The sequence below is a fragment of the Sulfitobacter sp. M22 genome, assembly GCF_021736025.1.
In the GTDB taxonomy this organism is placed as follows: Bacteria; Pseudomonadota; Alphaproteobacteria; order Rhodobacterales; family Rhodobacteraceae; genus Sulfitobacter; species Sulfitobacter litoralis.
Map to the genome: position 1 here is coordinate 1 of NZ_WMEC01000007.1, position 56971 is coordinate 56971.

49 protein-coding genes and 10 pseudogenes (1 of these 59 cut by a window edge) are annotated in these 56971 nt (G+C 57.8%); 31 read left to right on the top strand and 28 right to left on the bottom strand.

Annotation, left to right across the window (positions count from 1 at the left end):
* Window positions 1-869, bottom strand: a pseudogene (gene repA, locus GLP52_RS18580) (plasmid partitioning protein RepA); the annotation flags it as partial.
* A gap of 487 nt (window positions 870-1356) precedes the next feature.
* Between repA and GLP52_RS18585 the strand changes: the two are divergent.
* Window positions 1357-1521, top strand: a pseudogene (locus GLP52_RS18585) (type II toxin-antitoxin system ParD family antitoxin); the annotation flags it as partial.
* Between the two features lie 247 nt (window positions 1522-1768).
* On the opposite strand, the gene GLP52_RS18590 reads toward GLP52_RS18585, so the two are convergent.
* Together GLP52_RS18590 and GLP52_RS18595 are read right to left on the bottom strand one after the other, a co-directional pair.
* Window positions 1769-2746 (bottom strand): IS5 family transposase, encoded by a 978-nt coding sequence (locus GLP52_RS18590; protein ID WP_237273293.1) that lies wholly within the window; start codon window positions 2744-2746, stop codon window positions 1769-1771.
* 61 nt (window positions 2747-2807) lie between these two features.
* A pseudogene (locus GLP52_RS18595) lies at window positions 2808-3784 on the bottom strand (IS5 family transposase).
* A 7-nt stretch (window positions 3785-3791) separates the two neighbouring features.
* On the opposite strand from GLP52_RS18595, the pseudogene GLP52_RS18605 reads away from it, so the two are divergent.
* Both GLP52_RS18605 and GLP52_RS18610 read left to right on the top strand, forming a co-directional pair.
* Window positions 3792-4719 (top strand): annotated as a pseudogene (locus GLP52_RS18605) (IS5 family transposase).
* Window positions 4720-4761: 42 nt separating this feature from the next.
* The gene (locus GLP52_RS18610) at window positions 4762-4929 is read left to right on the top strand and encodes a hypothetical protein (protein WP_237273290.1); all 168 of its coding nucleotides are present in this window, start codon (window positions 4762-4764) and stop codon (window positions 4927-4929) included.
* Here GLP52_RS18610 and GLP52_RS18615 read toward each other — a convergent pair.
* Complete coding sequence (locus GLP52_RS18615) at window positions 4919-5077, bottom strand: hypothetical protein (RefSeq protein ID WP_237273945.1); 159 nt, start codon at window positions 5075-5077, stop codon at window positions 4919-4921. The two genes, GLP52_RS18610 and GLP52_RS18615, sit on opposite strands and share 11 nt — an antisense overlap.
* Before the next feature lie 27 nt (window positions 5078-5104).
* On the opposite strand from GLP52_RS18615, the gene GLP52_RS18620 reads away from it, so the two are divergent.
* The 5 genes from GLP52_RS18620 to GLP52_RS18635 all read left to right on the top strand — a co-directional run bounded on the left by GLP52_RS18620 (window position 5105) and on the right by GLP52_RS18635 (window position 10224).
* The gene (locus GLP52_RS18620; RefSeq protein WP_237273946.1) at window positions 5105-5464 is read left to right on the top strand and encodes a hypothetical protein; all 360 of its coding nucleotides are present in this window, start codon (window positions 5105-5107) and stop codon (window positions 5462-5464) included.
* Between the two features lie 199 nt (window positions 5465-5663).
* The gene (locus GLP52_RS19555; protein WP_272903672.1) at window positions 5664-6596 is read left to right on the top strand and encodes an efflux RND transporter periplasmic adaptor subunit; all 933 of its coding nucleotides are present in this window, start codon (window positions 5664-5666) and stop codon (window positions 6594-6596) included.
* A complete protein-coding gene (locus tag GLP52_RS19560) occupies window positions 6517-7074 on the top strand; it encodes an efflux RND transporter periplasmic adaptor subunit (RefSeq protein WP_336885950.1) in 558 nt (185 codons plus the stop codon). The genes GLP52_RS19555 and GLP52_RS19560 overlap by 80 nt, the downstream gene beginning before the upstream one ends.
* 11 nt (window positions 7075-7085) lie before the next feature.
* Window positions 7086-8858, top strand: a complete 1773-nt coding sequence (locus GLP52_RS18630; protein ID WP_237273947.1) for an efflux RND transporter permease subunit — start codon at window positions 7086-7088, stop codon at window positions 8856-8858.
* Entirely contained in the window at window positions 8746-10224 is a 1479-nt protein-coding gene (locus tag GLP52_RS18635) for an efflux RND transporter permease subunit (RefSeq protein WP_237273948.1), read from the top strand. Before GLP52_RS18630 ends, GLP52_RS18635 begins: the two co-directional genes overlap by 113 nt.
* Window positions 10225-10414: 190 nt before the next feature.
* Here the strand turns inward: GLP52_RS18635 and GLP52_RS18640 are convergent.
* Window positions 10415-10903: pseudogene (locus GLP52_RS18640) on the bottom strand (Tn3 family transposase); the annotation flags it as partial.
* A gap of 128 nt (window positions 10904-11031) precedes the next feature.
* On the opposite strand from GLP52_RS18640, the gene GLP52_RS18645 reads away from it, so the two are divergent.
* The gene (locus tag GLP52_RS18645; protein ID WP_237273950.1) at window positions 11032-11865 is read left to right on the top strand and encodes an IS256 family transposase; all 834 of its coding nucleotides are present in this window, start codon (window positions 11032-11034) and stop codon (window positions 11863-11865) included.
* Here the strand turns inward: GLP52_RS18645 and GLP52_RS18650 are convergent.
* A pseudogene (locus GLP52_RS18650) lies at window positions 11813-13372 on the bottom strand (Tn3 family transposase); the annotation flags it as partial. The gene GLP52_RS18645 and the pseudogene GLP52_RS18650 sit on opposite strands and share 53 nt — an antisense overlap.
* A 132-nt stretch (window positions 13373-13504) precedes the next feature.
* Between GLP52_RS18650 and GLP52_RS18655 the strand changes: the two are divergent.
* The 3 genes and pseudogenes from GLP52_RS18655 (at window position 13505) to GLP52_RS18665 (ending at window position 17699) form a co-directional block, all read left to right on the top strand.
* A pseudogene (locus GLP52_RS18655) lies at window positions 13505-16394 on the top strand (Tn3 family transposase).
* Between the two features lie 8 nt (window positions 16395-16402).
* Window positions 16403-17020 carry a plasmid pRiA4b ORF-3 family protein gene (locus GLP52_RS18660; protein ID WP_237273951.1) on the top strand — a complete coding sequence of 206 codons (618 nt, stop codon included), beginning with the start codon at window positions 16403-16405 and terminating at the stop codon, window positions 17018-17020.
* Window positions 17021-17141: 121 nt separating this feature from the next.
* Window positions 17142-17699 (top strand): recombinase family protein, encoded by a 558-nt coding sequence (locus tag GLP52_RS18665; RefSeq protein ID WP_237273910.1) that lies wholly within the window; start codon window positions 17142-17144, stop codon window positions 17697-17699.
* Here the strand turns inward: GLP52_RS18665 and GLP52_RS18670 are convergent.
* Together GLP52_RS18670 and GLP52_RS18675 are read right to left on the bottom strand one after the other, a co-directional pair.
* Window positions 17675-17992, bottom strand: coding sequence for a hypothetical protein (locus GLP52_RS18670; protein WP_237273952.1), 318 nt, complete (start codon window positions 17990-17992; stop codon window positions 17675-17677). The two genes, GLP52_RS18665 and GLP52_RS18670, sit on opposite strands and share 25 nt — an antisense overlap.
* A gap of 53 nt (window positions 17993-18045) precedes the next feature.
* A complete protein-coding gene (locus GLP52_RS18675; RefSeq protein ID WP_237273953.1) occupies window positions 18046-19557 on the bottom strand; it encodes a DUF4158 domain-containing protein in 1512 nt (503 codons plus the stop codon).
* A gap of 64 nt (window positions 19558-19621) precedes the next feature.
* Here GLP52_RS18675 and GLP52_RS18680 point away from each other — a divergent pair, with 64 nt between their 5' ends.
* Both GLP52_RS18680 and GLP52_RS18685 read left to right on the top strand, forming a co-directional pair.
* The gene (locus tag GLP52_RS18680) at window positions 19622-20233 is read left to right on the top strand and encodes a recombinase family protein (protein WP_237273954.1); all 612 of its coding nucleotides are present in this window, start codon (window positions 19622-19624) and stop codon (window positions 20231-20233) included.
* Window positions 20234-20314: 81 nt separating this feature from the next.
* Window positions 20315-20746: pseudogene (locus GLP52_RS18685) on the top strand (transposase); the annotation flags it as partial.
* Between the two features lie 43 nt (window positions 20747-20789).
* Here GLP52_RS18685 and GLP52_RS18695 read toward each other — a convergent pair.
* Window positions 20790-22705 (bottom strand): annotated as a pseudogene (locus GLP52_RS18695) (Tn3 family transposase); the annotation flags it as partial.
* A 114-nt stretch (window positions 22706-22819) separates the two neighbouring features.
* On the opposite strand from GLP52_RS18695, the gene GLP52_RS18700 reads away from it, so the two are divergent.
* Complete coding sequence (locus GLP52_RS18700) at window positions 22820-23872, top strand: IS110 family transposase (RefSeq protein WP_237273957.1); 1053 nt, start codon at window positions 22820-22822, stop codon at window positions 23870-23872.
* A gap of 505 nt (window positions 23873-24377) precedes the next feature.
* Window positions 24378-25913: an IS3 family transposase gene (locus GLP52_RS18705; protein WP_237273958.1), complete on the top strand. Its 1536-nt coding sequence runs from the start codon at window positions 24378-24380 to the stop codon at window positions 25911-25913.
* A 207-nt stretch (window positions 25914-26120) separates the two neighbouring features.
* On the opposite strand, the pseudogene GLP52_RS18710 reads toward GLP52_RS18705, so the two are convergent.
* From GLP52_RS18710 to GLP52_RS18730, 5 genes and pseudogenes are all read right to left on the bottom strand, one after another.
* Window positions 26121-26333, bottom strand: a pseudogene (locus tag GLP52_RS18710) (transposase); the annotation flags it as partial.
* 11 nt (window positions 26334-26344) lie between these two features.
* Complete coding sequence (locus tag GLP52_RS18715) at window positions 26345-27694, bottom strand: efflux transporter outer membrane subunit (RefSeq protein ID WP_237273959.1); 1350 nt, start codon at window positions 27692-27694, stop codon at window positions 26345-26347.
* A 208-nt stretch (window positions 27695-27902) separates the two neighbouring features.
* A complete protein-coding gene (locus GLP52_RS18720) occupies window positions 27903-28403 on the bottom strand; it encodes a L,D-transpeptidase family protein (RefSeq protein ID WP_237273995.1) in 501 nt (166 codons plus the stop codon).
* A 61-nt stretch (window positions 28404-28464) separates the two neighbouring features.
* The gene (locus GLP52_RS18725) at window positions 28465-30816 is read right to left on the bottom strand and encodes a heavy metal translocating P-type ATPase (RefSeq protein ID WP_237273960.1); all 2352 of its coding nucleotides are present in this window, start codon (window positions 30814-30816) and stop codon (window positions 28465-28467) included.
* 260 nt (window positions 30817-31076) lie between these two features.
* The gene (locus GLP52_RS18730) at window positions 31077-31514 is read right to left on the bottom strand and encodes a Fur family transcriptional regulator (RefSeq protein WP_237273961.1); all 438 of its coding nucleotides are present in this window, start codon (window positions 31512-31514) and stop codon (window positions 31077-31079) included.
* A 343-nt stretch (window positions 31515-31857) separates the two neighbouring features.
* Here GLP52_RS18730 and GLP52_RS18735 point away from each other — a divergent pair, with 343 nt between their 5' ends.
* Together GLP52_RS18735 and GLP52_RS18740 are read left to right on the top strand one after the other, a co-directional pair.
* On the top strand, window positions 31858-32793 hold the full coding sequence (locus tag GLP52_RS18735; protein WP_237273962.1) for a multicopper oxidase domain-containing protein: 936 nt from the start codon (window positions 31858-31860) through the stop codon (window positions 32791-32793).
* Window positions 32794-32795: 2 nt separating this feature from the next.
* Complete coding sequence (locus tag GLP52_RS18740; RefSeq protein WP_237273963.1) at window positions 32796-33980, top strand: ZIP family metal transporter; 1185 nt, start codon at window positions 32796-32798, stop codon at window positions 33978-33980.
* 10 nt (window positions 33981-33990) lie between these two features.
* Here the strand turns inward: GLP52_RS18740 and GLP52_RS18745 are convergent, their stop codons facing one another.
* Entirely contained in the window at window positions 33991-34191 is a 201-nt protein-coding gene (locus GLP52_RS18745; RefSeq protein WP_237273964.1) for a cation transporter dimerization domain-containing protein, read from the bottom strand.
* A gap of 222 nt (window positions 34192-34413) precedes the next feature.
* On the opposite strand from GLP52_RS18745, the gene GLP52_RS18750 reads away from it, so the two are divergent.
* The 4 genes from GLP52_RS18750 to GLP52_RS18765 are packed head-to-tail and all read left to right on the top strand — an operon-like array spanning window position 34414 to window position 37900.
* Window positions 34414-34977, top strand: a complete 564-nt coding sequence (locus GLP52_RS18750; RefSeq protein ID WP_237273965.1) for a recombinase family protein — start codon at window positions 34414-34416, stop codon at window positions 34975-34977.
* A gap of 12 nt (window positions 34978-34989) precedes the next feature.
* Window positions 34990-35901 (top strand): ABC-three component system protein, encoded by a 912-nt coding sequence (locus GLP52_RS18755; RefSeq protein WP_237273966.1) that lies wholly within the window; start codon window positions 34990-34992, stop codon window positions 35899-35901.
* Window positions 35898-36143 (top strand): ABC-three component system middle component 6, encoded by a 246-nt coding sequence (locus GLP52_RS18760; protein WP_237273967.1) that lies wholly within the window; start codon window positions 35898-35900, stop codon window positions 36141-36143. Before GLP52_RS18755 ends, GLP52_RS18760 begins: the two co-directional genes overlap by 4 nt.
* Window positions 36140-37900 carry an ABC-three component system protein gene (locus tag GLP52_RS18765; RefSeq protein WP_237273968.1) on the top strand — a complete coding sequence of 587 codons (1761 nt, stop codon included), beginning with the start codon at window positions 36140-36142 and terminating at the stop codon, window positions 37898-37900. Before GLP52_RS18760 ends, GLP52_RS18765 begins: the two co-directional genes overlap by 4 nt.
* A 188-nt stretch (window positions 37901-38088) precedes the next feature.
* Here GLP52_RS18765 and GLP52_RS18770 read toward each other — a convergent pair whose 3' ends face one another.
* The 6 genes from GLP52_RS18770 to GLP52_RS18795 all read right to left on the bottom strand — a co-directional run bounded on the left by GLP52_RS18770 (window position 38089) and on the right by GLP52_RS18795 (window position 42961).
* Window positions 38089-38382, bottom strand: a complete 294-nt coding sequence (locus GLP52_RS18770; RefSeq protein WP_237273969.1) for a hypothetical protein — start codon at window positions 38380-38382, stop codon at window positions 38089-38091.
* On the bottom strand, window positions 38364-39032 hold the full coding sequence (locus tag GLP52_RS18775; protein WP_237273970.1) for a ParA family protein: 669 nt from the start codon (window positions 39030-39032) through the stop codon (window positions 38364-38366). The genes GLP52_RS18770 and GLP52_RS18775 overlap by 19 nt, the downstream gene beginning before the upstream one ends.
* Before the next feature lie 82 nt (window positions 39033-39114).
* Window positions 39115-40167 (bottom strand): replication initiator protein A, encoded by a 1053-nt coding sequence (locus GLP52_RS18780; protein WP_237273971.1) that lies wholly within the window; start codon window positions 40165-40167, stop codon window positions 39115-39117.
* A 254-nt stretch (window positions 40168-40421) separates the two neighbouring features.
* Window positions 40422-40970 carry a hypothetical protein gene (locus GLP52_RS18785; RefSeq protein WP_237273972.1) on the bottom strand — a complete coding sequence of 183 codons (549 nt, stop codon included), beginning with the start codon at window positions 40968-40970 and terminating at the stop codon, window positions 40422-40424.
* Between the two features lie 18 nt (window positions 40971-40988).
* A complete protein-coding gene (locus GLP52_RS18790) occupies window positions 40989-42662 on the bottom strand; it encodes a type IV secretory system conjugative DNA transfer family protein (protein WP_237273973.1) in 1674 nt (557 codons plus the stop codon).
* On the bottom strand, window positions 42662-42961 hold the full coding sequence (locus GLP52_RS18795) for a mobilization protein (protein ID WP_237273974.1): 300 nt from the start codon (window positions 42959-42961) through the stop codon (window positions 42662-42664). The genes GLP52_RS18790 and GLP52_RS18795 overlap by 1 nt, the downstream gene beginning before the upstream one ends.
* A gap of 642 nt (window positions 42962-43603) precedes the next feature.
* On the opposite strand from GLP52_RS18795, the gene mobQ reads away from it, so the two are divergent.
* Entirely contained in the window at window positions 43604-44893 is a 1290-nt protein-coding gene (gene mobQ / locus GLP52_RS18800; protein WP_237273975.1) for a MobQ family relaxase, read from the top strand.
* Here the strand turns inward: mobQ and GLP52_RS18805 are convergent.
* Window positions 44883-45221 carry a hypothetical protein gene (locus tag GLP52_RS18805; protein ID WP_065334475.1) on the bottom strand — a complete coding sequence of 113 codons (339 nt, stop codon included), beginning with the start codon at window positions 45219-45221 and terminating at the stop codon, window positions 44883-44885. The two genes, mobQ and GLP52_RS18805, sit on opposite strands and share 11 nt — an antisense overlap.
* 489 nt (window positions 45222-45710) lie before the next feature.
* Here GLP52_RS18805 and GLP52_RS18810 point away from each other — a divergent pair, with 489 nt between their 5' ends.
* On the top strand, window positions 45711-46595 hold the full coding sequence (locus tag GLP52_RS18810; RefSeq protein ID WP_237273976.1) for an ArdC family protein: 885 nt from the start codon (window positions 45711-45713) through the stop codon (window positions 46593-46595).
* Between the two features lie 231 nt (window positions 46596-46826).
* Here the strand turns inward: GLP52_RS18810 and GLP52_RS18815 are convergent, their stop codons facing one another.
* The 6 genes from GLP52_RS18815 to GLP52_RS18840 all read right to left on the bottom strand — a co-directional run bounded on the left by GLP52_RS18815 (window position 46827) and on the right by GLP52_RS18840 (window position 50763).
* Entirely contained in the window at window positions 46827-47519 is a 693-nt protein-coding gene (locus GLP52_RS18815) for an IS6 family transposase (protein ID WP_237273977.1), read from the bottom strand.
* 142 nt (window positions 47520-47661) lie between these two features.
* Window positions 47662-48570, bottom strand: coding sequence for a cation diffusion facilitator family transporter (locus tag GLP52_RS18820; RefSeq protein ID WP_237273978.1), 909 nt, complete (start codon window positions 48568-48570; stop codon window positions 47662-47664).
* A 30-nt stretch (window positions 48571-48600) separates the two neighbouring features.
* Window positions 48601-49287 (bottom strand): ZIP family metal transporter, encoded by a 687-nt coding sequence (locus tag GLP52_RS18825; RefSeq protein WP_237273979.1) that lies wholly within the window; start codon window positions 49285-49287, stop codon window positions 48601-48603.
* A complete protein-coding gene (locus GLP52_RS18830) occupies window positions 49284-49898 on the bottom strand; it encodes a cation transporter (RefSeq protein WP_237273980.1) in 615 nt (204 codons plus the stop codon). Before GLP52_RS18830 ends, GLP52_RS18825 begins: the two co-directional genes overlap by 4 nt.
* 113 nt (window positions 49899-50011) lie before the next feature.
* Window positions 50012-50368: a YnfA family protein gene (locus tag GLP52_RS18835; RefSeq protein ID WP_237273981.1), complete on the bottom strand. Its 357-nt coding sequence runs from the start codon at window positions 50366-50368 to the stop codon at window positions 50012-50014.
* Complete coding sequence (locus tag GLP52_RS18840; RefSeq protein WP_024099356.1) at window positions 50335-50763, bottom strand: MerR family transcriptional regulator; 429 nt, start codon at window positions 50761-50763, stop codon at window positions 50335-50337. The genes GLP52_RS18835 and GLP52_RS18840 overlap by 34 nt, the downstream gene beginning before the upstream one ends.
* Before the next feature lie 177 nt (window positions 50764-50940).
* Here GLP52_RS18840 and GLP52_RS18845 point away from each other — a divergent pair, with 177 nt between their 5' ends.
* The 7 genes from GLP52_RS18845 to GLP52_RS18875 all read left to right on the top strand — a co-directional run.
* A complete protein-coding gene (locus GLP52_RS18845; RefSeq protein ID WP_394415512.1) occupies window positions 50941-51549 on the top strand; it encodes an SCO family protein in 609 nt (202 codons plus the stop codon).
* On the top strand, window positions 51546-51989 hold the full coding sequence (locus GLP52_RS18850) for a disulfide bond formation protein B (protein ID WP_237273982.1): 444 nt from the start codon (window positions 51546-51548) through the stop codon (window positions 51987-51989). The genes GLP52_RS18845 and GLP52_RS18850 overlap by 4 nt, the downstream gene beginning before the upstream one ends.
* On the top strand, window positions 51986-52648 hold the full coding sequence (locus GLP52_RS18855) for a DsbA family protein (protein ID WP_237273983.1): 663 nt from the start codon (window positions 51986-51988) through the stop codon (window positions 52646-52648). The genes GLP52_RS18850 and GLP52_RS18855 overlap by 4 nt, the downstream gene beginning before the upstream one ends.
* A gap of 70 nt (window positions 52649-52718) precedes the next feature.
* A complete protein-coding gene (locus GLP52_RS18860; protein WP_237273997.1) occupies window positions 52719-53102 on the top strand; it encodes a copper chaperone PCu(A)C in 384 nt (127 codons plus the stop codon).
* A gap of 171 nt (window positions 53103-53273) precedes the next feature.
* Window positions 53274-53633, top strand: a complete 360-nt coding sequence (locus tag GLP52_RS18865; RefSeq protein ID WP_237273984.1) for a hypothetical protein — start codon at window positions 53274-53276, stop codon at window positions 53631-53633.
* Window positions 53634-53832: 199 nt separating this feature from the next.
* Window positions 53833-55242: an efflux RND transporter periplasmic adaptor subunit gene (locus GLP52_RS18870; RefSeq protein WP_237273985.1), complete on the top strand. Its 1410-nt coding sequence runs from the start codon at window positions 53833-53835 to the stop codon at window positions 55240-55242.
* Between the two features lie 11 nt (window positions 55243-55253).
* A protein-coding gene (locus GLP52_RS18875) for an efflux RND transporter permease subunit (protein WP_237273300.1) crosses the window boundary here: on the top strand, window positions 55254-56971 show its 5' portion. 1420 nt of this gene lie beyond the right edge of the window; only the first 1718 of its 3138 coding nucleotides appear in the window; its start codon is at window positions 55254-55256; the stop codon falls past the right edge of the window.

A 56971-nucleotide genomic window follows, 5' to 3' on the forward strand; every position in this document is an offset into this window, starting at 1 on the left:
TTCAAGGAATTGCGCCATTGAAGCGACATCCAGCATGCTGGGAACGACTGTGATCAGAAGGCCCGTAGACGCCAACAAAGCTGTCATGGTTGTAAAGCCTAGCTGAGGCGGGGCAATCGATGATGACAAGATCGTAGTGGCTCTCGATCTCGTCGATGGCGATCGCAAGACGTTGAGTAAAGGGCGGATCAACCTTGTGCTGAAGCGCGTAGGCTGTTTCAGTCTCGTACTCCGATAACAACAGGCCGGCAGGAGCGCGATCAAGATTGTGAAAGTAAGTCTTTCGAATGATTTGGCTCAGCGGCACCGGATCTTCGTACTTTAGCGCGTCGTAAACCGTACCGCTTTCCGCGAACTCTATCTCCGGACGGTATCCGAACATCGTGGTTAAGCTGGCCTGTGGGTCCATGTCGATCGCAAGTACACGATAGCCTCGCAAAGCGTACCGTTGGGCCAAGTGGATGGCGCTGGTTGTCTTGCTAGAGCCGCCTTTAAAGTTGACGATAGAAATCACCTGGAAGGGCGTCGTTCTCTCGCCGACCGGGAAGATATGTTTCACCGTTCCGACCAGTCTTCGCCATCACATGGCGGATCTGGTCGATCTCTTGGGCTGTGTAGAGCCTGCGACCTCTGGAATCAGTCTCTACATCGGGAAAATCGCCCTCCTGATGCCGCGTTCGAAGGTTCGACATGCTGATCCCAGTAAGCTCTGAAACTTCCGCGGGATGAAATTTACGCAGCGCCTTTCTACTATCGGGCTGAAAGCTATTGCGCATATGATTGTTAAGCGCCTCTGACAGGCGGGCAGCGTTCGACGCAATAGATGCGGCGATAGAGTTGGTTTGAACGATATCTGCGTTTGAATTCATGCTGCCCTCACGACCTCTTAGTGGGCCATCTGTGTTTCGTCGCTAAATCGCGTGATTTACGTCAAACAGCGACAACTGAACTCATGACACGCAACTTAACCTCAGGCAACAATTTTTGCAGTATACTGCTTAAGCAAATGATGACTCAATATCATGTTTTCTCATGTTATGACGCTAAGAACATGTTAATGTGGGATAAAATTACCAGCGAGCAAAGTTAAACAAGATGTTGTGGGATCTTCTTCGCAACTCTCAACAAGTTGATGCACTGCGTACATATCGAATCGGTATTTGTCCCAACTTCGGCAAACCCGTTGGATGCGGGGACGAAACCCCTTAATTTTATCCTTCGCTTTGCAGTTGGGGCTGGCTTACATTGCTAAGCGGGAGATGATTGGTTGCGCGCAATGTGGTACTGACAGAATCTCAAGATTAGCTGGTTCAAGACCTGATTTCATCTGGACGTTATTAAAATGCGAGCGAAGCCCTTCGTGTAGGCTTGCGACTGCTTGAACGCGAAGAAGCCGGTTTGGCTGAACTCCGAAGCAGCTTGATGCAGGGGCTCGCACAGGCGGAAAATGACGAGTTGGTTGATGGTACAGATTCTGATGCCATTCGACGTGCCTTTGACAGAGCCCGCTCGCTAGCGTGAAACGATCATTTCGCCTCAGGCGACGCGCAGAAGACAGTCTGGTCGATATCGCGAGATGAGGGGGTGTCTCAAAGTTGTGCAGTCCTGCTCGATGACGAAGCGGACCTGCGCTACGCAAGGGCAGGGGACCATTTTGTTGTGCTTCTGGAATGCGCCACAGAGGTATTGATCGTGGATTTCTTGCATTCGCACGGCCGTGTTGCATAGATCAACTGCAACTCAGAGCGCGCCCTACCCGAGACGGAATTCAGGCGGTACGTTCAAAGCTTGGGTGGCCAAGTCCGGTCATCCAGTTGAGAACCCGGACGCCAATCTTGGCTTCTGTTTTCTGATTTTCGAAGGTACGCGCCTTTAGCTTTGGCCCAATAACCACCTTCCAGCGGCCCATGAGGGTTTCGCCCCGGCTGCGTTGGTTGTAGCCAGTGGCTTTCTGCCAGGCCATCCGCCCGCGGGCTGCGACGTCGGCGATATGGCGGTCACGTACCGTCGGATCTTTGGCTGCATTTAGGCTCAGTAATGCGTTTTTGGGGGGTGGGATCGTCAGCTCGATCAGCGATCCAAACCGGGCAGTAAGCAAATCAGATGTTGGTTTTCCATCATAAGCTCCATCTGCAAGGAACCGATCAGCCGGGCCGTCGATTTGATCCAAAAGACCTGGCAGCGCCGTCGGATCACCGACGTCGTCCTTGGTGAGATCAGAGCAGACAATCTCACCACTGACAAGATCAAGACCGAGGTGGAGCTTGCGCCAAGAGCGCCGTTTACGCCTAGTTTTATGCTTCTCCTCGAGCCAGTCACCTTCGCCAAAGATCTTCAGACCGGTACTGTCCACAACCAGTTGCACTGGTTTGTCACACTTGGACTTCGGCTTTGGGCGCAACGTCAGCCCATTGCCACGGCGCGACAGGGTGGAAAAATCCGGCACTGCGATCGCAACCCCCAGCAGCTGCGCAATAGAGCGCATCAAGCCTTGGGTTTGACGCAGAGGCTGCTTGAAAACTAGACCCAGCGTCAGGCACATCTCGATCGCCAAGTCAGAGTAGTGCGGCTGTCCGCCGCGCGTGGTACGGCGCGGCGCCGACCACAAGGAAAGTGCGTCTTCGCTGATCCAGACCGTCAGATCACCACGCCGCCGCAAGCCTTCGTTATACTCGGCCCAGTTTGTTACTCGATGCCTTTGCTTCGGAATTTTGTCACGCCGATCGGCGTTGAACTTGTACGGCATTTACAGGGCCGTGTTGCATAGATCAACTGCAACTCAGAGCGCGCCCTACCCGAGACGGAATTCAGGCGGTACGTTCAAAGCTTGGGTGGCCAAGTCCGGTCATCCAGTTGAGAACCCGGACGCCAATCTTGGCTTCTGTTTTCTGATTTTCGAAGGTACGCGCCTTTAGCTTTGGCCCAATAACCACCTTCCAGCGGCCCATGAGGGTTTCGCCCCGGCTGCGTTGGTTGTAGCCAGTGGCTTTCTGCCAGGCCATCCGCCCGCGGGCTGCGACGTCGGCGATATGGCGGTCACGTACCGTCGGATCTTTGGCTGCATTTAGGCTCAGTAATGCGTTTTTGGGGGTGGGATCGTCAGCTCGATCAGCGATCCAAACCGGGCAGTAAGCAAATCAGATGTTGGTTTTCCATCATAAGCTCCATCTGCAAGGAACCGATCAGCCGGGCCGTCGATTTGATCCAAAAGACCTGGCAGCGCCGTCGGATCACCGACGTCGTCCTTGGTGAGATCAGAGCAGACAATCTCACCACTGACAAGATCAAGACCGAGGTGGAGCTTGCGCCAAGAGCGCCGTTTACGCCTAGTTTTATGCTTCTCCTCGAGCCAGTCACCTTCGCCAAAGATCTTCAGACCGGTACTGTCCACAACCAGTTGCACTGGTTTGTCACACTTGGACTTCGGCTTTGGGCGCAACGTCAGCCCATTGCCACGGCGCGACAGGGTGGAAAAATCCGGCACTGCGATCGCAACCCCCAGCAGCTGCGCAATAGAGCGCATCAAGCCTTGGGTTTGACGCAGAGGCTGCTTGAAAACTAGACCCAGCGTCAGGCACATCTCGATCGCCAAGTCAGAGTAGTGCGGCTGTCCGCCGCGCGTGGTACGGCGCGGCGCCGACCACAAGGAAAGTGCGTCTTCGCTGATCCAGACCGTCAGATCACCACGCCGCCGCAAGCCTTCGTTATACTCGGCCCAGTTTGTTACTCGATGCCTTTGCTTCGGAATTTTGTCACGCCGATCGGCGTTGAACTTGTACGGCATTTACAGCATCCTGAAACGAACAGAACGCACCCAATATCAGCCGACCGGGGGTCCCTGCAACAACGCCGTCTGGATCAGCGAAGACGCACTTTCCTTGTGGTCGGCGCCGCGCCGTACCACGCGCGGCGGACAGCCGCACTACTCTGACTTGGCGATCGAGATGTGCCTGACGCTGGGTCTAGTTTTCAAGCAGCCTCTGCGTCAAACCCAAGGCTTGATGCGCTCTATTGCGCAGCTGCTGGGGGTTGCGATCGCAGTGCCGGATTTTTCCACCCTGTCGCGCCGTGGCAATGGGCTGACGTTGCGCCCAAAGCCGAAGTCCAAGTGTGACAAACCAGTGCAACTGGTTGTGGACAGTACCGGTCTGGAAGATCTTTGGCGAAGGTGACTGGCTCGAGGAGAAGCATAAAACTAGGCGTAAACGGCGCTCTTGGCGCAAGCTCCACCTCGGTCTTGATCTTGTCAGTGGTGAGATTGTCTGCTCTGATCTCACCAAGGACGACGTCGGTGATCCGACGGCGCTGCCAGGTCTTTTGGATCAAATCGACGGCCCGGCTGATCGGTTCCTTGCAGATGGAGCTTATGATGGAAAACCAACATCTGATTTGCTTACTGCCCGGTTTGGATCGCTGATCGAGCTGACGATCCCACCCCCCAAAAACGCATTACTGAGCCTAAATGCAGCCAAAGATCCGACGGTACGTGACCGCCATATCGCCGACGTCGCAGCCCGCGGGCGGATGGCCTGGCAGAAAGCCACTGGCTACAACCAACGCAGCCGGGGCGAAACCCTCATGGGCCGCTGGAAGGTGGTTATTGGGCCAAAGCTAAAGGCGCGTACCTTCGAAAATCAGAAAACAGAAGCCAAGATTGGCGTCCGGGTTCTCAACTGGATGACCGGACTTGGCCACCCAAGCTTTGAACGTACCGCCTGAATTCCGTCTCGGGTAGGGCGCGCTCTGAGTTGCAGTTGATCTATGCAACACGGCCGCGAGAAGCCTTCGATCCGCAAGCGCCTGGACGATGTGCTGAACAAGCCGCGCGAGCGACTGGAGATTGAGGACGCGCCGGAGAAGGATCGTGAGGTCGAGAACGAGCACGAGATCGACAGGGAGATAGACCGTGACCCCGGCCTCAGTCACTGACCTGCCGTCGATCTTCGACGGGATCGAGGCGGTGTGTTTCGATGCCTTCGGTACGCTGGTCGAGATGAGGTTCATTTTTTGCGCCTTGGCCAAAGAACGATGGCAAAGCTAACGGGATGATGCCGCCGCGAGTAATCCTCTGGATCATCGGCGATAAGTTCTATATCTCGCTTACATGCAGATACACCTCGCCATTCGTGTTGCTAAAATCGGGTTAGCCATACTGCTTGCGGCTGCTCTGAATTTCAACATTGCAAAAGCCGATGCCTATGTATTTGAGGCAAGTGAAGCAGTCTTTGAAAAAGTTGTCTTTGCTACCGATATGGTTAATCTTGATTTAACTGCTCAGGATCAAAGATATAGCGAGAATGGTGAGGCATCCCATGGCTTTGGCGATTGCCATATCCACATTATTGGACCGGGGCAGGTGCAGTTGGCATGCGATCAGTCGTCAGCAGACCGATCGCGACATTGGGCTGACGCCTCTGTGGTCCTTGCCACGCTCCAAGGTTTTTACCGTCCTCCGCGAGGCTGATCTGCCCCTATTGCAGAGTGGTATTTTACATATGCCGTGTCGAAACGGGCTTTGTAAAACTCATAAATATCACAGCAGATCAAACCGTTTGAGCCGAACCTGTTTCAGGGCCACTTCATCGGTTTGATCATGGCAGACGAAGTTCCAACAGGTACCCGGACGTGTTTTCGGTGACCTATTCAATCCCTGGAGTACGATTATGAAACCGACAACAATGACCATGGCTGCGCTGACGGTGGGCGTATTAGCCTTCGTCACGATACCTGCCACGTCTGGCAATGCGGAAACGCCTTTGCCGATGACAGCCGCAGCCGCAACCCCGCCGAAAGATGACGACCACGCGGGCGAAGCCAAAGATGCGCACGGTGATGATGACCACGCCGGTGAAGCCAAGGATGCGCACGACGATGATGACCACGCCGGTGAAGCTAAGGATGCGCACGACGATGATGACCACGCAGGTGAAGCCAAGGATGCGCATGGCGATGACGATCATGCGGGCGAAGCTGAGGGCGCACACGGCGATGAAGGCGGTGGCGATGTTGTCAAACTGGCCCCCGAAGTCGCGAAAGAGGCCGGAATCCTACTAGAGCAAGCTGAGTTGGGAGCCTTGGGCGAGTCCCTCAGCCTGCCAGCAGAAATCCGCTTTGACGCAGACCGGATGGCAAATGTCACCCCCAAAGTCAGCGGGGTCATAGATCGGCTTTTGGTTGGTGAAGGCGACACCGTTGCCTATGGAGATACGCTGGCACTGATCACAAGCCGTGAGCTTGCCGGGTTGAAATCGCAATGGATCATTGCGCAAACAAATGAAGTCCTTGCCGCACAGGCGTTGGAACGCCTGGAAGGTCTGTGGGCGCAAAAAGTCACATCCGAGGCGAATGTTCAGACAGCCCGCGCAGAGCATGAATCGGCAAAGACCGAAAGTGAAGCAGCAGAAACCGAGCTGCATGCCGTCGGAATTGATCACGCCGCCCTCGAAAAAAATAGCCACTGCTCCGGATGGCAACAATGCCAATGCCTATCTGACTGCACCACTTGCGGGAACAATTGTGCGACGTGCGGCGACGCTGGGGGAAACGGTAACAGCCGGGGATTCCAGCGCCAAGGTGCTGTTCACGATTGTCGATGACAGCGTGGTTTGGGCCGATATCGCAGTTTACAAACAGGACATCAGCCGCGTTCGCGTTGGCGCACCCGTCGCCTTGAAATCAGACGCAGGCGACGTCATCGCACAATCAACGGTGGCCTTTATTCTACCGGTTATTGATGAAGTGTCGCGCACGGCGACGGCGCGTGTCATCCTCGACAACGCTGACAGAAGCCTGACCCCCGGCCAGTTTGTGATTGCAGATCTCAGCGTCGGCAATGCCGCGGAGGTTTTGCGCGTGCCACAATCCGCCGTGCAACTGGTAGAGAACCGTCCGTCTGTTTTTGTCCCTGTTGACGGCGGGTTCGCACCGCGCGCCGTCATGGTCGGCACAACCGCTGGCGGCTATGTGGAAATCCGCAGCGGGCTGGAGGAAGGCGACCTTTTTGTCTCTGACGGGGCCTTCACACTCAAAGCCCAACTTGAAAAAGACGCCTTTGGCGACGGCCACGGACATTAGGATAGCTGATTATGACTGATTTTATGCACCGCATCGCAGGCGGCTGGCTTTTGGCGGCCATTGCGGCTTTTGCGATGACGCTTGGCGGGCTTTTTGCGTTTCGCGCTTTGCCTGTCGATGCCTTTCCCGATGTGACACCCGCGCTGGTTCAGGTTTTTACCGAAACAGAAGGGCTCGCCCCCGAAGAGGTTGAACGCTATGTGACCTATCCGATCGAAACGGCGATGTCGGGCCTTCCGAAACTGAAAAACATGCGGTCGGTCTCCAACTTCGGGCTGTCGGTGGTGAACATCTATTTCGAGGACGGGACGGATGTCTATTTCGCCCGTCAGGTCGTGGGCGAGCGGCTCGCCGAAGCGCGTGGCAACATCCCAGACGGGTTTGGCGACCCGCAAATGGGTCCGATTTCAACCGGCCTTGGCCTCATCCTGTATTTCCGCCTGGAAGACCAGACCGGCGCACGCAACCTTGTCGAGATGCGCGAAATTCAGGATTGGATCGTCAAGTATCAGTTGCAGACCGTGCCGGGTGTCACCGAAGTTTTGTCCCTTGGTGGCTATGAAAAGCAATATCAGGTCAGGCTCGATCCCGATGCGCTGCTTGCCTATGATATTCAAATCGCCGATGTGATCAGCGCATTGGAGCGCGGAAACAAAACCGAAGGGGCGCAATTCCTCGAAATCGGATCCGAACAATACACGGTGCGCGGCGTTGGACTTGCCAAGACAATCTCTGATCTCGCAGAGATTGTCGTCAACGTGGAGGACGGGCGCACCGTGCGCGTGCGCGATCTGGGCCACATCATCGTTGGCGGTGGCGTTCGGCAAGGTCTTGCAACCGCCAATGGTGAAGGCGAAGTTGTCGCAGGGTTGGTTCTGAAACTTTATGGCACCAACACATCCGATGTCATCGCGCGGGTCCAGAAGCGCTTTGAGGAAATCAACGCAAGCCTGCCGGATGGTGTACTGGCGGTCCCCTACTATGATCAGGGAACGCTGGTAAACAAGGCCTCCGCAACCGTCACGACGGCGTTGTGGCAGGGGGCTGTGCTCGTAGCGTTGGTGGTGTTTGTCTTCCTGGGCGGCTGGCGTCCCAGTCTGGTTGTGGTCCTGTCGATTCCGTTTTCCGTCGGTTTTGCGTTTATCGCAATGTACGTGCTCGGCATCAGCGCCAATCTGATGTCTCTGGGCGGGGTCGCCATCGCCATCGGGATGATGGTGGATGGGGCGATTGTCATTTCTGAAAACGTGGATCGCAGCTTTGAGGAAGATGACGGCTCTGAAGAGCCGCGTATGTTGGTTGCCCGATCTACCGCCGAGGTAATCGCACCTCTGGTGGCGGCGGTTGCCGTGGTTATCGTTGTTTTCCTGCCGCTTTTCTCGCTGCAAGGGGTTGAGGGCAAAACCTTCCGGCCCTTGGCGGCATCGGCTGCACTCGCCATGACCGGATCGCTGTTCTATGCGGCCCTGATTGCGCCTTCCATGGCCTTTTCGGTGATGCGCCGATCCGGCAAGAAGGCCCCTGACAAGCCGGGGCGGACTGTCGCGATGGTCAGTGGTGCGGCCGGGTTCTTTGTCCGTAACCGTTTTTTCGCCATCGTCCTGTGCGGCATATTTTTTGGCGGTGGGCGGTTTTGCAGGATCGCGACTTGGTTCCGAATTTACGCCATCGTTGGAGGAAGGCGATATTCTGATGCGCGTCACCATGGCACCCTCGATTTCGCTTACCGAAGGAACGAAGACGACGACGCTTGTGGAAAAGCGGCTGTTAAAGAATTTTCCTGAAATCAAGTCCATCGTGACCCGTATTGGGCGTGGTGAGGTTGGCGCGCATGCTGACCCGACCAACAGCGCCGAAGCCTTCATCGAGCTGAACCCGGTCGATCAGTGGCGGCCCGGCTTGTCTGCCGAAGGTTTGCGCACGGCGATTTCGGAAGATCTGGAAAGCTTTCCGGGGATTGTGGTAAATATCGGCCAACCCATCGCGATGGCTGTTGATGAATTGCTGACCGGCACACGCGCCGAACTGGCCGTCAAAATCTTTGGACCGGATTCCGAAATTCTGTTGGAGCGATCACAAGTCCTGCAATCACTCCTGCAACAGGTTGAGGGTTCTGCCGAGGTACAGGCCGACCAGATCACCGGTGCGCCGCAACTTGTGGTAACCGTGGATCGGTCAGCCCTTGGTCGCTACGGGCTTGATGTTGAGGACGCGTTGGATGGGCTGCGTGCAGCCGTCGGCGGGGCCGAAGCCGGATCACTGTTCGAGGGCGTGCGACAGTTTCCGATAATGGTGCGTTTTGACGAAGAAAGCCGCGACACACCGGAGGCGATCAGACGCATCGTGCTGGAATCGCCTTCGGGCGCACGGGTGCCGCTGGACACAGTGGCCAATATCGAAACTGTAATCGGTCCACGCCAGATCACACGCGAAGATGGCGAACGCTTCATCACGGTCCAGTCCAACGTGCGCGGTCGCGATATCGGCTCTTTCGTTGCCGAAGCGCAGACGTTGACGGACGCTCAGTTGGATCTACCGCCCGGGTATCGTTTGGTCTGGGGCGGCCAATTCGAGCTTCAGCAACAGGCGAATGCCCGTTTCAAAGTGGTTATTCCGATTACGTTGGGCATCGTTCTGCTGATCCTTCTGGTAACCTTTGGTCGCCTGAAATCAGCGATCCTCATCCTGTTGAATATCCCCTTGGCGCTGACGGGTGGTGCGATGGCGCTCTGGTTGACAGGGTTGCCGGTGTCGGTGCCTGCTACTGTCGGGTTTATCGCATTGTTCGGCATCGCGTTGGGCAACGGTATGGTATTGGTCAGTTTCATGGATGATTTTGCGCGCGCCGGTCGCAATCTGGAAGCTTTGGCCATTGAGGCCGCAGGGTTGCGCGCGCGTCCGGTCCTGATGACCGCCATGACGACGGCACTTGGGCTGGCACCATTGCTCTTCGCCACCGGCGTCGGTGCCGAGGTCCAACGCCCGCTTGCCACTGTGGTAACCGGGGGGCTTGTTTCGTCAACCGTGCTGACCCTACTGGTCATGCCCGCCCTGCACCGCTGGTTTGCACCCAGACAAGGTGGGCATCATTCGCTTGTCGAAACGGTCCACGAGCATGGTACGAAGGCAAAAACTGTAAAGAAGGCTTAGGGCATATATGTTCTGATGCGCAGGCAAAGGTGCACGGCTGTTTGACGGTGCGTGCTCCCTTGCGGCCGTACTTTGGGTCAATACAACGCATCTCCGGTCAAAAGAGGAGTACTATAGGCTGATGCAGATAGGGGCCATCGGAAGGTTTCTTCGTAAAACCACGCCAAGGGAGAACTTTCAGCGAACATCTTCAAGTCCCCCAGTCTCTGACGGGCCTGATGTTCAGTGGCCGCGCAATTTTGCGCTCTGCTGCACCAGAATGCCAATCGAAGTCGCCAGAGAGGATGACGTGCTCCCACCCGAGCGGCGACGTGTGCGGAAGCAGCCTAGCATCGTATAGCGGGCTGGTCTGCGCGAGGTGTCTGGCCGCCTTGTCCATGTAAATAGTGTTCCAAAACGTGATGGCGGCAATGACGAGGTTGAGCGTCATCGCGCGTTTCTTTTGAGCCGCGTCAGAGCGATCATGAATGCGCCCTTGTGAATGAGCAAATACGGCCTTGGCCAGCGAGTGACGCGCTTCACCCTTGTTGAGACCTGCGTGGCTTTCCATGCGCAGGTCGGCGTTCTCGATCCAGTCGAGCATGAAGAGCGTACGTTCGATCCGACCGATTTCACCCAGAGCGAGGTACAGCCGGTTTTGCTGGCGGTACGCCCCAAGCTTGCGCAGGATTTCAGACGGGTGGTGTAACTTCAGGTCTGGAAATTCATTTGATGCTGGCGCCATGAGCTTCTGCCGGGGCGCGCCCCGGCAGAAGCTGCCCATTCTGGTATTCCATGGAAGTGCAAACTCATCATGGAGACGGACAAATGGACGAGCGACAGGATACAACGGTTGAGGCCCTCATGGAACATCTGATCGAGCACGGCCCCAACGACATGGCGACAGTGTTCGCGCGAGCGTTCGAGTTGGCGATGCAGATAGAGCGTGAGCGCTTCCTCGGAGCTGGCCGCTATGAGCGCACGCCCGGACGGCAGGGGTATGCCAATGGCTACAAGCCAAAGCGCATCGACACACCCGCAGGCACGGTCTCGGTGCGGGTGCCCAAGACTGCCGATCATGATGGTCAGCCGTTCTACCCGCAATCGCTGGAGCGCGGGCGGCGCTCGGTGCGAGCCGTGATGCTGGCAGTGGCTGAAATGTATGTGAAGGGCGTTTCCACCCGTGAGGCTGAAGCGGTGATGCGTGAGTTCGGGATCGAGAGCCTGTCCTCCAGTCAGGTCAGCCGCGCTGCAAAGCTGCTCGATGACGAGCTCGCAGCATGGCGCAATCGGCCTCTGGGCGAGATCAAATATCTGATCCTCGACGCCCGATATGAAAAGATGCGCCATGGCGGGATCGTGCGCGACGCTGCGGTGCTCTCGGCAATCGGTATAGGCCCAGATGAGCGTCGCCGGGTGCTCGGCGTCTCTGTGGCCCTGTCGGAAGCCGAGGTGCATTGGCGCGCCTTCCTCGAGAGCCTCCAAGCTCGCGGCTTGCGCGGCGTCCAATACATTGTATCTGACGATCATGCCGGACTGCGGGCCGCGCGCAGGGCGGTCTTCGGCGGGGCCACATGGGGTCGAGTGGGGCTGAGTGCAGAAAACCCCTTTAAGGATTTTGCGCTTCTATTTTCCGCCAACGATATTCGCCTGTTAGGATGATATGGGCCCACCCAAGCGGCGATATGTGGGCGAGGAGTTCGGGTGGGCAATCCAATCCTGCCCGCTGTCGCCTTGCCACAGCGTTTCCGAGCTGTTTGGAATTCCAATAAATGATGATGGCGGTCAGCAGATTGAGGCCAGCGATGCGGAAGTGTTGTCCTTCCGTGGTACGGTCGCGGATTTCTCCCTGACGCCCGATCCGAAGAGCACCTTTCAGGGCGTGATGTGCCTCTCCCTTGTTCAAGCCGATATGGGCGCGGCGCTGCATGTCGGTGTCGAGCAGCCATTCGATGATGAACAATGTGCGTTCGACCCGGCCGATCTCCCGCAAGGCCAACGCCAGATCATGTTGCCTCGGGCGCGCGGCCAATTTCTTGAGGAGGTGACTTGGCTGCATCCGGCCCGACAGCATTGTTGCGATACAGCGCAAAACATCCGGCCAGTTTTCGACGATCTTCGCTTCCCGAATTTTGTCCCCGGTTAACCCTTTCAGCTCTTTGGGAACAGCGCGGAGGTCAAACACATGCAACCTCTTGGAGGACAGGTCGCGAATGCGGGGATGGAAGTGGTACCCGAGCAGGGACGTGGCGGCGAAGACGAGATCGGTGAAGCCGCCGGTGTCGGCATACTGCTCTTTTATCTTCCGTCCCGCCTCGTTCATCAGCAAGCCGTCGAGGATATAAGGTGCCTCGCTCACCGTGGCGGGAATGACCTGAGTGGCGAATGGCGCATACTGGTCAGAGACGTGGGTGTAGGCCTTTATGCCCGGCTCGTTGCCGTATTTTGCGTTGATGAGGTTCATTGCCTCGCCCTGCCGCGTCGTTGGGAAAAACTGCCCATCACTGGAAGCCGTTTTCCCTACACCCCAGAATTTGGTCATTGGCAGGTGGGTCTGCGCATCAATCACCATGGCCAGGGCGCGGGCCATTCCCTCGCTTTCGACATGCCACCGTGACAAACGGGAAAGCTGTATGAAGTCATGAGTGTTGGTGGCATTTGCCATTTTGCTCAGGCCTAGATTGAGACCCTCCGCCAGGAGCACGTTCAGCAAGCCAATCTTGTCACGGCATGGGGCACCGGTGTGCAGATGCGTGAAGGCTTCGGTGAAGCCGGTGTCTTTGTCGACCTCTGTGAGAATATCGGTGATCCGCGTCTCCGGCAGACGACGGTAAAGATCGAGGACGAGATCACCGGCCTCCTCCGGCACATCGGCGTCAAGACGGCTCACGCGCAAAACGCCGTCTTCAATGACTCCACTCGGCAAGGTTTTGGAGCGCACCGCCTTGGCCAGCCGTTTCAGCCCCTCTTCCAAGCGGCGCTTTCGATCAGCCATCCAGATCTCTGGTTCCAGTGGCATTGAAAGCCCCATGGCGCGGGCGGCATCGATGGACACAAGGGCTTGCTTCATGTCGGCATGACGCCGCGAATGCGGAAGCCAGATATCGCCAGAACGGAACGCATCGCGCAGGTGGCACAGGACGGCGACAACCCACAGCCGCTCTTGATCAATATCGGGCGCGCGGAATTGGCCTAGCTGGCCCGAAGCTGCATATTTGGGCTTTTGGGAGAACATGTTGAGAACAAAAGGCTGATTGACGGCCAGACCTGATGTTGGATGATGTTTGCGTCTGGAGGGGTCATGACAGAGCAAGCATTTGCCTCGGTGTGGGGGCTTTCATATTCAGATTTTGAATTTCTTAACCGGTTTGGGGCGAAGTCGCGGGTCGCGATTGCATGTCAACTTTTATTCTTTCGCCAACATGCACGGTTTCCTGCCGACCGCAGTGATCTTGACCCTGATGTAATCGCGTACGTTGCGGATCAGATTGGGGCGACAGAGGATTGTTCCTACTCATTTTCCAGTGATACCGCGCGACGACAACGTGCGGGTATTCTCGATTTTCTTGGGTTTTGCCGGGCTTCTGATCGTGACCGTGCCAAAATCCAGGCATGGATGATTGAACAGCTTGGTGGCCGAGACCTGAACTTAGCGGACTGGATCGAACGTGGTTTCGGCCAGGCGCGGAAAATGGGCGTGTTTGTTTCTTCAGATAAGATCATGGAGCGCCTTGCCCGCGCTGCCCGCCGGGATTTTCGCGAGAATTTCTTGACGTTGGTGGTATCCCTGCTGTCGATCGAGACGACGGAGCAATTAGAGCGAGCACTCGCGGAACCGTTAGAGGATACGGGCTTTCAGCGGCTGAAGGATGATGTCGGAGCGGCAACCCTCGACAGCGTGTTGCTGGCCGCACGAAAGGCGTCTTTTGTCGAGGAGCTTGGGCTTCCGATGGATATTCTTGGTGATGTCGAACGCGGTTGGATGTTGCGCCTCGCGCGTCAGGTAGAAGGTGAAACCGCCTCTGAAATGCGTCGTCATGCGCCCAAGAAACGCCTCGGACTTCTAGCAGTCTACCTGATGCATCGCCGATCTCAGCTGATTGATGGCCTTATCGACCTGCTTCTGGAGGTAGTGCATCGCTTGGCAACGCGGTCGCGTCGCAAGGTCATTCAGCGCATCGCGGCCGATATCGGCGCGGTTAACGGCAAGGAACGTTTGCTTGTCGAGATCGCCATGGCCGCATTGGATCATCCGGATGGTCGTATTGAAGATGTCATTTTTCCTATCGCAGGAGCGGCCAAACTCCGGGCTGTCATCGACGAACATCGCGCCAAGGGCACCTTGGATGCGCGCATCCAGCAGACCATGCGCGGCTCTTACGCCAGTCATTATCGCCGTATGCTGTCCCCGTTACTCAGGGCGCTGCAGTTCCGGTCGAACAATTCGGTGTGGCACCCGATACTAACCGCCTTGGACCAGATCGTCAGGTATGCAGCTTCTGGTCGCCGCGTTGTTACGGAAGATGATATCCCGTCTGGGATCATCCCGGGAAAATGGCGCCAAGCCGTCATAGATGAGCAAGGTCGGGTCAACGTCGTGTCGTTTGAACTTTGCGTACTGACACAGCTGCGAGATCGTGTCCGCGCGAAGGAAATCTGGATTGAGGGTGCGGACCGGTACCGCAATCCGGATGATGATCTACCGGGGGACTTTGCCGAGCGCCGAGATGCTTACTATGCCGATCTTGGGCTGTCACGTGACGCGCAGAGCTTTGTCGCGGGCGTGAAGGCTGACTTGGTACAGGAACTTCACCTTTTGAATGCGACTTTGCCGGACAATGACAAGGTGCGCTTGAGGTGGGGTGGAGAGAACCGGATTTCCGTAACGCCGCTGACGCCAGCTCCGGAGCCGACTGGTCTGGCGGCTCTGAAAGCCGAGGTTGCCCGGGCGTGGCCGATGACCGGGCTTTTGGATGTTCTTAAGGAAACTGCCCTCGACACCGGGTTTCTGAACAGCTTTCAGACTTCGGCCAGCCGGGAGGCTTTGCCAGCTGCCGTGCGAGATCAACGCTTGCTGCTCTGCCTTTACGGTTTGGGAACCAACGCGGGCTTGAAACGCGTGGCTGCTGGTTCGCCTGATGTCAGCTATGACGAGCTCTTGCATATTCGGCGGCGGTATATTGATCCTGCGTCCCTCAAGGCGGCATGTGCGCAGGTTGCCAGTGCGACACTGGCAATTCGCAACCCGGAGATCTGGGGTACGCCGGGCACAACATGTGCCGGAGATTCCACAAAATTCGGAGCTTGGGATCGCAATCTGATGACCGAATGGCACGCACGCTATGGTGGGCGTGGCGTCATGATCTACTGGCATGTCGAGCGGCAGGCGACCTGCGTCTATTCACAGCTGAAACGATGTTCGTCTTCCGAAGTGGCTGCCATGATTGAGGGCGTCTTGCGGCACTGTACAGACATGGAAATTCAAAGACAGTATGTCGATAGTCACGGACAAAGCGCCGTCGGCTTTGCTTTTTGCCATCTTCTGGGTTTTGAACTTGCGCCACGTCTGAAAGCTATCGCGCGGCAAAAACTAGCTCTTCCGAGTACGGGTATGCGAGGGCAACTGCCCAATCTGTTGCCAATTCTATCTGGCGTGATCGATTGGGGGGAGATCGAACGCCAATATGACGAAATGGTCAAATACGCCGCGGCCATGCAGCACGGAACAGCTGATCCCGAAGTCATCCTTCGCCGGTTTGCTCGTTCCGATGTGATGCACCCCACCTACAAGGCACTGGCGGAGCTTGGCCGCGCCATCAAGACGATCTTCCTATGTCGTTATTTGCGTTCTGGAAGAATTTCGCCGGGAAATCCACGAAGGGCTGAATGTCGTGGAGAACTGGAATAGCGCCAACAGTTTCGTATTTTTTGGTAAGGGCGGTGAGATCGCAACTAACCGTGTGCGAGATCAGGAAACCGCCGCGCATGCTCTGCATCTGCTGCAGTCGTCGCTGGTCTACGTGAACACGCGGATGGTGCAATCCGTCTTGCGCAATCCCGATGTGGTCGCGCGCTTGTCCCCTGAGGACTATCGTGGCCTGTCCCCGCTCATCTATCTACACATCAATCCTTATGGCCGCTTTGAGGTCAATCTGGATAAGCGGATCGATTTTGAACAAATGGCCGCATAGAGGCACTTATGGTAAAAAAAGAACCCCAGGTCCTACGGCTGAGAATTACTCTTGAATATGTCGACCCCGCCCCGTGGCGGGAAATCGAGATCCGCTCGGACAAGACCCTGCCACACCTGCACGATGCCATTCAGGCGGCTTTCCTATGGTACGACATGCACCTGTGGGACTTCGAGATTGGTGACCGGAAATATCAGATGAAAAGCGAGGCCTTCTGGATCGAGCCGATGTTCGGGCCACCCGTGATGGAGGTCACTACGAAAAAGCTGGACTTTTTCCTGAACGCCAAGGTGCCACCGGTGATCTACACCTATGACTTTGGCGATGATTGGGCGCATCGCATTGAGCTCGTCTCAACACGCACGGTTGTGCCAAATGAGCCATTGCCGCGTTTTGTCGGCGGCCAATGGGCAACCCCGCCCGAGGACATTGGAGGCCCGCCCATGTACGAAGTCTTCAAGGAGGCGCAGAAGAATACAAACCACCCGGAACATGACTGGGCGAAGAAAGCAGGATACGTTGACTGGGCTCATGATGAAATCCACGCCGATGCTGTCAGTGAGCAGTTCGCGAAACTGCAGAGACAAAAGACACGGCGGACATCACGTTGGGTTATGGAGGGCTAGAGGCGTCATAATGGGTATACCCATGGCGACACCGCGCATGAACACAAAAACCGCCAGAATACATGTTCACTTTGGGTCTGTTTCGAGATAATGAACAGATATTGTCAGAGGCACACTCAAAATGAACACATATCAGGCCAAAATCGGCTATGCGCGCACCTCGACCACCGATCAGAACCTCGATGCGCAGATTGCTGCCTTGAAAGCAGCCGGGTGTGGCATGGTCCGCACCGAGCAAAAGAGTGGTGCCAGCCTTGAAGGGCGTCCCGAGCTCAAAACGATCCTCGATTTCATCCACTCAGGTGAAACGCTTGTGGTCACTCGCATTGATCGGCTGGCCCGCAGCCTCAGTGACTTGCAGACCATCGTCACCCACCTGAAATCCAAAGGCGCGCATCTGGCCGCAACAGAGCAGCCGGTGGACACATCAAACGCCACGGGAAAGGCCTTCTTTGACATGCTCGGTGTTTTTGCCGAGTTCGAGACAAACCTGCGGCGTGAGCGGCAGGCCGAGGGCATTCTCGCTGCCAAGCAACGTGGCGTGTATCGCGGCCGCCTCCCGAAAATCGATATGGCCACCATTCGGGCGAAGCTGACAGAGGGCATGTCGCCTACGGAAATTGCACGCGACATGGGAATATCGCGGGGCACGGTTTATAAAGCAAAGGCGTTGATGTGAAAAAGAACAAGACAAAGCAGCGGTCGCCAACCGCCAAGCTGCCAGCCCAAACAAACACAAAGGTACCGCCGCCGCGCAACCTTACTCCCCCACTCTGCGAGAAGCTGCGCCGGGACATGACGCAAGCGTGCCTCAAGGTGGCGGAGACGCACGGGTTGACGGTTGAAGGTGGCGAGCTGAGCGACATCGATCTGCGTCATGGCTTCGACATTAGTTTCCGCGTCGGCATTCCAATGGAGGACGGCGCGATCTATTCGCCAGACAAAGCGCTCTTTGAAGTTCTTGCCCCACATTTTGGCCTTGAGCCATCTGACTATGGCCGGACCTTCAAGTCACGCGGAGATCTCTACCGGATTGTGGCAATCAATCCCAATAGACCAAAGTATCCGATTAGCACTGAGCGGGTCTCCGATGGGCGCGGGTTCAAAATGCCGGCCGAAAACGTCGTGATGTATCTACAGAATTCAGACACATAACGTTCATGTACTGTTCCAGAAGAAGCCCAAATATGCAGCTTCGGGCCAGCTAGGCCGAATTGCGGTCGCCATTTCGAACGTGGTTGTAAAAAGGTCAGCGATGTGGCCGGGATATCCTGTTTGTCACGGATAATCTGCGCTGCCGTGATCAATGGCTGGGCCACACTGGCGCATGTCATATCCAGAGCATTCAACATGCGCCGAGCATAGCGTTTGAACCGGTGGAAGCCCTTGGACACATGGGCCAGAGTATCTGCTTTCACCGTTGCCTGAAGCTGTGTTGCTTGCGCGACCAGACTTTCAAGGCCGCTCCAGCCGCAAGAACTATCGACGGCATTGGCGAGGGCGGCATCGTCGCCTTTGGCCATCAATAGGTTTGATCCCAGGGTCTCAAATCCAGCCAGGGTCTTTGCGACGTCCGCCTGAGCTTCCGTGACCCGCGCGTCGCAGATCCGTTTCGCATCCCGCCAGACGCTGCCTACAATCCTGTCATGTGTTTCCACAACGGTATCTGCGATGGCAGCGCTCCATTCCACGACGCAGACGGCCAGGATGGCAAGGCGGCGGTCACTGGTGATGTCACGTAGTCCTTTCGCAAAGTAGCGTTCTCCCTGACGGCGCAGCCGCGTGACCCGATGTGCTGGGATGTCGTCCATAATTTCTGGTGCCAAGGCAATCGCCTTCAGAAACTCCAGCCGATCAAGCAGGCGGTTGATATCTGCGGAGTTCTTGCCTGGCTCAAACTGGCGCAACCACACGAACGTGGTGGTTTGGCCCTCCTCTTCCTCATTCAATAAGCCATCGAGACGAGCGCGCATCGCGCGGTCAAGGCGCGCCGTTATCCGAGTTTCGATCCGGCGTTCGGCAGCAACAAGCGCGTCGGCGCACATCCGTTCCATGACAGTCGTTCCCGGCAGGATGATATGCCGCCCACGACATTCTTGCACAAAGGCCCTCACCAGACCTTCGCTCGATTGCGCACCTTCGGCATTCTGATCAAGCCACGCACGCATCTGTTTGACCCGCTTGCCCTTGAACATCTCGTACCTATAAATCTTGCGCAGTACTTCCAGGTGCTCGTGCCGTGTGTTCTCTCGCTCGGCATAATGTAGAAGGTCATCGGGTTTGACGCCGAGCTGGGCGGCGATGAAGTCAGACATTTCTTTGGGGATGATCTCTCCGGGCCTCAGCAGCCGTCCCGGATATCGAAGGGCACAAAGCTGCAGCGCAAATCCGATCAGGTTCTCAGGGCGGCGGCGGGTGCGGATAAAATCGATGTCTTCATCGGACAGGGCGTAATGCCGAAGGATCAACGCCTCATCCGTTGGAAGGTGGAAAAGGGCCGCGCGCTGTCGCGCGGTCAGAACCGCTCGGTGTGCCATGAGGGTCGTCTTTCTATACGGAGAGGGTCTTCAAAACTGTAGAAATTGAGACCATTCGCTTGCCATGTCTTTTTCAATGTCTCAATATGACAGTCGCAAGACCTCTGAATTTATTCGAGACACTATGGCCAAAGTCGGATACGCCCGCGTCAGCTCAGTCGGACAATCTCTGGACGTGCAGCGCGAAAAGCTGGATGGCTGCGACAAGCTTTTCGAAGAGAAGCGCAGTGGTACGACGGACGCCCGCCCTCAGCTGAAAGAATGCCTGAATTACGTCCGCGACGGTGACCAGCTGATTGTCACACGTATCGACCGATTGGCGCGATCCACACTGCACCTTTGCCAGATCGCTGAAACACTGAAACAGAAAGGTGTCGATCTGGTCGTGCTCGATCAGAATATCGACACGTCCGACGCAACCGGGCGGCTGCTGTTCAACATGCTCGGAGCCATTGGCCAGTTCGAAACCGAAATCCGCGCCGAGCGACAGATGGATGGGATCAAGAAGGCCAAAGATCGCGGCGTACAGTTCGGCAAACGACCCGCGCTTTCAGAAGATCAGATCGTTGAGCTACGCAAAAAGCGTACCGCTGGAATGCTGATCAAAGATCTGATGGCACACTACAGCCTCTCAAAAGCGACAATCTATCGGTATCTCGGAGCGAACGAACCGTGAGCGTCAGTCTCAACGCGCAAACAACCCAACAGAAACCTTAAAGGGGTTTTCTGCACTCAGCCCCACTCGACCCCCACATGGCAGCGCTGCCAATTTCACCTCGCCCAAAACGCCATCCATCACGCGCCGAACCTTGCGGTTCGCAAGCGCATCGGTGCCGAACTCCGCGAGATCTGGAACGCGGCCTCCCTCGCCAAGGCCGAAACCAGCTTGGCCGAATTGGTCACCGAGTATCGCGATACAGCGCCGAAACTTGCTGCTTGGCTGGAGGACAATGTCCCTGAGGGCCTCACCTTCTTCACCTTGCCAAAACACCATCGTCGCCGCATGCGCACCTCCAACCCGATGGAGCGCAGCGTGCAGCAAGAGTTGAAACGTCGCACCGTTAAGGTCCGGGTATTTCCCAACGAGGCCGCCCTCGAGCGCCTGGTCAGTGCCGTGCTGGTGGAGATCGACGACAAATGGGCCGCCGACACCAAGGCCTACATAAAGTGGGAATGCCAGGATGCGTGATCATGGTGTCAGAGAATTTCCAGACCACCGGTTGCACAATCTACCATGTCTGCGCCCAGGTCAACTGCGCATGGCTGACGCGCGATGAGGCATAGGCCATCCGCTCTAGCCCGAGATTGCTCGCCCCAGCCAAGATCGTGGCCAACACAGCGGCGGGCGCATCGTGATGCTTGCCAGAACGCAGATCAGTGAAGGCGTCGAGGAACCCCGTCTGCGCATTCACCTCCCAAAGCAATTCCGTGATGCGGATACGTGGCATCACGGCGTCAATGGCCCGTTCCAGACGCACCGCAGCAGGTGGTGTCACCGCGTCATGGGGCGTGATTTTCAGGCGCCCGCGCTCGATCCGGACGCCGGTGAGAGCATCGCGCTTCAAGGCGCGGTCCACTTCATCAAGGCGTTTTGCCAGCGTGGCCCGCCGATCCGCCAGCCATGATTCCGGATCTGTCTCGAAGCCCGCATCCCGCATGACGATTTCCGCAGTGTTCCGGGGCATCAGGTAGCTGTCGAACCGCCGATACTCGCGACTGCCGTCGACCCAAACATCCCCGGCTCGCAGACGATCTCGCAAGGTGGACACAACGGCAGTTCGTACATGCGCCGCTTTGGCTGACCGTCCTGCAAGATCAGCGACGGCCAATGCTTGGCCGCGAACGGCATGGGCGGATCATCGGGCAGTTTGCGTTTGCCGGTGCGGTTCTGGTCACGCAGCAAGGCGACCGCGGCCTGGAGGTCGTCGCCCGCATCGGTGGCATTGAACTGGAAGGCATCAAGAAAGGCAGGGGCGAACTTGCGCATATACGCGTAGCGTTCGGCCGCCAGAGACAGCGGATCACTGGTCGCCAGCTCTCCGAAGCCAGCGATTTCGTCGCGTCGGCCCAAGAGGGTGTTCCACCCGATCGCTGCATCGAGGGCAGCAAAGGGATCCTGCCCCAATTCTTGTGCGCGGGCCATGGCATCGATAGACTCGCCGAATAGCTGCATCAGCTTGCCAACACGCGCTTTGCCCATACGCCAAACCTCCTCCTGACGGTTGCGGGATCTGGAGAAGAGCTGGCCTGTCAGCCGTTCGAACATGGCGATGGTCGCGTCGGTGACCGTGATGGATAAATCCGACACCTGCGCCGCGAGCGTTGCTATCCGCCGCCGCTCGCCAAAATCGTTCAGCAAGCTCACGGGTGCCACAGCTCCCTCGCGCGCGAACTTGAGCAGCCGGTCCGGGTGCAGGCCGTGCCCAAGGTCTGGCGGCAAGTCCAATGATCGCAGATATTTCAAGCGGTCCAGAAGCGCAGTCATACTGGCCGGGCTGGCGGAATGTGGATAGCCACGTAACCACGTGAGTCGGGTTTGCCCAACGGACGGGTCGTTCACCAAAAGCGCCTGCAACTTGCCGCGCTGCTCCAGTGAGAGAGCATCAAACAGTGCCGCAGCAGCCTCCCGCCGGGCGCGGGCCCGTCCTTTCAAGGCAAGGCGCTCAAGCGTGTCCACGCTCGGTAACATCAGGTGGTGCTTGCGCAACTCCGCAATCAGCATCGCAACAATCTTGACGCCATGATCCGTCGCAAAGGCCGCCTTCGTGGCAATCTCCTCCGCCTGCTGCACATGCTGAGGCCCGAAAGAAGACAACCCCAAATGGCGCATTGCGAGGGCATGGTGTTCATGACGCGTATTTCGCCTGACGGCATAGGTGTCGAGAGCACACGCACCAATCTGAAGTTGCTCTGCAAGCCAAGCAATCAGTTCGGCTGGCGGCATGGTGTCTTCACTCCACCCCAAGCCAGGGTAGCGCAGCAAAGAAATATGTACCGCAAGGCCAAGGTGGTTTTCGGCGCGGCGGCGGGTACGGATCAGATCAATGTCATCTCCGCTCAGCAGATAGTGGCGGATCAAAGATTCAGAATCCGTCGGCACCCCGAAGAATTCTGCCTGCGCCCGGGAGGAAAGAAGTCTGCGGCCCATAAGATGTCCTCAAAACGTTGTTGCAAGATGGGGTGGTTGCCGCCCTCCCCAGACGGCATCGCAATGTGCCAGGATGTGGTCCTGAAAGAGCCACGAAACGGAGAGGACGGCGATATGAACGATACAATGATTGGGGTGGATTTGGCAAAGTCCGTGTTTCAACTCCACGGTGCGTCAATGACGGGCCAGCTGAAATACCGCAAGAAACTGACGCGATCGCAGTTTCGAAAGTTTATGGCAGACCAGCCGCCTTCGGTGGTGGTGATGGAGGCCTGCGGCAGCGCTCACTACTGGACGCGTGAGATGGTTAGGCTTGGCCATGACGTGAAGCTGATCGCACCGCAATACGTGCTACCTTTTGTGAAACGTCAGAAGAATGACGCCGCCGACGCCGAGGCGATTGTGATTGCCGCGCAGCGCCCCGAGATGCGCTTTGTCGAGCCGAAGTCGCAAGAGCAGCAGGCAAGAGCAGTACTGTTTCGGGCCCGGGAGCGTTTGGTTCACCAGCGCACCGAGTTGGTGAATGCTCTGCGTGCGGTACTCTATGAGTTTGGCCACGCCGTCCCAAAGGGAATCGGAAATATCAAACGGTTCGATGTAATTCTGGAGGACCCGAACTGCGATCTACCCGCGTTGGTTCGCGATGAATGCGGGGATCTTGTCAAACAGATCTCAGAGCAAACGATCCGGATCGACGCCAAAACTAAGACAGCAAAAGAAATGGCTACGACGGCTGACACTGCCCGGCGGTTACAAACGATGCCGGGGGTCGGTCCGCTGACCGCACTGGCGGTAGAGGCATTCGCGCCCGCGATGCAAAGCTTCAAACGGGGGCGAGACTTCGCCGCCTGGCTTGGACTTGTCCCCCGGCAGCATTCCTCCGGCGGCAAGGAGCGATTAGGGCGCGTCTCCAAAGCCGGTCAAACCGATATCCGTCGGCTGCTGATCATCGGGGCGATGTCGCGACTGAACTGGATGGGACGCAAGACGATCGCCGAGGGATCCTGGCTGGCGCGGATGTTGGACAGGAAGCCACGCATGCTGGTGGCAATCGCGCTGGCCAACAAGATGGCGCGCGGGATCTGGGCCATGCTGACGAAGAATGAGGACTATAGGGATCCGGTGCCGGCCGTGGCAGCACGATCAACATGTGCCGCAGCGACCTGACCCGGTGAAGGGAGTGTGAGAAGGCGACGACCCGAATGGGCGAAATGATCGAACAGATCTGGATCGGGAAAACCAGCTACGGACTTCGAGCCAACAAAGCTCGTTTGTAAGATTTGGACCTGATCCGCAGATCACCATACCGGCCCGCGGCTCCTGAAAGCGCCGCACATCAAGGCCTGACAGAAGACCGCACTCGATCACTTGTTCAAAGGAAAAAAACTTCTTGCATCACGGGCGGCAACCACAGAGGTTTGAAGACGCCGAATATTATAGAGACTGATAAAAAGACATATTTGGCGCGCTAATCTAGGACCAGAATGGTCACGTCAAATCAGGCCATAAAACGGCCGTTTTGGAGACACCATGCCACGCACTGGCGACATCCTCGGATACGCAAGGGTCTCGACCGCCGACCAGGATTTGTCCGGCCAGAAATGTTGATTTCCACGCAGAAGTGACCCGGGGGGGGTGCGGACGAAAAGTTGGACTATCCTGGAGATAGTCCATGTACAGCTACGAAGAACGACTGCGCGCGGTTAAGCTTTATATCAAGCTCGGCAAGCGCGTGCAGGCCACCATCCGTGAGTTGGGGTATCCAACGAAGAACGCCCTGAAAGGGTGGCATAGAGAATACCAACGTCTGCAGGACTTGCCGATACGATCGGCGCCGCGCCCGCCTAAATTCTCATTGGCGCAAAAGCAGGTGGCGTTAAAACATTATGCAACCCATGGCCGCTGCATCTCATGGACGCTGAGTGCTTTAGGCTATCCAGGCCGAGCCACAATGACGGCTTGGGTACGCGAGGCCTTTCCTGACATGAAGCCGGCCTCCAACGCGGCATATGGCCCGGGCAACCACTCTGACGCCGTGAAGCAGGCTGCTGTGGTCGGGCTATATAGCCGTCAAGAAAGTGCCCAGGCCCTGGCCGAAAAGTTCGGAGTTAGTCGGCCGACGCTCTATGCTTGGAAAACACAGATCCTTGGCCCGGAGGCTCCTGCCATGATGAAACGCAAGAAGAGTGCCCTTCCCCCAGAGCTTGAAGAGTTGGAGCGTCAGCGTGAAGCGCTGCAGCGTGACATTCGCGAGCTCCAGATTGAGCATGATCTGCTCAAGTCTGCGAGTGAAATGATAAAAAAGGAACTTGGCGGCGATCTGCAGAGCCTGAGCAATCGGGAAAAAACCATGCTGATCGTCGCCCTAAAAAAACGGTATAAGACACCAGCGCTGTTGGCTCGGCTGGGTCTCGCGCGCAGCTCGTACTTTTACCACCGCGCTCGCATGAAACAGGGAGATAAGTATCTTCCCATTCGACAGGCCATGAAGGAGGCTTTCGAAAGCAACCATCGCTGCTACGGCTACCGTCGCCTCAAAGCATATATGACGCGGGACTCCATCTCGATCTCCGAAAAAGTGGTGCGGCGCCTGATGAAACAGGAAGCTTTGATCGTCCCAAAGCCGAAGCGCCGACGTTACAGCTCATATCTGGGTGAGATTAGCCCTGCGCCGGAGAATATCATCAACCGAAAATTCCAGGCGGCAGCGCCAAACGAGAAGTGGCTGACCGATATCACCGAGTTCCACATCCGAGCGGGAAAAGTCTATCTTTCCCCAATCATCGATTGCTTCGACGGCCTCATCTTAAGTTGGACCATAGGGACCAGACCGGATGCCGATCTCGTAAACACAATGCTTGATGCAGCGGTAGAGACCATCGCTGACAGCGAAGTGCGGCCTATAGTCCACAGCGATCGCGGAGGCCACTATCGCTGGCCTGGCTGGCTGGAACGTATCGATGCAGCAAAGCTCGTTCGTTCGATGTCACGAAAGGCGAGTTCGCAGGACAATGCCGCATGTGAAGGCTTCTTCGGACGCCTGAAGACTGAGTTTTTCTATCCTCGCGATTGGCGGGCCTTCACCGTGGCCCAGTTTATTGACGAGGTTGACGCCTACATCCGTTGGTATAACGAAACACGCATCAAGATGTCCCTTGGTGGCAGAAGCCCAATCGAGTACCGTAAAAGCCTCGGCCTTATGCCTTAAAAACAGTCCAAGTTTTTGTCCGCACCCCCCCCGGGTCACTTCTGCGTGGAAATCAACAATCTCAGCCCTTCAAGACCTCGTCGGCGCTGGAAAATCCGTATCCAAAGCCGCAAAACATCTCGGCATAGGCAGATCAACAGCTTACAAGGCCATCCGAAACGCCACGCAGTAAACCGTGTTCATATTTCGTTCTTCCTTAGCGTGGTTCTACGAAGAAACCTTCCGATGGGCCCAGATAGTTTCGCGTTTGGAATATAATTCCAGATACTGGAGGATGACATCGTCGGTGACATTCCCTGACGTGGTCGAAAAGAATCCACGTGCCCAAAATAGCGTTCCCCAGTATCGTTTGCGCAATTCGGGAAACTCAATCTGCACGTGCCGCGATGAGCGCGCCTTGATCTGCTGCATCAAGGTAGAGAACGCCAATTTTAGCTTACGTCGCCCCATCCACGACCAGTCGCCACCATAAGTGCTGACCACGATTGGGCCAAATCTCTTACTGCTGCTGCGAGGGATATGCGTGCTGCGTTTGCAAATCGTTCGGCGTCCAACAGGTCTGGTAAGTTCAGTTCTCCCAGTTCAAAAACTTTGCGGCTCAACTGAAGAGTACGATCCCTTGATCGTTGAGCAGCGCGCAATGCGGCCACCTCTCTTTGTTTTCGTGTAAATTCACTTTGAGTTTTTTGCACATCTTCCACCGCGGCCAACACCTGTGCACGCCATTCCAGTTCGGCGGTCGTGGCTGAAATAATAGCCGCATCTCGCCTAGCGCGTAGCGGACCTTGGTTGAGGATGGGCAATGAAAGTGCTGGACCAAAGGACCATTCTGACGGGTTTGCCGCTGTCACCGAGCCAGATAAAGTGACCGATGGGTACAACTTTGCTTCTGCGACACCTACTCCGGCAACTGCGGCAGCTAGACGGCGTTCAGCGGCCAATACATCTGGACGATTGCGGAGCAGATTAGCAGGGACGCCTGTTGACCCCTTGCTGCGAGGATAAGGTTGTGGTGCGCCTGCAATCATCTGTTTAAGCAGCGGCTGAGCTGGTTCGGCCAACAATGTCGCGATTGCAAAAACCCGGGCTTCGAATGCGGCTTCAAGCGGAGGGAGGTCGGCAATTGCTGTGTCCAGCTGACCTGCTGATCGGGCAAGATCTAATTCTGACAATGCGCCTTGCTCAATTTGAGCTCTGATCAAGGACTGGGTCCGGCGGAGGCTCGCGATATTCTGTCGTGTTAAAGCCAATGCCTCCTGAAAATACCGCGCGTCAATATAGTTGGAAACAACACCGGAAACCAGAGCAAGCCGGACAGTGCCAGCATCAAACTTGGCTGCTTCTACACCCGCTGCCGCGCGCTGCGCGTCACGGCGAACACCACCAAAAATATCGAGGATGTAATTCGCCCCGAACGTCGCACTTTCAGAGGGATCACCTGATATTGGGTTACCATTGTTTCTTTGCGCCTGTGCATCCAGTCCACCTGAGAATTGGCCAGCGGTACCTGTCTGCCTCAGGTCTGTATTTGCGGCTTTGATACGTTGTAAAGCCGTTGCAATATCGATGTTTTGTGTAAGGCCGCGGTCTACTAGCCGGTTCATTTGCCGGTCATTTAGCCGTTTCCACCATTCATCGCGCGCGACCTCTTCGAGAGCCCCGCCACCGCCAATGAACGACGTTTCTAATGGTGTCTTAGGTGGCGTATAGTCAGGGCCAACAGCGGTACATGAAACCAATGCCGTGGATGCTAGGATAAAAAGCAGATAGGGACGGTTCATTTGTCATTCCTGTATATTGGATTAGCTTTTGGATTTGCTGGGGATGTGATGGAGATGTTTCACCCGGCACGCTATTATGAGCAGCTAAGTAATTGAAAAGTAAAATCTTGTCTAGAGGTACTCAGAGCCGTCGAGTTCTAGAAAACTCCAAGATCCTCTTTCTTTCTCGCACGGGTTCTATGAACCGCCAGCCAAGGCCGGTACGATGCTATGCGAATATGTCGATTGGCGTCCCGTCCCGCACCATCGCGTAGATATCCTCAATCTCGCGGTCCGACACCGCGATGCAACCCGCCGTCCAGTCTGGTTTGATCGCGTCGATACCGGGTCGTGGCCCGCCATGGATGAAAATGTCGCCGCCCGGCTCACGTCCCTGTGCAGCGGCATAGGCGATATCGGCCTCGTTCGGATAGGAGATGCCGATGGAGAGATGGAACAGACTGTCGGGATTGCGGCGGTCGACTGTATAGGTTCCCTCGGGCGTTTTTCCATCACCCTCGAATTGCTTGGGCCCCACCGCCGCAAAACCCAGATCGATCCGGTAGGCTTTCAGGACCGAGGTATTGTTGAACAGGAACAGGTTCCGGTCACTTTTGAACATCTGCAACCGGGTGACTGCGGGCCCGTCGTAGGTCCGGAACTTGCTGGCGCATCCCGCAAGGCCGAGTGTCAGTCCACCCAAGAGTGCCGTTCGTCGTGTCGTTTTCATCATGTCGTCCGCTCGATCTTTTTACCTGTCCACTCATATCGGTATCGGTATGCTTGATCAATCAATGGCCGTGCGCCAGGGCTCCCTGCGCCATCTTCTCTCCCACTTTCTCTCCCCCGGACCCGTCTGGCCGGTCCTTCTTGGCCCGGAGCAGCCTGAGCGCGTTGGCGACAACCAGCAGCGAAACGCCGACATCCGCAGCGATGGCACCCCACATTGTTGCCATGCCGAACGCTGTCAGCCCGACGAACAGCGCCTTCGTCGCAAGCGCAATAGCGATGTTCTGATGGATGACGTTCATGGTGCGGCGGGAATGGCCTATCAGCCATGGCACCTTGGCGATGTCGTCCGTCATCAGGGCGATATCGGCGGTCTCAATGGCGGCATCCGATCCGACCGCACCCATGGCGATGGCGAAATGCGCCCGCGCCATGGCAGGTGCGTCATTCACACCATCTCCGATCATTGCCACGACATCGTAACTGGCAACCAGTTCTTCGATTGCCGCCACCTTGTCTTCTGGCAGCAGTTCTGCGCGAACCTCATCGATGCCGACTTCCGCCGCCACGGCGCGCGCCGTGCGTTCATTGTCGCCGGTCAGCATGATGATCTTTTGCACGCCTTGGGCATGCAGACGCGCCACGACCCCCTTCGCATCCGGGCGGATACGGTCGCGCAGTTCGATCAGGCCCAGCAGGCGGCTTCCGGAGCCTACGGCCACGAGTGTGCTGCCAGCCCCTTCGATCCGTTCCAGCAGGTCGCGGGGGATCGCTTCGCCAAGCCCCTTCTCGGTCGCAAATCGATCCGAACCGAGCCAGACGGGCTGACCCTCCCAGGTTCCCTCGACACCGCGGCCCGGCACCGTTTGGGTGTCGGTAGCCGCCGACTGCTTCAGCCCATCGCGTTCGCCGCGCGCCAGGATGGCCCGCGCGAGAGGATGCGAAGAGCGGGCTTCCAGCGCGACAGCGGCGCTCAGAAGGTCGCGCTCGGCCGTGCCGCCCAAGGGATGCAGACCCGCGACCTCCGGTTCTCCCATGGTGATCGTCCCGGTCTTGTCCATTGCCAGAGCTGTCAGGCGTGACGGCGCCTCCACATAGGCACCGCCCTTGATCAGCACGCCATTGCGTGCCGAGGCCGCGAGCGAAGCGACGATGGAGACCGGCGTAGAAATCACGAGCGCACAGGGGCAAGCGATTACCAAGAGAACCAGTGCATTGTAGAACCAATAATTCCATGCCCCCGCGAACAGCAGCGGTGGAACGACGGCGATTAGAACCGCCAGCACCATGACAATAGGCGTGTAGATGCGGGCGAACTTTGTGACCCACTGTTCAACCTCGGCGCGGCGCGAATGAGCGTCGCCTACCATACGGATGATTTTCGAGAGCACGGTATCGCCTGCGGCCTTGGTGGCCCTGACCGTCAGTGTGCCGTCGCCGTTGATCGTTCCGGCATACACTTCATCGCCAGTTTCCTTTGCCACAAGAGCACTTTCCCCGGTAATCGGAGCCTGATCAACATCGCCGCGACCCTCGGTCACCTCTCCGTCGAGCGGGATACGGTCTCCGCCGCGCACCACGAAGCGGTCACCGATCGCAACCTGAGCCGCAGGAACATCGGTCTCCGATCCGTCGTCACGAATGACGCGCGCCGTGGGTGGTGCTAGGTCCAACAGGGCCGAGACCGCGTTGCGCGCACGCCCCACGCTCCAGGATTCGAGAGCGAGGGACAGAGCAAAGAAGAATGCGACCGTTGCCGCCTCGAAAAACTCGCCCAGCCCGATCGCCCCGGCCACTGCGACGATCATCAGAAGATTCATGTCAGGCGAAAGTCGGCGCGCGGCGGACCATGCCTTGGGGGCGACCAGCCATGCTCCGAACACCACCGCCAGCATGAACAGACCCATTTCGATCAGAGGCATCGACGTCTCGCCATGGCCCGAGAAGAGCCGTAGCGCGCCGCCCGCCCCCGTCTCGACGATGTGGTAGAGGAACCCCGCTGCCCAGAAGCCGCCGCTAAGCCCGGTGAACAGGCGCTGACGTGCGAAATGGGCCGCCTGGTCTGCCTCGGCGCTTTCAGCATCCCACATTTTCGCGCTCATCCCAGTCGACCCGACGATCTTGATGATCTTGTCGTCGCTGAGCGGTTTGGCGCTTTCGAGGATGGTCATCCTACCATTCAACACATCGAAGGCCAGATGCTCGCTGCCGCCGACTTCCGGTCCGACGACTTTGTTCAGAATCGCGACCTCTTCCGCACAATCCAGCCCGTTGACGCGAAAACTGCGTCCGGCAGATGGCGGTGGTGCTGCCATCTGCGCGGGGCCTTCGGCCGTCTGGCCGCAGCAAGCCTTTGTGTCTTTGCGATCATCCTGATGACCGTGTGGATGCGTGTCTGGACCGTCGTGGGACATGGAAAACCTCTACGAATAAGCGTTGAGCTAAAAATAGGAGCTTCAGTTGCTAGAGGTTCAAGCAGTTTCTGTGATGATCTGATCGAATGACTGCAACAGTCGGAACTGACCCTTCGCAACCCGGTTCGATCTCTCGATCCAATGACGTTCGACTTTTGACTTGGCTCCGGCCCCACCTGTGGCGGGTCACCGGGCTCCGGTCGGCGGTGCCTCTAGTGCTAAAAGGCCTCCTGTCCTCCAGCGCCCGCAACGGTGCTCGCTCACAGCTTTTGACAATAGAGTTCAAGTCGATGGTGAACGACCTCGTAGCCAAGCTTTCTTGCAACTTCTTGTTGTAACTTTTCAATTTCTTCCGATTGGAATTCAATCACTTCGTCAGATTCCAAATCAACGATGTGGTCATGGTGCTCTGATATTGTGCTTTCATATCTGGCACCATGTCCCTCAAAATAGTGCCGCTCAGCTACGCCGACCTTTTCCAGAGATGCGAGATTTCGGTAAACTGTGGCTAGGGATATCGACGCATCCGATGCCCTTAAGCGGCGGTATAGTTCAACGGCATCTGGGTGATCCTCGGATTCAAGCAATACCTTCAATAAAGCCACCCTCTGATTGGTGATGCGCAACCCGTTGCTGGCAATGATGTCGCAAGCACGTGATCCTGCTGGATCCTGATCCTGTCGCACGTCCGACGTCATACTCTCTCTCCTCAGGGAAGGATTCCCAGTTGCAACTAATTCTCAGTTGCGTTTAAGTTAATGCATAATGCAAATGATTCGCAACAATTCTGACTGCCAGGCAACCACTGCGATCCGTCAACAACAAGATATTCGGCCGCAATCCCTGGAGGGAAACATGGAATCCTCAGATTCTCGGGACGAGACTGTAAGTCGCCGCGGCGTTCTCTTGGCGGGTCTTGCGGCTGCAGGGAGTTCCGTTGCTGTTGGAAACAGAGCGAGAGCACAGGAGGCTCATCCAAGCGTGGCGCAGGAGGCTACTGGACCATCAGCATCCGCGCAAACCATGACAACACACGGAAATATGATGACCGTCGGCGAAGTGGACAGCCAGGCCAACGGATTTGACCCGGTAGCAATGCTGACGGATTGGGATGTCGGTACCACCGAAATCCTACCCGACGGGCGTACGCTCAGAACCTTCCAAGTGGATGCGGAAGACAAGGAGATCGAAATTGCCCCAGGCGTTTTTTTCCCTGCCTGGACGTTCAATGGCCGTGTCCCCGGCCCCGCACTCCGTGCAAAGGAGGGTGACCGTATCCGCATTGTGTTCCGGAATTTCGGATCGCACCCGCATTCAATGCATTTTCATGGCATTCATTCCGCGCGTATGGATGGTGTGAACGGAACACCGGGCATGATTGGCCCGGGCGAGGAATTTACCTACGAGTTCGACGCCAAACCGTTTGGCTGCCACCTGTATCACTGTCATGCACTGCCCCTGAAACGTCACATGGCCAAGGGCATGTATGGCGCTTTCGTCGTCGACCCTGACCCGGAAAGGCACCCTGATCAGACAGACGTCGCCCGCTCGCGCCTGATGGGAACCACCGAGAACGCGCAGTGGCAGGAACTGGTCATGGTGATGAACGCCTTCGATACAAACTTCGACGAGGAGAATGAGTTCTACGCTGCCAACACAGTCGCCTTCGCCTATATGAAGACCCCGATCAGGATCGAAAAGAACCGGCCCGTGCGCATCTACCTGATCAATACCGTCGAGTTCGATCCGATCAACTCGTTCCACCTCCATGGCAACTTCTTCGACTATTACAATCAAGGCACGACATTGACACCGACCCTGCGCACCGTCGACATCATCACGCAATGTCAGGCAGAGCGCGGCATTCTCGAATTCAGCTTCGCCGACCATGAACCGGGGCTCTACATGTTTCATGCACACCAGGCCGAGTTTACAGAACTGGGCTGGATGGCGAATTTCGCCGTTGTGGAGGCGTGAACATGGAGGACCAGCCAACACTCTCGGACCCCCGGCGCCCGCAAAATCTCATCTGGCTGCTGATGCCACTGGCACTGTTGATTGCTGCCATCGGCTGGATCGTTTTTACAGACCCTTTCCAGAGTTTCAGAAATGGTGCCCCGCCCGTCGAAGGCGTGACATTCGAGCGTACCATCCTGAACGATCAGGGCCTAAGAATGCAAGTGCGGGCGGGCGGCTCGGACCCGATGACCATCGCCCAGGTACAGGTTGATGCCGCGTACTGGTCGTTTACGCAAACACCGCTGGGAGACATATCGCGCGGTGCCACGGTGTGGCTGGATGTACCCTATCCATGGGTGCTCGGCGAAGCCCATGCCGTGACCCTCGTCACAACAACCGGTGCGACGTTCACCCATGAAATCGAGGTTGCCGTTCCGACACCGAAAGTCACGGCAGGCCAGCTAAGATTTCAGGCGTTGATCGGGATATTCGTAGGTGTCGTTCCGATCGTCTTTGGTCTGATGTTCTATCCGGTATTGCGCGGTGTCGGTCAGGGCGGCATGAATTTCCTGATGGCGCTGACCATAGGCCTTCTGTCCTTTCTCCTGGTCGACTCGGCTGAGGAAGCCTTGGAACTCGCAGGAAGTTCAGCGGCACTATTTCAGGGCCCTGTGATGGTGATCCTAGTTGCAGCGGCCACTTTCTTGCTGCTCATGGCCGTGGGGCAACGTGACGGCCCCCCGACGGGCCTGGCGCTGTCAACGTTCATTGCCCTGGGCATCGGATTGCACAATCTGGGTGAAGGGTTGGCAATCGGCGCGGCATTTGCAGCGGGATCAGCGGGTCTGGGCACCTTTCTGGTGCTGGGCTTTACGCTACACAACGTCACTGAAGGCATCGGGATCGCAGCACCCATCCTCAAGAAGCGCCCACCACTTTGGGCATTTGCGGGCCTGGCCCTGCTCGCCGGTGGCCCGGCGGTCATAGGTATGTGGCTCGGTAGCCTTGCATTCTCGCCGCAATGGGGCGCGTTTGCTCTGGCTATCGGCTCGGGAGCGATCCTGCAGGTTGTGGTTCAGGTTGGTGCTTACGTGATGCGAAGCAACAAGATGGGTCTGGAGACATTCCTGCGACCGTCTGTGCTGAGTGGCCTGACGGCTGGCGTGGCGTTCATGTATATTACCGCAGCATTCGTGAAAATCTGAGATCAACCGTTCAAAAGACGATTGCATCATCGGGTTTGACCTTGTGCTCCGGTTCAATATGGATGTGGACGGTGCTGCCTGCAATCTGGCGTTTCAACGCAAGTTCAATCCGATCACAAATCTCATGGGCCTGTAACACATCCAGGTTACCGGGCACGATAAGGTGAAATTCAATAAAAGTGCGTCGACCAGCATATCGGGTGCGCAGCAATCGTAAGCGCTTTCCCGATCCCCTTCTACCGATTGCCTTCGTTTCGTGAGAGTCCTGCTTTTGTGGGATGATGATGGACGTCTATTTGGACCGCTCTACAGTTGGCGACGCGGACCGCATTGCCGCGAAAACGACCCTTTTCGCGGCAGTTTTTTATCTTACGCCAAGTCATTGATCCGATTGGTTCTGGACCGCCGCAAAAACCTCGTGCAAAAAGAATCCATGAAAATCGGTTACGCACGTGTGTCCACAGAGGAACAGAACCTTGATCTACAGATCGAGGCGCTTACCGAGGCTGGCTGCGATCGGATCGTTACCGACCAAGCGCAGAGCGGCGCGAAAGCAGCCGAGACCCGCGCGGGATTTTCCGAGGCGCTGGATCTGCTAGGCTCCGGCGACCTTCTGGTGGTCTGGAAGCTGGACCGTGTAGGCCGATCCATTGCAGACCTGATCCATCTTCTGAAGTTTTTTGAGGACCGTGGTATCGAATTTCGCAGCTTGACAGACGGGATCGACACGACGACCGCAGGTGGTCGTTTGGTGTTCCACATCATGGGCGCACTTGCCGAATTCGAGCGTGACCTGATCCAGGAGCGGACCAGAGCGGGCCTGCGGGCTGCTAAGAAGCGCGGAAAGCGGCTTGGCCGCCCCCCTGCCCTCACGCCCGCGCAAATTGCACACGCCAAGGCGGCAATCTCGGCAAAACGGGAGACCGTTACCGGCATGGCCGAAATCCTTGGCGTGAATCGTAGCACCATACAACGCGCGCTTGGAGCTTCGGCGTGAGGCGTGTTGAGCATGGATAGCCTTCAGCGCGCCTTCTACGGGCTGAAGTTCGAGAACGCTTTTCTCAAGCAAAAGGGGAAGGCGTTCGAGGACTTATTTTCAAGGATCATGGGGCACGCCTACCCCGGTGATTTTCAAGCCGTGCGGCCTTATGGAAATCGCGGCGACCTGAAATGCGATGGCTACCGCGTCAGCGACAAGACCGTTTTCCAGTGCTACGCCCCGTCTGCCATGAAACTGGCGAATATGCTCGCCAAGATGGACGAGGACTTCAACGGCGCAGTTGCTCATTGGGGCGACCGAATGGACCGCTGGTCGTTCGTTCACAACGAGGATGGTGGCCTGCCCGGCGATGCGACACAGAAGCTGGTGGACCTCGGCACCGCGAATCCGGATGTCAGCCTCGACCAGACCGGGTATCCGGAGCTGTTCGCAATCGTCATGGCACTTCCTGTCCCGCAGCTCGAAGACCTATTCGGGTCGGTGCCGTCACAGCGCACGATGGCTCAACTGGACTACGAGGCCCTGCGCCCAGTCGTATCCCTGATCCAGAAGCTATCCCCAGACGACAATCCGCCCCTGTCTGCGCCTTCGGCGTCGAAGCTGGACGCGAACGACCTCACGGCTGATGCCGCCGAGCTCCTGCGCCAGGGCCGCCGTCGTGAGCCGCTGGTCGAGCAGTTTTTCAACGACTGGCCCGATCCGAGCTTTGGCGAGGAGATTGCCCAAGGGTTCCGCGAGCGGTATCAGGCGTTGAAGGCGGAAGACCTGTCGCCTGACCAGATATTCTCCGAGCTGCAAATTTTCGCCGGTGGTATGGACGGGACGCCTCCGCATCAGGCAGCTGTGCTCGCGGTCATGTCCTACTTCTTCGAGCGGTGCGATATATTCGAGGATCACGTCGAGGACGATGTGGGAACATGATCCTGCCGACCAAGCACATAAGACCGGAACGCGCGCTTCTGACAATTGGGGCCGAGGTTCTAGGGTGTCTGCGCGAGCCGATGACCGTCTCCCGTGTCTGGGACGAGCTTCGCAAACGGCGTGGCGAAACGTCGGAGCCATCCGCGATCACATACGATTGGTTCATCCTGGCGCTCGACCTTCTGTTCATCGTGAAGGCCATTGATTTTGACAGTGGCGTGCTGCGGAAGACGGCACCATGATCCATACGATTACGAGCGACATCGATGGTTTCAAGGGGCTGACGTTTACACCTGGATTGAACATCCTGCTTGCCGAGAAGAGTGCTGACGCAACGGATCGCCAGTCGCGCAACGGAGCTGGGAAGACCAGCTTCGTAGAGCTGATCCACTTTCTGTTCGGCGGCAACGTCAAGCCGGACAGTATTTTCAGGACGAACGAGCTGGTGGCATCCACATTCGAGATGCAGATCGACATGGGCGGGCATGTGATTTCGGCAGCACGATCTGGCGCGAAGCCATCTCGCATCCGAATACAGGGCGAGACGTCTCACTGGCCGATCGAACCAACCTTGGAAACCAAGACCGGCGACCTCCTCCTGTCGAACGACCACTGGAAATCTGATCTAGGGGCGCTGATGTTCGGCCTTCCCGTAGACCCCGATGCCCAAAGCCGCTTCGGAGCGACCTTCCGGTCCCTTTTCTCGTATTTTGCGCGCCGCCAGAACAGCGGGGGTTTTGTTCAGCCTACCCAGCAGTCGGGTCAGCAGCAGAATTGGGATCAGCAGGTTGCAGTATCCTATCTTCTCGGTCTCGATTCCGGCATTTCTCAAGAGTTCCAGGAAACCCGTGCGCAGGAAAAAGCGATGGCCGAGCTTCGCAAAGCAGCGAAACAGGGCAATCTGGGGAAATTCTATGGTAACGCCGCCGATTTCCGCACTCGCCTAGCTATTGCCGAGACCAAGGCGCGACAACTCCAGCAGCAGCTCGCCACATTCAACGTGGTCCCTGAATATGCAGCAATGGAGCAGGAAGCGTCAGAGATCACGCGGACCATTTCCGCCGTCAACGATGAGAATCTAATTGACCGCGAGTTGGTCCTGCAACTTACGTCCTCGCTGGCGGACGAGCGCCCACCTGCCGCTGACAACATCGCAAAGCTCTACAGCGAAGCCGGCGTCGTCCTGCCGGGCACGGTCGGTCGACGGTTCGAAGAGGTCTCGCAGTTTCACGAGGCTATCGTTCGCAACCGCCAGGCCCATCTTTCGGCAGAGATTGCAGCCGCCGAGGGGCGCATCTCCGCGCGAGTTGCCGAACGTATCGACCTTGATCGACGGCGGGCGCAGCTCATGGGCATTCTGCAATCGGGTGGCGCTCTAGAGCATTACGCAAAGCTTCAGGAAGAGGTTGGACGGGCCGAGGCAAATGTTGAAGGGCTTCGCCAACAGCTTGAGATTGCCGAGCGGATCGAAAGCACGAAGGTCCAACTTGAAATCGAGCGTGCCCGTCTCCGCCAGGCGCTACAGAACGACTTGCATGAGCGCAGCGCCATTGTGAACGAGGCGATTGTCATCTTCGAGGAACTGTCGCAGGCCCTCTATGAACAGGCCGGAAACCTGACTATCGCCGAGACACCGAACGGACCGACGTTCGAGGTGAAGATTGACGCGCAGCGCAGCAAGGGCATCACGAACATGCAGATTTTCTGCTTCGATCTGATGCTGGCCGAGCTGGCGACCCGGCGAGGCATCGGCCCCGGCTTTCTGATCCACGACAGCCATCTGTTCGATGGCGTCGATGAACGTCAGGTCGCGAAGGCCCTGCAACTCGGTGCTGACCATGCAGCCAACGTCGGTTTTCAGTACATCGTCACGATGAACTCCGACGCAGTGCCCGAAGACGGTTTCCGCAAGGACTTTGACGTTCAGGCCTTCGTAAACCCAACCCGGCTGACAGATGAAATCGAGACCGGCGGGCTGTTTGGTGTCAGGTTTGGTTAGTTGATAGCCGTGATTCGGACATTGGTCATCGGGTATCCAAGGCGAAAACCGCCGATGCCCATCCTGTTCTCACTATGAAAACCTCTTATTTCGCGCGTCCCAGCCTACTGGGGGTCTGTTCAGCCGCCAACTCTATGGGTCAGGTTTGAGCGCAGTAGGCCTAGAATGCACTAGATAACAGATAACAGTTATCTCCTCCTGCCATCAATATCGACTGCCTTCGGAATGTCGATCCCTCCTGCTCGAAGGCACTCATACAGAAGCTCTTTTTGGGTCAACCCGCGCTTCTGTGCTTCCAATGCAAACGCTTCCTTGATTGGTTTGGGCACATTGGTGAACGAGAATTGGACACGCGGCGCGTCCTTTAGCGCGGAAGACTTGGCCTTGCTTACGCTCGGCAAGGGAGCCGCCATGGCTCTCAGCTTTTGGGCGTTTCCGTCGCCGTCCAGATCATCATCGAGGTTTATGCTGACTTTGGCCATGAGCCGCTCCTGTAGAAGCTGATGAGACCCCTGCCCTGCAAATCTGCCAGCACGGACTGAGCTGACCGCCGCGCCGACCCTTGTGGAGCCTGCCCAGTGGAAGTCATTTCCTTGAATCCTGTTCGATGCGCGCACATGGCGTTGAGCCGAGGCACATTCTGGGCATCGAGGGCATCGACAATGGCCTGCGTGATGTTTGTTTGTGTATCAACGTCCATCATCACGACCAGGGCCGGAATCTCTTTTTCCATTGTCTCGGCAACGCTTTGAACATGTGAGAAGGTCCGTTTGGCCCCCTTGGCGTCGGCTTCGTTGGCCTTTGATGGTATCAGGATTAGGCTTGCCGCCGCGATGGCGTGCATGGCCATCGCCGACTTGAAGCCTGCCGTATCTACAAAAATTGCGTCATACGGCGGATCAGCCTTCTTCAATGCCTTGACGGTTGGAAGAAGCTTTTCGTCATCCTCTTCGTATAGCCAGTCAAGATCGGTCTGTTCTTTTTTTGCCCATGATTCCAAGTGCCGCTGAGGGTCTGTATCAATCACGACGATCCTTGCACCATCCTGAACCATCAGGCTTGCGATGGCCGTCAGAAGTGTTGTTTTTCCCGCGCCGCCCTTTTCCTGCACTACGCTGATAACTTGCGTCATGGCTCGCCTCCATTTTTTACCAACCCTTAACTCTTAACAAATAACTGTCAACACTTAACAGATACCTGATATCTGTTAAGTGTTATGGGGCCTTGCCCTTGCGCTCATACCACTTCCGGCAAAACCCTATAAAAGCGGCATCGGGATGACGTGGTGGGTCGTTCATCCACATCCGCCATTCCTGCTCAAGTGCATAGACGTCCCATGTGGGGGCAGCCTTGCGGGCTTGATCGTAGGCATCAGAGGACAAACGCACCGATACCTCTGAAGCGAACGACGGGCTATCGCCATAAATCTCCAGAAACTCAGGCTTCGGAGTAATTTCCAGTACATCATGCAAAAGCCTGAAGCGATAATCGGGCATGTGGGACTGCGCTTCATCCGCCCTGCAGATCGCTTTTACAAGGCGTTTGAACTCTTTTGCTGTAGAGGTGGAGCCTGTCTTGTGTTGCAGCTTATCTAACCCAATCCGCCAGACATCCTGCTTTCCGCAGTGCTTTCGTGCCAACTCATACAAGCGCCGCTCCAAGGGTTTGCGGAGCTGAAAATAAGCTTTGTTGAGCGTCAGCACGTTCTTGTTCTCGATGGCCTTGACGAGCCAGTCACCCATTTCCAGCTCGACACTGAGAAGGCGTCCTGTGGAGTCCTCCTTGACAATCCGCGCATCGGTGATGAATGAAATCGAACGCCACTCACCTATGCCATGGTCATGAATGTTCGTCTCGATCTGCGTAAACTGAAGACGGGTGAGGGCACGTCGAAGCGTTGCGTAGGCCTGTCCGGTAGTATGGCGGTTTGTGGCCTTCAGCAGATCATGGGCTGAAATCCGGACCCGACGACCGATCTCCTGACCTTCGTTCTTCGCTGCCATGAGTTGGCTCAGAACATAAATCAGAATATCCCTATCGAAGACATTTGCGCGGCCTTCCTCAGCCGCTGGCGTGATCTTCACCTTCACGTTGCCTTGTTCGTACTCGAATGCGGCTAGGTCCTTTTTGATCGAGAGCGAGAACAGGGGGTGTTCCATCGAGGCGCGGTCACTCTTAGGCGTGGCATCCAGGATGTCACAAACAAACAGGTCCGGCTCAGTGTGCCGCTGCGGCAGCAAAGCTGTTCTTTTTCGGGGCCGTGCCATTATTCGATAATCTACCCACCATTATTCGACAGTCTGCACACCAGGGGCGTACAATGTTCGATACTCTACACACCTTTCTTCGACAGTCTACCCACCATTATTCGATACTCTACACACCCGCAGGCTAAAATGTGGTGGAATCGAGAAACGAAATCAGCGTGTTGCGGAGATGGCGATTCTCGTAACACGTTCTATAACACATATATAACACACAACTTCTCACGCAGAGCTGATCATCCCCATCACATGACCACTCACCGCTGATAGAAGACGCAGGCATGAACACCCGTGGTTGTCGTGGTCCATGACGCTCCAAGGACAGCGCATGTGGATACGTTGCTGGCCAAGAAACGAGGAAGTGTCACCGTCAGCGCCAAGGCCACAACCAATGCACCCAGACCAAACCAGGGCAGGCGGCTTTTGAGGCGATCCGCTTTCTGTTCCCGTTCGAACACCGCTCGATAGACGCTGGACCTGTCATCTTCCGATTTAGCCAAGGCTCCGATGGTTTTTTCTGTCTGGACGCCAAGATGTCTGACAATCTCGGTCAGCGCGTCTGCGGTTGCGCCCAGGTGGCTGTCGAAGGTCTGGCCCAGAAGATCCCCGTATTTTTTCGGGTTGGTCTGGTCCCGTGCGGCGAAGGCAGCAATCCGCGCTTCTGTCGCGACCTTGATCTGCTTGTCCGCAACGGCGGTCAGATCGTCGATCCTGTCGGACATGCTGGCGACAGCCGTGGCCATGAGATCGAGCGTTTCGCGCAGATCATCGTCGGAAAGGGCAGGGCGGTTGGGTTGGTCTGGCATCGGGAAGCGTCCTTCGGATTACTGTTCCTGCGGGACGAACAGCCCCTTGAACTCGGGATCGGCGTAATAGCGCAGCTTTTGCGCCACGGCGGTGGCTTGCCCTTGCACGCGCAGGAGCTGGTTTTCCGGGCGGAGCTGCATGATTTCATCTGGGGTCAGCAGATCGCGGCCCGTGATGTTGTTGCTGAAGCTGGGGCCGTCACCGGGCTTGAAACTGTCGGTCTGGAATCCGGCTGTCTCCTGACCCATCATCTGGCTCAGCCACTTGGCCGTCTCGAAATCATTCACCCCGAAGACCTGCTGCACCCCGGCATTGGCAATGAATGTGCCCGCGCGTTCGCCGTAGAGGTCCTTGAGCTGGCTCATGTCCTGCAGGATCGGCCAGAGCTGGAGGCCATATCCCGCCATCAGCCCCATGGCGCGTTCCACGGCCTCCAGACGGCCCAGGGCGGCAAACTCGTCCAGCAGGAACAGCGTGGGCGTCTTCAGACGCTGTGTGCCCCCTTGAGCGTCTGCAAGGCCGCTCTGGGGCCTCACGGACGCCTCAGCGTCCCGTGCGATGTCCTGAAGGGCCTGAGACACCAGAAGGCGCAGCCAGCGGCTGTAGGCGTCCATCCGGTTCGGGGGCAACACCAGAAACACCGAAGCGATCCGGTGGCGCAGATCGGAGAAATGGAAATCCGACCGCGACAGGACTTTGGCTATACGCGGGCTGTCCAGAAAGTGCGTGTGGCGCTGTGCGTTGGATAGCACCGAGGCGGCTTCACGATCCGCCTTGCCGAGGAAGCGGTTGGCGGCGCGGGCAATCAGCCCGCTCGCCGCATCGCTGTCCTGCATCAGCTCCAGCAGAGCGCGCAGCTTTTCCGGGGGCAGGGTGAGATATTCCCGGACGGTGGCAAGCGTCCGGCGGTTGCGGTCCTCGTGGCAGACGCAGAACATGATCAGACCGCCGAGGATGGCCTTGGCCTCCTCGTTCCAATGCGCTTCCGTCACCTGTCCCGGCGGGTCCATGACCAGCGCCTCTGTCAGGGAGGCCGCATCCTCGCCCAGATCGAGGCTGTCCGGTGCCAGCCGGTCGAGCGGGTTGTAGGCGGCAGACGGCATCCCGGTGACCTCAAACGGATCGAGGACGTGGACCGTTCCGAACCGCCGCCGGGCTTCCCCGGCGATCCGGGCATTCTCGCCCTTGGGGTCGATGACCAGGACCGAGCGTTTCGCCGCCAGCAGGTTCGGGATCACAGTGCCGACGCCTTTCCCGGCCCGTGTCGGGGCGAGGGTGATCAGATGGGCCGGACCATCATAGCGCAGCAGCCGTCCGGTGTGCGGGTTGCGCCCGATCAGAAGGCCATCTTCCCGCTGGAGTTTCTTCAGTTCCTTGCGGTTGGCGAAGCGGGCCGAGCCGTGGCTGTCGCCGGTCAGCCCGAAGAAGGCGTCCGCGCCAGAGGCCATGCGCCAATACTGGAACCCGAAGACAGCGCCCACAAACATCAGGGGCCCGAAGACCAGCCACTGCCATGCGCTTTCTCCGGGCGGCTGGTCAAAGAAGGCGAAGACGAACGGCGTGGCGACAAGTGCCCCAATCATCGCGCCGAACAGGACAGCGCCGATCATCCAGCCCAACAGGATGGGCGTGAAGATCAACCGACCGAAGAACCGGAACAGCCCTCCGAAGACGAGCATCACGCCCCGCATCAGGACGGCGTGTCCGGATCAGAGTTGGATGGTGCAGGGGAGGACGTCCCGGTGGGCGTCCCCCAGTCCGCGAAGGCCTTGCGGTCCTGTTCACGGGGCAGGTTGCGGATCAGCCGGTCGAGCATCGCGGCAGCCCCGGAATCCCGTTCCGCCAGATCGAGGAGCGCACCGCCCAGGATCACCTTGCGCCGGGTATCCAGCTTGCGCTGTCTGGTGGCTTCCCGGTTCTTCAGTGCCTGAAGACGGGCCTTGGCCTGGGCATATCGTTTCTCGGCTCGTTCGAGTTCGGTATCCGCCAATGCGCGTCTCCATCTTTGAAAAGAGTAGGTGGACAGGTTGGTCTTGTCAGATCGAGCGATAGCGCTTACCCGTAGGCCTGTAAAGGACAAGGGCGCACTTATGCAAACTCTTCACCTGCGGCTTCGAGATTTGCGTGCGATCTCTCTGGGGCAAAGCCCCGGCCGATGGCCATCCCCTTCGCTGCGTGCCGCCGCGACATGGAAGGGCGCGCCGCCCCTTCCAAACCATCCCAGCCCAACCTCAGCGGTTGGATCGCGTCCCGCAAGGTCGCGCCAGCGTCTCGCCCGATGCCCCACGGTGGGGGCCGGTCTACCGCTGGCGTCTCCCTTGCGGGAGGTATCGCGCGGTGGTGCTGATGCCCCTTCGCGATACCGGGTTTGCCTCCGGCAAACCGCCAGTGATCTGTCCCCATATCCCGCCCCCCATGAGGCCGGGGATATGGGGGCAGATCACTGGCAAGCCCGCGCCTCAGTGAGCCAGAGGCTCGCTTCGGGCGGGCTGTCTTTTCCCCTCGGATCGCGCCGGTTTGGGGCGCGATCTGACGGAGAAAAGACGACTGATCCGGTGGCCAATATCGGGGTATCGGCACGGATTAGGTCCGCCGCGTGCGGGCGTTTGCATCACGGGCGAGGGGAGGGCGCATGGCCAGCTACCACCTCTCCGTGAAGACGATCAAACGCAGCGCCGGGCGCTCTGCCACGGCTGCTGCCGCCTACCGTGTCGGAGAGCGCATCGAGTGCCAGCGCGAAGGCCGCGTCCATGATTACACCCGCAAGCAGGGTATCGAGGAGACCTTCATCCTGACCCCGAAGGATGCCCCGGATTGGGCCTCGGACCGGTCCCGCCTCTGGAACGAGGCCGAGGCCAGCGAGACCCGCCGCAACTCCGTCACCGCCCGCGAATGGGAGCTGGCGCTGCCGTCCGAGATCAGCGCCGAGGCCCGGTCGCAGATCACCCGCGACTTCGCCCAGGAGCTGGTCAGCCGCTACGGCGTGGCCGTCGATGTGGCGATCCATGCGCCCCACCGCGAAGGCGATCAGCGCAACCATCATGCTCACGTCCTGACCTCCACCCGCAAGCTGGAAGCCGGGGGCTTCACAGCCAAAACCCGCGTGCTCGATTCCGCGAAGACCGGCGGCGTCGAGATCGAGCAGATGCGCGGCCTCTGGGCCGAGTTGCAGAACCGCGCGCTGGAGCGTGTCGGAGGAGTCGAGCGTGTCGATCACCGGTCGCTTGAGAAGCAGCGCGAGACGGCGCTGGATCGTGGCGACAAGCTGACGGCCGAGGAGTTGGACCGCGACCCCGAGCTGAAGCTGGGGCCAGCGGCCAATTCCATGGAGCGACGGGCGAAAGCTGTGGCCGAACGTCAGGGCCGGGAATACGTCCCCGTCACTGAGCGCGGGGCCGTGGTCCATGCCGCCCGCCAGGCGCGCGCCGCTTTCCGCGAAATGCGTGAGCGGCTGGATATCGCGCGGGAGACTTATGGGGCCGAGCGGGACGCAGGGCAGGGGCGCGTATCCGCCGGTTTGGCCGCACTCAGGGCCGCGACCGCGAAAGATCGCAGCAGCGAGCGCAACCCGGAGGATTTCCGGGAGCGGTTGTCGCAGGTCGTGGGCCGGTCACGGGATCAAGACGACGCGCCGAAGCCGGAAGGTCGCAATTACGCGCGTAAGCGGCTGAAAGAGATCATGGAGAAAGACGCGGGCCGCGATGGTCAGTCGGCGGTTCACAAGCTGGATGGTCACAGCGAGTATGATCTGGGCGAGGACACAAGCCGCGAGGCGCGCAAGCCGTCCGTGAACGAGCGCCTGAAGGACGTGCTGAACAAGCCGCGCGAAAAGCTGGAAATTGAGGACGAGCGCGACCAGGAGAAGGATCAGGAGGTCGAGAAGGATAGGGAAATCGACCGTGATCCAGGTCTCAGTCACTGACGAGGCGATGAGAGGTCGTTTCTCCATTCTTCATGGGAATGCTCGCCTGAGAGAACCCGACACCAACAAGGAATGAAATCACGCCGGTTGCCGTCTTGAATTCGCGCACCCTGATCGCATTCTGCGTCACGCGCGTTCTGGCAGTGACAAGGATTTTCTCCTGCCCATCACTCCCAACCGTCCGCATGATCCACAGACCGTACCAGCTTGGTCCCTTGCGTTCAGGATCGGCTTTGCACAGCACTTCGACCGTGTGTCCCTCCTCAGCAAGTGCCCGAAGGCCTTGTTCGGTGGTGACGTTTAGTTCGAGGTCAATCGTCTGGTTCATCGCGCATACCAACAGAAACAATGATGGTCGTCTTGTGCCTGAATCTAACGAAGGCATCAATCGTATATTATCGAGTTAGATTTGGCTCGATAGAGATCAGTGATCCCGGCAGTGCGCCGGTATCGCTTTGAGCGATAGACAGGGCAGGGGATCGACGGGCTGGCGCCCGCTCACCCCAACCCAGACAGCTTCCAAATACTGTTGATCCGCCTGCCATCCCGGCAGGTCCGAGAAAACCGGCAAGCGCCGCCTGTGGCGTCGGTTCCGGTCGAGAATTCCGGTTCCTCCCACGCGCGGGCGCGCGGTTCCCTCCCAAATTCACGCCCTCCACCCGGTTGTCACGGCCCCGCCAGGCCGCAGGACGGGCTTTGCCCTTACCTGCTCTGCCGTCCGGAATGCATGGGCATTCCAGACAACAGAGAAGGAAGGCCCGCCCATCGGCGGAAAGGGAAAGAGACCCGGCCCGCGTCACTTGAAGGAGGGTCACAAATGACCGCAGAAAAGTTTGACGTTTATTCCCATGTCACCAATCAGATCATCGCGCAGATCGAGGCGGGAACGCCGCCCTGGCGCAAGCCGTGGACCGGCGGAGGGGCAGGGGTAAGCTTGCCGGAACGGTTCAACGGCGAGGCCTATCGGGGCATCAATATCCTGATGCTTTGGGCGACAGCGATGGCTAAGGATTACAGATCAGCCCGCTGGATGACGTTCAATCAGGCCAAGCAGCTTGGGGGCCATGTTCGCAAGGGCGAGAAATCCGCCACGGTCGTGAAATACGGCACCGTCGAGCGCGAGGACGAAAACGGTGAGGAACGCCAGATCCCCTATGCCAAGGCCTACCGGGTGTTCAACGCCGATCAGATCGAGGGCTTGCCCGCTGAATTCTACATCCTGCCCGATCCGCCCCGTGATCTTGGCACCGTGGCCGACCCCGAGCTGGAGGCGTTCTTTGCCGCGACCGGCGCACAGATCGACGTGACCGAGGAGCCGCGCGCCTACTACAACATCAAGACTGACCGGATTCATATGCCGCCGATTGGCACGTTTCACAGGGCCGCAGGGTATTACGGCACCTTGGCGCATGAGCTGACCCATTGGACAGGCGCGACAAAGCGGCTGGACCGCTTAGGCCGGTTCAATGACCGTAAGGCTTACGCGTTTGAGGAACTGGTCGCGGAGATCGGAAATTGCATGCTTTGCGCGCAGATCGGGGTGGAGCCTGAATTCGACCAGAGCGCGGCCTATGTCGAAGGATGGCTTGAAGCGATGAAGGAAGACAGCCGCGCGATATTCCGCGCCGCCTCCGAGGCGCAGAAGGCGGTGGATTACATCATGGACCGCACCGCGCAGGCCGACCGGATGGCCGCCGAGTAGCAGCCGCACCACTGAAATGATCGAGGCCCCCGTCAGGAGGCGGGGGCCTTTTGCGTTGTGGTGTGATCCTGGCCAAGGGCGGTTTCAGGGTGACCTGTCGGCGGGCAACCTGAAGGCCACCCGCCGACAGGCCCGGCGCTTCGCGCGGACAGGCATGAAATGCCCGGAGGGCCGTTTGGGGCGTTGTCAACTTAACTCGCTGGCGCCGAGGAAATGGCCTGTTTTGGAGCGTCAGATGCTCGCGGCGCCCTTCCAAGCGTCGAAGGCTTCGATTCGATGATAGCGTGTTGCGTTTGCGGAACGGCGGCTGGCGGGAACTGAGAAACGGTTTCGGACGGCAGTGTGGCAGGCTACAAACCGTTGCAACCCGCCCGGAGAGCGAAATCCTTGCATGCAACGCTCTCGTTTTCGAAACGGTAGATGGCTGTTTTCCGCCCTGTTGTTCAAGCCCTTGTGGGAACGATGTTCGAGACCGGATGCGACTTCACGTTTGGCCGCTCCGTAGGATCGCAGCTTGTCTGTGACGATCCGTTTGGGCAAGCCAAACCGCTTGATCAGCGCCTTCAAAAGACGCTTTGCGGCACGCTTGTCGCGTCTGGATTGCAGGATTTCCTCCAGAACAAGCCCGTTCTGATCGACCGCGCGCCAGAGCCAGAACTTCCGCCCCGATATCGTTACCACAACCTCATCGAGATGCCAGATATCGCCGGGACGGGCCTGGCGTCGACGCAAATTCCGGGCAATTTGAGGGGCAAATTTCGCCGCCCAACGCCGGATCGTCTCATAGGAAACGTCGACGCCACGGTTCAGGAGTATTTCCTCGACCTCGCGTAGGGAGAGGTTGAAACGCACATAAAGCCAAACCGCGTGCGTGATGATCTCTGGCGGAAAACGGTGGCGCTTGTAGCTGACAGTCGTACTCATGCGTAGCAACTACGAAAAATATCCAACGCTGCCAACGGACCCGTGTTAACGTGACAATTCCCTTCGAAAGCTTGCCGTCGCATTCGAGCCCCAGCACACGGTCGCCGTCTATGTTCACTTCTTTCCACATGAGGTTCTCCTTTCATCCATGCCCGTAACGGGCTGCGTCGTCGTGTTTGTTGTCGGCCTTCTCGAACTCCAGCGTCGAGTGATCGATTCCGAACTCCTCCGAAAGGCGGGTCTTGATCGCTTCCTTGATGTTTTCGACATCCTCCCAGCGATCCGGGGCGACCACGACATGTGTATCGAGCGCCGCGCGATGCTCCTGCATCTGCCAGAAATGCGCATGATGCACTTCCTCGACACCGTCGACTTTTTCGACGGCCGCGATGACCTTGTCCGTGTCGATATCGGGTGGGCTTCCCAACATCAGGGTGCGGATCGGGCCACCGATCTCGCTGAAGGCGAGCCAGAGAATATAAACGGCAATCCCGATGGTGATCGCCGGATCAACCCAGCGGATATCGTAGAGCAGGATGAGAACGCCACCGACGATCACGGCCACGGACGCCAGCGCATCGCTGAGGTTGTGGAGGAACAGCGCGCGGATGTTCACGCTGCCCTTCTGCATCGAATAGGTCAGCCACGCGGTGAGGGTGTCGATGAACAGGGCCACACCACCCAGGATGACCACCGTCCAGCCCTCGATTTCAGGCGGATCGACAAACCGCATCGCGCCTTCGTAGACCAGATAAAGGCCGATGATGATCAGAGAGGTGTAGTTGATCAGCGCGGCCACGATCTCGACCCTGCCGTATCCGAAGGTCATCTTTGCGTCCGCTGGGCGGCGCGCGACTTTGCGGGCGCCGAATGCGATGACGAGCGATGCCATGTCGGAGAAGTTGTGGATGGCATCCGCGATCAGCGCGAGGCTGCCGGAGAGTATTCCCCCGACGATCTGGGCGACCGTCAGGAGTCCGTTGGCCCAGATGGCGATCGCGACCCGTCGGTCACCTTCCTTGGGCTCCATATGGGCATGATCATGCGGCATGCTGGTTCCTTCTCATTGCGGCTCGGGCCATCACATCACCTCTTCGAGGGAGAGGAGCAGCAGGAAGCCAACGAAAAACATCGCCGCGACCCATGGCCGGTCGGGGGTCTCATGCGCTTCCACCAGCAGTTCCTCGGTCACGAGGTAGAGCAGCGCGATGAGGCCGAAGCTCAGAAACCCGGTGATGTAATGCGCCGGTAGGCTGGCGACCGGCGTTGCGATGAACGCGCCGACGGGAAGCAGGACAACGAGAGCCGCTATAATCAGGACGATCCGCATCTTGGATTTCACCGTCTCCGAAAGCTCGGTCGTGACGGCCAAACCCAGAAAAAGAACTTCGACGCTGAGCGCGATGGTCAGCAATAGGCCTGCTTGAGCCCCAGCCGCGAAGGCGATCCCGAGCACCAGGCCATCGATCAGGATGTCCACGCCGACGAGCGTAAGTAGCCCGGCCGAACCCTTCATTACCCGTTCCAGCTGACGGATCGCTAGCATCACGCCGATTCCGGCAAAGCCTCCGACGATCGTCGCGATCGGCGATCCGCTATGGGCGACATCCGGCATGATCTCACCCGCCGCCGCAGCAAATACGACGCCTGCTGCGAAATGCTGGATGGCGCTGACCAGCGTGGGGCCAGGTCGCACATTGACCGCGACGACGGCTCCCACGATCGCTACAGCAGCCGGTATCAGCGTGTAGACCCAAGCGGCCGTCATTTCTGATCCTCATGCACTGCTTCATGATGTTCCTCGTGCGCGTCCCGCAGGATGCCTATGCCGCCCCATGCCGCGATGCCGGCCACCGCGACCCCGACAACGAGGTCGGGCCAGTTGCTGCCCAACCACCAAACGAGACCGCCCGCGATCAGGATGCCGCCGTTCGATGCGAAATCGTTGAGGCTGAAGGTGTTGGCGGCCCGGATGTTCACGTCCGGTTCCTTCAGTCGCCCGAGCAGCCAGATGCAGGCGAGGTTGACGACCGCAGCGACCAGCGACATTGCGATCATCAGAGTTCCGAGCGGTTCGGAACCGCCGACATAGCGCCGCCAAGCGTCAATCAGAATGCCAACCGCAAAGATCAGAAGCAATCCGCCGGATACGTTTGCGGCACCCCGCTTCCACTTCGACGACCGGGACAAGGCCAGAAGGCTGATGCCATAGACGAGGCTATCGGATGTGTTGTCGAGACCATTGGCGATCAGGGCGCTGGAATCGCCGATGGCTCCCGTGGCGAAGAACCCCGCAGCGATTGCGAGATTGAGAAATAGAACAATCCAGAGCGTCTGGCGCTCTTTTTCATTCTTCCCTCTGAATTCACTTTTGACCATCGAACTGGCAAACCTTCCGATTTCTAACAAAGGGGCCGGAAACGCCCTCTTCGGATGCCGCTATCAAAAAGGTGTATAGAACCTCTAGCGACTATAGGTTCAAGAGAATATATTTACGTCTCTCTCGGCACCGAAAGAATAATCGCGGCACCGATCAAACAGATAGACGTACCTATGAAGTCCCATCTGTCAGGTCGCTGGCCCTCGACGAACCACATCCAGAGCATGGAGGCCCCGATGTAGATGCCGCCGTAGGCTGCGAAAGCGCGGCCCGCTGCGCTGGTTTCGATCTGCGCCAGCAACCAGCCGAAAAGCGCGAGCGCGAGTATGCCGGGTGCGAGCCAGAGCGGTGATGCCCCAAGACGCCACCACGCCCAGATGGCGAAACACCCGCTGATCTCCGCGACAGCAGCCAGCGGATAGGCAATTGCGGCGTTCAAGCCCCAATCTCGTCGTGCTCGGTGAGACATTCCGCATGGTCTCGAAGGACCTCCAGAACCTTGCACTCCGCAACGCTGTCACCGTCGCACTCGGCGACCATGCGTTTCAACTCCTTCTTGAGCGCTTGCAGACGCTTGATCCGCTGTTCGACTTGGTGGAGTTGCCGACGCGCGATCGAATCCGCCTCCGCGCAGGATTGGGACGGGTTGTCCGACAGATCTAGCAGCTCCCGGATGGAATCGAGCGAGAAGCCGAGCTGGCGGGAGTGCCGTATAAAAGCCAGCCGGTCCAGATCTTTCTCGAAATACCGGCGCTGGCCACCCGCCGTCCTTCCGGCCTCGTTCATCAAACCGATTTCTTCATAATAGCGGATCGTCTGAACCTTGGTTCCGGTTCTCCGCGAGAGTGTTCCAATAGCCAGCATGAGCGATCCTTCTATCTACAAAGACTGTAGCTTACCGAAGAGCCAACTCCCATGAAAAGACAAGGTTTCACTTTGGTGTGACTTCGGACAACAAAGAGCAACTTTTCGCTTGAACCTCTATCTGCTGTAGCTTGTATCCCGCGCACAGACGAACTGAACAGGTGGGTAGCGCAAGCAATGAAGAAGGTCCGGATAGTTCTCTGGTCGGCAGTGGTTGTCGCTGCGGCGGTGTCAGCCACGCTCTGGATGACCGAACGCGGTCAAGGACCGACCACCGCGCGTGTCGACCCCGAGGCCGAGAGTTTCGCTGCGGATTTCGAACTGACGGACCATACCGGTATGGTGCAGACCGACGAGGATTTCCGGGGGCGCTGGATGCTCGTCTTTTTCGGATTTGCGAACTGCCCCGACGTGTGTCCAATGGGGCTCGCAACCATCGCGCAGGTCATGGACGATCTCGGCACCGAAGGTGCCGCCGTCCAGCCCCTGTTCATCACGGTCGACCCTGAAAGGGATACGCCAGGCGCTCTGGCCGACTACGTTCCCCAGTTCGGTCCCGGAATCCTTGGGTTGAGCGGATCGCCGGACCAGATCGAACGAACAGCCGAGACCTTCAAGATCTACTACCAGAAGACCGAGGAAGCCTCGTCACCCGACGGCTATACGATAGGGCACACGTCGTCCTTCCTCCTGTTCGATCCGGAGGGCGAGTTCGTCCGCATCTACGAATACGATCAGGAACCCGGACTGATCGTTGCCGATCTTCGCGAAAGAATCGGCACGTGACAGCTGGGCCAGACGCAACGCCAAGTGCCGAGAATCCGGTGGCTTTCCTGTTCGCGGCATGGTTCGTCGCCTTGTCTGGGTCGCTTGCCGTGCTCTTCATCGGAGAGGTTCTGGGGCAGACTCCCTGCAATCTGTGCTGGTTCCAACGAGCCTTCATGTTCCCGCTCGCGGTCATCCTGGGCGTGGCGGCGTGGCGCGCCGACCTCTCGATCTGGCGCTATGCCGCGCCCCTTGCCGTTCTGGGCGGTGCTGTCGCCCTCTACCATTTCCTGCTTTACGCCGGGATCGTGCCTGCGCCGATCGTGCCCTGCACTGCATCCGGGCCATCCTGCACCGATGACGCGATGCTGATCGTCGGTATACCGATCCCTCTGCTTTCCCTGCTGACGTTCGGGGCGATCCTTGTCCTTCTCATTCAACTTCGACGGATTTCAATATGAACCGAAAGACTCTTCTGCTTGCGATACTCGCTCTGGTGCTGGCCGTTTTTGCGGCTGGTGCGTGGTTCGTGTCGCGCCCCGATCCGACCCCGGTGGCGACAGCCGCTCCGCTGGAACAACAGGATCGTCTTGTTCGGTCCTATTCTCCCTTACTCGGGCGCGAGGATGCGCCGGTGACCATCGTGGAGTTCTTCGACCCAGCCTGCGAGGCCTGCCGCGCCTTCCATCCCATCGTGAAGCAGATACTGGCGCAATACCCCGACGATGTGCGCGTCGTCATGCGCTACACGCCGTTCCACGGCGAAGGGTCCGAGCTGGCAATCAAGGTGCTGGAAGCGGCTCGGTTGCAGGACGTTTTTGTTCCCGTGCTGGAAGCGCTGCTTGAAAATCAGCCTGCCTGGGCCTCTCACGGCGCTCCGGCAGCTGAGCGCATCATGGAGATCGCCGGAGCGGCGGGCTTGGACACAGACGCCGCCGCAAATCAGATCATGTCACCCAGCATCGTCGGCGTCCTCAATCAGGACCGGGCCGATGTAGAAGCTGTCGGAATCCAGGGCACACCGACGTTCTTCGTCAACGGTAAGCCTTTGCCAGAGTTCGGTGCGGAGCAGCTTTTGTCGCTCGTCCAAGCCGAAGTCGAGGCTGTAGCAACCAACTAGAACGAACAGGAGAACCAAGGTGTTCAAAACCTTCGCAAACGCAATTCAGAGCCTGCCTGTCACTCTTCTGATGGGCTTGCCAATGGCATCGTCAGCGCAGCAGTTGTCAGACAACGCATGGATTGTGGTCGAGAGCCCTTGGGCGCGCGCGAGCCTTGGAATGTCGCGACCGGGCGGGGCCTATCTGACCGTTCGGAACGAGGGCAGCGATCCGATCTCTCTCATCGGTCTTCGCGCGAAGATCTCCGACATGGCCTCGATCCACGAAACCAGAACCAATTCTGACGGCGTCAGCAGCATGGCTCCGGCGGACGATATCATGATCCCGCTCGGGGGCATGATCGCCCTCGAACCCGGCGGATATCACGCCATGCTCATGCAACTGCAATCTCCGCTCGTCGAGGGGGAGACCTTTCCGCTAACCCTGCTCTTTTCTGACGGAACGGAGCTTTAAATCACCGTCCCGGTCCTTGGCATCGGCGCACGCGGCCCCGAAGGCTGATCCGGCTGATGATGAGGCGCGCGATGCAGAACAGAACGGAAGTTAGCCTATGATTCTGATGGTGAATAACATGCGACAAAAAGCGAATGGACCATCGGTTACGTGTCCTGTAAAGGTCCCATTATGAAGTACTTGTCCGCCATTCGTGTTGCTAAAATCGGGTTAGCCATACTGCTTGCGGCTGCTCTGAATTTCAACATTGCAAAAGCCGATGCCTATGTATTTGAGGCAAGTGAAGCAGTCTTTGAAAAAGTTGTCTTTGCTACCGATATGGTTAATCTTGATTTAACTGCTCAGGATCAAAGATATAGCGAGAATGGTGAGGCATCCCATGGCTTTGGCGATTGCCATATCCACATTATTGGACCGGGGCAGGTGCAGTTGGCATGCGATCAGTCGTCAGCAGACCGATCGCGACATTGGGCTGACGCCTCTGTGGTCCTTGCCACGCTCCAAGGTTTTTACCGTCCTCCGCGAGGCTGATCTGCCCCTATTGCAGAGTGGTATTTTACATATGCCGTGTCGAAACGGGCTTTGTAAAACTCATAAATATCACAGCAGATCAAACCGTTTGAGCCGAACCTGTTTCAGGGCCACTTCATCGGTTTGATCATGGCAGACGAAGTTCCAACAGGTACCCGGACGTGTTTTCGGTGACCTATTCAATCCCTGGAGTACGATTATGAAACCGACAACAATGACCATGGCTGCGCTGACGGTGGGCGTATTAGCCTTCGTCACGATACCTGCCACGTCTGGCAATGCGGAAACGCCTTTGCCGATGACAGCCGCAGCCGCAACCCCGCCGAAAGATGACGACCACGCGGGCGAAGCCAAAGATGCGCACGGTGATGATGACCACGCCGGTGAAGCCAAGGATGCGCACGACGATGATGACCACGCCGGTGAAGCTAAGGATGCGCACGACGATGATGACCACGCAGGTGAAGCCAAGGATGCGCATGGCGATGACGATCATGCGGGCGAAGCTGAGGGCGCACACGGCGATGAAGGCGGTGGCGATGTTGTCAAACTGGCCCCCGAAGTCGCGAAAGAGGCCGGAATCCTACTAGAGCAAGCTGAGTTGGGAGCCTTGGGCGAGTCCCTCAGCCTGCCAGCAGAAATCCGCTTTGACGCAGACCGGATGGCAAATGTCACCCCCAAAGTCAGCGGGGTCATAGATCGGCTTTTGGTTGGTGAAGGCGACACCGTTGCCTATGGAGATACGCTGGCACTGATCACAAGCCGTGAGCTTGCCGGGTTGAAATCGCAATGGATCATTGCGCAAACAAATGAAGTCCTTGCCGCACAGGCGTTGGAACGCCTGGAAGGTCTGTGGGCGCAAAAAGTCACATCCGAGGCGAATGTTCAGACAGCCCGCGCAGAGCATGAATCGGCAAAGACCGAAAGTGAAGCAGCAGAAACCGAGCTGCATGCCGTCGGAATTGATCACGCCGCCCTCGAAAAAATAGCCACTGCTCCGGATGGCAACAATGCCAATGCCTATCTGACTGCACCACTTGCGGGAACAATTGTGCGACGTGCGGCGACGCTGGGGGAAACGGTAACAGCCGGGGATTCCAGCGCCAAGGTGCTGTTCACGATTGTCGATGACAGCGTGGTTTGGGCCGATATCGCAGTTTACAAACAGGACATCAGCCGCGTTCGCGTTGGCGCACCCGTCGCCTTGAAATCAGACGCAGGCGACGTCATCGCACAATCAACGGTGGCCTTTATTCTACCGGTTATTGATGAAGTGTCGCGCACGGCGACGGCGCGTGTCATCCTCGACAACGCTGACAGAAGCCTGACCCCCGGCCAGTTTGTGATTGCAGATCTCAGCGTCGGCAATGCCGCGGAGGTTTTGCGCGTGCCACAATCCGCCGTGCAACTGGTAGAGAACCGTCCGTCTGTTTTTGTCCCTGTTGACGGCGGGTTCGCACCGCGCGCCGTCATGGTCGGCACAACCGCTGGCGGCTATGTGGAAATCCGCAGCGGGCTGGAGGAAGGCGACCTTTTTGTCTCTGACGGGGCCTTCACACTCAAAGCCCAACTTGAAAAAGACGCCTTTGGCGACGGCCACGGACATTAGGATAGCTGATTATGACTGATTTTATGCACCGCATCGCAGGCGGCTGGCTTTTGGCGGCCATTGCGGCTTTTGCGATGACGCTTGGCGGGCTTTTTGCGTTTCGCGCTTTGCCTGTCGATGCCTTTCCCGATGTGACACCCGCGCTGGTTCAGGTTTTTACCGAAACAGAAGGGCTCGCCCCCGAAGAGGTTGAACGCTATGTGACCTATCCGATCGAAACGGCGATGTCGGGCCTTCCGAAACTGAAAAACATGCGGTCGGTCTCCAACTTCGGGCTGTCGGTGGTGAACATCTATTTCGAGGACGGGACGGATGTCTATTTCGCCCGTCAGGTCGTGGGCGAGCGGCTCGCCGAAGCGCGTGGCAACATCCCAGACGGGTTTGGCGACCCGCAAATGGGTCCGATTTCAACCGGCCTTGGCCTCATCCTGTATTTCCGCCTGGAAGACCAGACCGGCGCACGCAACCTTGTCGAGATGCGCGAAATTCAGGATTGGATCGTCAAGTATCAGTTGCAGACCGTGCCGGGTGTCACCGAAGTTTTGTCCCTTGGTGGCTATGAAAAGCAATATCAGGTCAGGCTCGATCCCGATGCGCTGCTTGCCTATGATATTCAAATCGCCGATGTGATCAGCGCATTGGAGCGCGGAAACAAAACCGAAGGGGCGCAATTCCTCGAAATCGGATCCGAACAATACACGGTGCGCGGCGTTGGACTTGCCAAGACAATCTCTGATCTCGCAGAGATTGTCGTCAACGTGGAGGACGGGCGCACCGTGCGCGTGCGCGATCTGGGCCACATCATCGTTGGCGGTGGCGTTCGGCAAGGTCTTGCAACCGCCAATGGTGAAGGCGAAGTTGTCGCAGGGTTGGTTCTGAAACTTTATGGCACCAACACATCCGATGTCATCGCGCGGGTCCAGAAGCGCTTTGAGGAAATCAACGCAAGCCTGCCGGATGGTGTACTGGCGGTCCCCTACTATGATCAGGGAACGCTGGTAAACAAGGCCTCCGCAACCGTCACGACGGCGTTGTGGCAGGGGGCTGTGCTCGTAGCGTTGGTGGTGTTTGTCTTCCTGGGCGGCTGGCGTCCCAGTCTGGTTGTGGTCCTGTCGATTCCGTTTTCCGTCGGTTTTGCGTTTATCGCAATGTACGTGCTCGGCATCAGCGCCAATCTGATGTCTCTGGGCGGGGTCGCCATCGCCATCGGGATGATGGTGGATGGGGCGATTGTCATTTCTGAAAACGTGGATCGCAGCTTTGAGGAAGATGACGGCTCTGAAGAGCCGCGTATGTTGGTTGCCCGATCTACCGCCGAGGTAATCGCACCTCTGGTGGCGGCGGTTGCCGTGGTTATCGTTGTTTTCCTGCCGCTTTTCTCGCTGCAAGGGGTTGAGGGCAAAACCTTCCGGCCCTTGGCGGCATCGGCTGCACTCGCCATGACCGGATCGCTGTTCTATGCGGCCCTGATTGCGCCTTCCATGGCCTTTTCGGTGATGCGCCGATCCGGCAAGAAGGCCCCTGACAAGCCGGGGCGGACTGTCGCGATGGTCAGTGGTGCGGCCGGGTTCTTTGTCCGTAACCGTTTTTTCGCCATCGTCCTGTGCGGCATATTTTTGGCGGTGGGCGGTTTTGCAGGATCGCGACTTGGTTCCGAATTTACGCCATCGTTGGAGGAAGGCGATATTCTGATGCGCGTCACCATGGCACCCTCGATTTCGCTTACCGA

Excerpts from the sequence above, each read along its gene's own strand:
- GLP52_RS18590 (WP_237273293.1), bottom strand. The coding sequence starts at position 2,746 with ATGCCGTACAAGTTCAACGCCGATCGGCGTGACAAAATTCCGAAGCAA.
- GLP52_RS18610 (WP_237273290.1), top strand. The coding sequence starts at position 4,762 with ATGCAACACGGCCGCGAGAAGCCTTCGATCCGCAAGCGCCTGGACGAT.
- GLP52_RS18615 (WP_237273945.1), bottom strand. The coding sequence starts at position 5,077 with ATGATCCAGAGGATTACTCGCGGCGGCATCATCCCGTTAGCTTTGCCA.
- GLP52_RS18620 (WP_237273946.1), top strand. The coding sequence starts at position 5,105 with ATGCAGATACACCTCGCCATTCGTGTTGCTAAAATCGGGTTAGCCATA.
- GLP52_RS19555 (WP_272903672.1), top strand. The coding sequence starts at position 5,664 with ATGAAACCGACAACAATGACCATGGCTGCGCTGACGGTGGGCGTATTA.
- GLP52_RS18630 (WP_237273947.1), top strand. The coding sequence starts at position 7,086 with ATGACTGATTTTATGCACCGCATCGCAGGCGGCTGGCTTTTGGCGGCC.
- GLP52_RS18645 (WP_237273950.1), top strand. The coding sequence starts at position 11,032 with ATGGACGAGCGACAGGATACAACGGTTGAGGCCCTCATGGAACATCTG.
- GLP52_RS18660 (WP_237273951.1), top strand. The coding sequence starts at position 16,403 with ATGGTAAAAAAAGAACCCCAGGTCCTACGGCTGAGAATTACTCTTGAA.
- GLP52_RS18665 (WP_237273910.1), top strand. The coding sequence starts at position 17,142 with ATGAACACATATCAGGCCAAAATCGGCTATGCGCGCACCTCGACCACC.
- GLP52_RS18670 (WP_237273952.1), bottom strand. The coding sequence starts at position 17,992 with ATGTGGGGCAAGAACTTCAAAGAGCGCTTTGTCTGGCGAATAGATCGC.
- GLP52_RS18675 (WP_237273953.1), bottom strand. The coding sequence starts at position 19,557 with ATGGCACACCGAGCGGTTCTGACCGCGCGACAGCGCGCGGCCCTTTTC.
- GLP52_RS18680 (WP_237273954.1), top strand. The coding sequence starts at position 19,622 with ATGTCTTTTTCAATGTCTCAATATGACAGTCGCAAGACCTCTGAATTT.
- GLP52_RS18700 (WP_237273957.1), top strand. The coding sequence starts at position 22,820 with ATGAACGATACAATGATTGGGGTGGATTTGGCAAAGTCCGTGTTTCAA.
- GLP52_RS18705 (WP_237273958.1), top strand. The coding sequence starts at position 24,378 with ATGTACAGCTACGAAGAACGACTGCGCGCGGTTAAGCTTTATATCAAG.
- GLP52_RS18715 (WP_237273959.1), bottom strand. The coding sequence starts at position 27,694 with ATGAACCGTCCCTATCTGCTTTTTATCCTAGCATCCACGGCATTGGTT.
- GLP52_RS18720 (WP_237273995.1), bottom strand. The coding sequence starts at position 28,403 with ATGAAAACGACACGACGAACGGCACTCTTGGGTGGACTGACACTCGGC.
- GLP52_RS18725 (WP_237273960.1), bottom strand. The coding sequence starts at position 30,816 with ATGTCCCACGACGGTCCAGACACGCATCCACACGGTCATCAGGATGAT.
- GLP52_RS18730 (WP_237273961.1), bottom strand. The coding sequence starts at position 31,514 with ATGACGTCGGACGTGCGACAGGATCAGGATCCAGCAGGATCACGTGCT.
- GLP52_RS18735 (WP_237273962.1), top strand. The coding sequence starts at position 31,858 with ATGATGACCGTCGGCGAAGTGGACAGCCAGGCCAACGGATTTGACCCG.
- GLP52_RS18740 (WP_237273963.1), top strand. The coding sequence starts at position 32,796 with ATGGAGGACCAGCCAACACTCTCGGACCCCCGGCGCCCGCAAAATCTC.
- GLP52_RS18750 (WP_237273965.1), top strand. The coding sequence starts at position 34,414 with ATGAAAATCGGTTACGCACGTGTGTCCACAGAGGAACAGAACCTTGAT.
- GLP52_RS18755 (WP_237273966.1), top strand. The coding sequence starts at position 34,990 with ATGGATAGCCTTCAGCGCGCCTTCTACGGGCTGAAGTTCGAGAACGCT.
- GLP52_RS18760 (WP_237273967.1), top strand. The coding sequence starts at position 35,898 with ATGATCCTGCCGACCAAGCACATAAGACCGGAACGCGCGCTTCTGACA.
- GLP52_RS18765 (WP_237273968.1), top strand. The coding sequence starts at position 36,140 with ATGATCCATACGATTACGAGCGACATCGATGGTTTCAAGGGGCTGACG.
- GLP52_RS18770 (WP_237273969.1), bottom strand. The coding sequence starts at position 38,382 with ATGGCCAAAGTCAGCATAAACCTCGATGATGATCTGGACGGCGACGGA.
- GLP52_RS18775 (WP_237273970.1), bottom strand. The coding sequence starts at position 39,032 with ATGACGCAAGTTATCAGCGTAGTGCAGGAAAAGGGCGGCGCGGGAAAA.
- GLP52_RS18780 (WP_237273971.1), bottom strand. The coding sequence starts at position 40,167 with ATGGCACGGCCCCGAAAAAGAACAGCTTTGCTGCCGCAGCGGCACACT.
- GLP52_RS18785 (WP_237273972.1), bottom strand. The coding sequence starts at position 40,970 with ATGCCAGACCAACCCAACCGCCCTGCCCTTTCCGACGATGATCTGCGC.
- GLP52_RS18790 (WP_237273973.1), bottom strand. The coding sequence starts at position 42,662 with ATGCGGGGCGTGATGCTCGTCTTCGGAGGGCTGTTCCGGTTCTTCGGT.
- mobQ (WP_237273975.1), top strand. The coding sequence starts at position 43,604 with ATGGCCAGCTACCACCTCTCCGTGAAGACGATCAAACGCAGCGCCGGG.
- GLP52_RS18805 (WP_065334475.1), bottom strand. The coding sequence starts at position 45,221 with ATGAACCAGACGATTGACCTCGAACTAAACGTCACCACCGAACAAGGC.
- GLP52_RS18810 (WP_237273976.1), top strand. The coding sequence starts at position 45,711 with ATGACCGCAGAAAAGTTTGACGTTTATTCCCATGTCACCAATCAGATC.
- GLP52_RS18815 (WP_237273977.1), bottom strand. The coding sequence starts at position 47,519 with ATGAGTACGACTGTCAGCTACAAGCGCCACCGTTTTCCGCCAGAGATC.
- GLP52_RS18820 (WP_237273978.1), bottom strand. The coding sequence starts at position 48,570 with ATGCCGCATGATCATGCCCATATGGAGCCCAAGGAAGGTGACCGACGG.
- GLP52_RS18825 (WP_237273979.1), bottom strand. The coding sequence starts at position 49,287 with ATGACGGCCGCTTGGGTCTACACGCTGATACCGGCTGCTGTAGCGATC.
- GLP52_RS18830 (WP_237273980.1), bottom strand. The coding sequence starts at position 49,898 with ATGGTCAAAAGTGAATTCAGAGGGAAGAATGAAAAAGAGCGCCAGACG.
- GLP52_RS18835 (WP_237273981.1), bottom strand. The coding sequence starts at position 50,368 with ATGTCTCACCGAGCACGACGAGATTGGGGCTTGAACGCCGCAATTGCC.
- GLP52_RS18840 (WP_024099356.1), bottom strand. The coding sequence starts at position 50,763 with ATGCTGGCTATTGGAACACTCTCGCGGAGAACCGGAACCAAGGTTCAG.
- GLP52_RS18845 (WP_394415512.1), top strand. The coding sequence starts at position 50,941 with ATGAAGAAGGTCCGGATAGTTCTCTGGTCGGCAGTGGTTGTCGCTGCG.
- GLP52_RS18855 (WP_237273983.1), top strand. The coding sequence starts at position 51,986 with ATGAACCGAAAGACTCTTCTGCTTGCGATACTCGCTCTGGTGCTGGCC.
- GLP52_RS18860 (WP_237273997.1), top strand. The coding sequence starts at position 52,719 with ATGGGCTTGCCAATGGCATCGTCAGCGCAGCAGTTGTCAGACAACGCA.
- GLP52_RS18865 (WP_237273984.1), top strand. The coding sequence starts at position 53,274 with ATGAAGTACTTGTCCGCCATTCGTGTTGCTAAAATCGGGTTAGCCATA.
- GLP52_RS18870 (WP_237273985.1), top strand. The coding sequence starts at position 53,833 with ATGAAACCGACAACAATGACCATGGCTGCGCTGACGGTGGGCGTATTA.